At 44.0% G+C, this 57671-nt stretch carries 61 protein-coding genes (2 of these 61 cut by a window edge); 4 read left to right on the top strand and 57 right to left on the bottom strand.

Annotation, left to right across the window (positions count from 1 at the left end; translation table 11 throughout):
* From nadC to pth, 31 genes are all read right to left on the bottom strand, one after another.
* Positions 1 to 154, bottom strand: partial view of a carboxylating nicotinate-nucleotide diphosphorylase gene (nadC, locus tag E4K68_RS04745; RefSeq protein WP_135377599.1) — the start only. Its footprint begins 719 nt before the window's first position; the window shows 154 of its 873 coding nt (coding positions 1-154); it begins with the start codon at positions 152 to 154; the stop codon falls past the left edge of the window.
* Entirely contained in the window at positions 120 to 1769 is a 1650-nt protein-coding gene (nadB, locus tag E4K68_RS04740) for an L-aspartate oxidase (protein WP_199241686.1), read from the bottom strand. Before nadB ends, nadC begins: the two co-directional genes overlap by 35 nt.
* A gap of 18 nt (positions 1770 to 1787) precedes the next feature.
* Positions 1788 to 2714: a quinolinate synthase NadA gene (gene nadA / locus E4K68_RS04735; RefSeq protein ID WP_135377595.1), complete on the bottom strand. Its 927-nt coding sequence runs from the start codon at positions 2712 to 2714 to the stop codon at positions 1788 to 1790.
* Between the two features lie 67 nt (positions 2715 to 2781).
* Positions 2782 to 3165: an aspartate 1-decarboxylase gene (gene panD, locus E4K68_RS04730; RefSeq protein ID WP_135377593.1), complete on the bottom strand. Its 384-nt coding sequence runs from the start codon at positions 3163 to 3165 to the stop codon at positions 2782 to 2784.
* Positions 3166 to 3169: 4 nt separating this feature from the next.
* Entirely contained in the window at positions 3170 to 4015 is an 846-nt protein-coding gene (gene panC, locus E4K68_RS04725) for a pantoate--beta-alanine ligase (RefSeq protein ID WP_135377591.1), read from the bottom strand.
* A gap of 41 nt (positions 4016 to 4056) precedes the next feature.
* On the bottom strand, positions 4057 to 4920 hold the full coding sequence (locus E4K68_RS04720) for a DUF2520 domain-containing protein (RefSeq protein ID WP_135377589.1): 864 nt from the start codon (positions 4918 to 4920) through the stop codon (positions 4057 to 4059).
* A gap of 366 nt (positions 4921 to 5286) precedes the next feature.
* The gene (folK, locus tag E4K68_RS04715) at positions 5287 to 5754 is read right to left on the bottom strand and encodes a 2-amino-4-hydroxy-6-hydroxymethyldihydropteridine diphosphokinase (protein ID WP_135377587.1); all 468 of its coding nucleotides are present in this window, start codon (positions 5752 to 5754) and stop codon (positions 5287 to 5289) included.
* Positions 5751 to 6128 (bottom strand): dihydroneopterin aldolase, encoded by a 378-nt coding sequence (folB, locus tag E4K68_RS04710; RefSeq protein ID WP_199241685.1) that lies wholly within the window; start codon positions 6126 to 6128, stop codon positions 5751 to 5753. The genes folK and folB overlap by 4 nt, the downstream gene beginning before the upstream one ends.
* On the bottom strand, positions 6115 to 7329 hold the full coding sequence (gene folP / locus E4K68_RS04705) for a dihydropteroate synthase (protein ID WP_135377585.1): 1215 nt from the start codon (positions 7327 to 7329) through the stop codon (positions 6115 to 6117). Before folP ends, folB begins: the two co-directional genes overlap by 14 nt.
* A gap of 17 nt (positions 7330 to 7346) precedes the next feature.
* Complete coding sequence (locus E4K68_RS04700) at positions 7347 to 7829, bottom strand: HD domain-containing protein (RefSeq protein ID WP_199241684.1); 483 nt, start codon at positions 7827 to 7829, stop codon at positions 7347 to 7349.
* A gap of 230 nt (positions 7830 to 8059) precedes the next feature.
* On the bottom strand, positions 8060 to 8758 hold the full coding sequence (locus E4K68_RS04695; protein WP_243450260.1) for a DUF881 domain-containing protein: 699 nt from the start codon (positions 8756 to 8758) through the stop codon (positions 8060 to 8062).
* Positions 8758 to 9468, bottom strand: a complete 711-nt coding sequence (locus tag E4K68_RS04690; RefSeq protein ID WP_135377583.1) for a DUF881 domain-containing protein — start codon at positions 9466 to 9468, stop codon at positions 8758 to 8760. The genes E4K68_RS04695 and E4K68_RS04690 overlap by 1 nt, the downstream gene beginning before the upstream one ends.
* 64 nt (positions 9469 to 9532) lie before the next feature.
* A complete protein-coding gene (ndk, locus tag E4K68_RS04685; RefSeq protein ID WP_135377582.1) occupies positions 9533 to 9982 on the bottom strand; it encodes a nucleoside-diphosphate kinase in 450 nt (149 codons plus the stop codon).
* Positions 9983 to 10010: 28 nt separating this feature from the next.
* The gene (gene ftsH, locus E4K68_RS04680) at positions 10011 to 11960 is read right to left on the bottom strand and encodes an ATP-dependent zinc metalloprotease FtsH (protein ID WP_135377580.1); all 1950 of its coding nucleotides are present in this window, start codon (positions 11958 to 11960) and stop codon (positions 10011 to 10013) included.
* 86 nt (positions 11961 to 12046) lie between these two features.
* Positions 12047 to 13486 carry a tRNA lysidine(34) synthetase TilS gene (gene tilS / locus E4K68_RS04675; protein WP_135377578.1) on the bottom strand — a complete coding sequence of 480 codons (1440 nt, stop codon included), beginning with the start codon at positions 13484 to 13486 and terminating at the stop codon, positions 12047 to 12049.
* A 343-nt stretch (positions 13487 to 13829) separates the two neighbouring features.
* The gene (locus tag E4K68_RS04670) at positions 13830 to 15590 is read right to left on the bottom strand and encodes a formate--tetrahydrofolate ligase (RefSeq protein ID WP_135377666.1); all 1761 of its coding nucleotides are present in this window, start codon (positions 15588 to 15590) and stop codon (positions 13830 to 13832) included.
* A 193-nt stretch (positions 15591 to 15783) separates the two neighbouring features.
* Positions 15784 to 17868 (bottom strand): SpoIIE family protein phosphatase, encoded by a 2085-nt coding sequence (locus tag E4K68_RS04665; RefSeq protein ID WP_135377576.1) that lies wholly within the window; start codon positions 17866 to 17868, stop codon positions 15784 to 15786.
* Positions 17869 to 18198: 330 nt separating this feature from the next.
* Positions 18199 to 18588, bottom strand: coding sequence for a S1 RNA-binding domain-containing protein (locus E4K68_RS04660; protein WP_135377574.1), 390 nt, complete (start codon positions 18586 to 18588; stop codon positions 18199 to 18201).
* Positions 18589 to 18686: 98 nt separating this feature from the next.
* A complete protein-coding gene (locus E4K68_RS04655; protein ID WP_135377572.1) occupies positions 18687 to 18998 on the bottom strand; it encodes a septum formation initiator family protein in 312 nt (103 codons plus the stop codon).
* Positions 18973 to 19215, bottom strand: coding sequence for a sigma factor-like helix-turn-helix DNA-binding protein (locus E4K68_RS04650; RefSeq protein ID WP_135377570.1), 243 nt, complete (start codon positions 19213 to 19215; stop codon positions 18973 to 18975). Before E4K68_RS04650 ends, E4K68_RS04655 begins: the two co-directional genes overlap by 26 nt.
* Positions 19216 to 19361: 146 nt before the next feature.
* Positions 19362 to 19856 (bottom strand): spore cortex biosynthesis protein YabQ, encoded by a 495-nt coding sequence (gene yabQ, locus E4K68_RS04645; RefSeq protein ID WP_135377568.1) that lies wholly within the window; start codon positions 19854 to 19856, stop codon positions 19362 to 19364.
* Between the two features lie 49 nt (positions 19857 to 19905).
* Positions 19906 to 20184 (bottom strand): sporulation protein YabP, encoded by a 279-nt coding sequence (yabP, locus tag E4K68_RS04640; protein ID WP_135377566.1) that lies wholly within the window; start codon positions 20182 to 20184, stop codon positions 19906 to 19908.
* Between the two features lie 78 nt (positions 20185 to 20262).
* Positions 20263 to 20430: a hypothetical protein gene (locus E4K68_RS20800; RefSeq protein ID WP_206751198.1), complete on the bottom strand. Its 168-nt coding sequence runs from the start codon at positions 20428 to 20430 to the stop codon at positions 20263 to 20265.
* Positions 20431 to 20694: an RNA-binding S4 domain-containing protein gene (locus tag E4K68_RS04635; RefSeq protein ID WP_135377564.1), complete on the bottom strand. Its 264-nt coding sequence runs from the start codon at positions 20692 to 20694 to the stop codon at positions 20431 to 20433.
* Positions 20695 to 20974: 280 nt separating this feature from the next.
* A complete protein-coding gene (locus E4K68_RS04630; protein WP_135377562.1) occupies positions 20975 to 21250 on the bottom strand; it encodes an HU family DNA-binding protein in 276 nt (91 codons plus the stop codon).
* 89 nt (positions 21251 to 21339) lie between these two features.
* Positions 21340 to 22791 (bottom strand): nucleoside triphosphate pyrophosphohydrolase, encoded by a 1452-nt coding sequence (gene mazG, locus E4K68_RS04625; RefSeq protein WP_135377560.1) that lies wholly within the window; start codon positions 22789 to 22791, stop codon positions 21340 to 21342.
* A gap of 137 nt (positions 22792 to 22928) precedes the next feature.
* Positions 22929 to 23486, bottom strand: a complete 558-nt coding sequence (spoVT, locus tag E4K68_RS04620) for a stage V sporulation protein T (RefSeq protein ID WP_135377558.1) — start codon at positions 23484 to 23486, stop codon at positions 22929 to 22931.
* A 161-nt stretch (positions 23487 to 23647) separates the two neighbouring features.
* Positions 23648 to 24589 (bottom strand): peptidylprolyl isomerase, encoded by a 942-nt coding sequence (locus E4K68_RS04615; RefSeq protein ID WP_135377557.1) that lies wholly within the window; start codon positions 24587 to 24589, stop codon positions 23648 to 23650.
* Between the two features lie 40 nt (positions 24590 to 24629).
* Positions 24630 to 28172, bottom strand: a complete 3543-nt coding sequence (gene mfd / locus E4K68_RS04610; protein ID WP_135377664.1) for a transcription-repair coupling factor — start codon at positions 28170 to 28172, stop codon at positions 24630 to 24632.
* A gap of 165 nt (positions 28173 to 28337) precedes the next feature.
* Entirely contained in the window at positions 28338 to 28514 is a 177-nt protein-coding gene (locus tag E4K68_RS20575; RefSeq protein WP_199241683.1) for a hypothetical protein, read from the bottom strand.
* 56 nt (positions 28515 to 28570) lie between these two features.
* Positions 28571 to 29128, bottom strand: coding sequence for an aminoacyl-tRNA hydrolase (gene pth, locus E4K68_RS04605; RefSeq protein ID WP_135377555.1), 558 nt, complete (start codon positions 29126 to 29128; stop codon positions 28571 to 28573).
* Between the two features lie 85 nt (positions 29129 to 29213).
* Here pth and E4K68_RS04600 point away from each other — a divergent pair, with 85 nt between their 5' ends.
* Positions 29214 to 29966 (top strand): PRC-barrel domain-containing protein, encoded by a 753-nt coding sequence (locus tag E4K68_RS04600; protein WP_135377553.1) that lies wholly within the window; start codon positions 29214 to 29216, stop codon positions 29964 to 29966.
* A 17-nt stretch (positions 29967 to 29983) separates the two neighbouring features.
* On the opposite strand, the gene E4K68_RS04595 is transcribed toward E4K68_RS04600, so the two are convergent.
* From E4K68_RS04595 to E4K68_RS04560, 8 genes are all read right to left on the bottom strand, one after another.
* Positions 29984 to 30925 carry a ribose-phosphate pyrophosphokinase gene (locus E4K68_RS04595; protein ID WP_135377551.1) on the bottom strand — a complete coding sequence of 314 codons (942 nt, stop codon included), beginning with the start codon at positions 30923 to 30925 and terminating at the stop codon, positions 29984 to 29986.
* Between the two features lie 9 nt (positions 30926 to 30934).
* Positions 30935 to 32305, bottom strand: a complete 1371-nt coding sequence (gene glmU, locus E4K68_RS04590; RefSeq protein WP_135377549.1) for a bifunctional UDP-N-acetylglucosamine diphosphorylase/glucosamine-1-phosphate N-acetyltransferase GlmU — start codon at positions 32303 to 32305, stop codon at positions 30935 to 30937.
* Between the two features lie 251 nt (positions 32306 to 32556).
* Complete coding sequence (gene spoVG, locus E4K68_RS04585; RefSeq protein WP_135377547.1) at positions 32557 to 32811, bottom strand: septation regulator SpoVG; 255 nt, start codon at positions 32809 to 32811, stop codon at positions 32557 to 32559.
* Positions 32812 to 32937: 126 nt separating this feature from the next.
* Positions 32938 to 33756 carry a pur operon repressor gene (gene purR / locus E4K68_RS04580; RefSeq protein ID WP_135377545.1) on the bottom strand — a complete coding sequence of 273 codons (819 nt, stop codon included), beginning with the start codon at positions 33754 to 33756 and terminating at the stop codon, positions 32938 to 32940.
* Positions 33757 to 33758: 2 nt separating this feature from the next.
* The gene (locus E4K68_RS04575; protein ID WP_135377543.1) at positions 33759 to 34451 is read right to left on the bottom strand and encodes a GntR family transcriptional regulator; all 693 of its coding nucleotides are present in this window, start codon (positions 34449 to 34451) and stop codon (positions 33759 to 33761) included.
* Between the two features lie 14 nt (positions 34452 to 34465).
* On the bottom strand, positions 34466 to 35332 hold the full coding sequence (ispE, locus tag E4K68_RS04570; protein WP_135377541.1) for a 4-(cytidine 5'-diphospho)-2-C-methyl-D-erythritol kinase: 867 nt from the start codon (positions 35330 to 35332) through the stop codon (positions 34466 to 34468).
* A 147-nt stretch (positions 35333 to 35479) separates the two neighbouring features.
* Entirely contained in the window at positions 35480 to 38137 is a 2658-nt protein-coding gene (gene cphA, locus E4K68_RS04565) for a cyanophycin synthetase (protein WP_135377535.1), read from the bottom strand.
* Positions 38138 to 38235: 98 nt separating this feature from the next.
* Positions 38236 to 39036 (bottom strand): cyanophycinase, encoded by an 801-nt coding sequence (locus E4K68_RS04560; protein ID WP_135377534.1) that lies wholly within the window; start codon positions 39034 to 39036, stop codon positions 38236 to 38238.
* A gap of 122 nt (positions 39037 to 39158) precedes the next feature.
* Between E4K68_RS04560 and E4K68_RS04555 the strand changes: the two genes are divergently transcribed.
* Complete coding sequence (locus tag E4K68_RS04555) at positions 39159 to 39497, top strand: L,D-transpeptidase (RefSeq protein ID WP_135377533.1); 339 nt, start codon at positions 39159 to 39161, stop codon at positions 39495 to 39497.
* Positions 39498 to 39619: 122 nt separating this feature from the next.
* Here the strand turns inward: E4K68_RS04555 and yabG are convergent, their stop codons facing one another.
* Positions 39620 to 40456 (bottom strand): sporulation peptidase YabG, encoded by an 837-nt coding sequence (gene yabG, locus E4K68_RS04550; RefSeq protein ID WP_135377532.1) that lies wholly within the window; start codon positions 40454 to 40456, stop codon positions 39620 to 39622.
* A 98-nt stretch (positions 40457 to 40554) separates the two neighbouring features.
* On the opposite strand from yabG, the gene E4K68_RS04545 reads away from it, so the two are divergent.
* Positions 40555 to 41460 (top strand): glycosyltransferase, encoded by a 906-nt coding sequence (locus tag E4K68_RS04545; RefSeq protein ID WP_135377531.1) that lies wholly within the window; start codon positions 40555 to 40557, stop codon positions 41458 to 41460.
* On the opposite strand, the gene E4K68_RS04540 is transcribed toward E4K68_RS04545, so the two are convergent.
* From E4K68_RS04540 to metG, 9 genes are all read right to left on the bottom strand, one after another.
* Positions 41457 to 42023, bottom strand: a complete 567-nt coding sequence (locus E4K68_RS04540) for a hypothetical protein (protein WP_135377530.1) — start codon at positions 42021 to 42023, stop codon at positions 41457 to 41459. The two genes, E4K68_RS04545 and E4K68_RS04540, sit on opposite strands and share 4 nt — an antisense overlap.
* Before the next feature lie 265 nt (positions 42024 to 42288).
* Positions 42289 to 43113, bottom strand: coding sequence for a 16S rRNA (adenine(1518)-N(6)/adenine(1519)-N(6))-dimethyltransferase RsmA (rsmA, locus tag E4K68_RS04535; RefSeq protein ID WP_135377529.1), 825 nt, complete (start codon positions 43111 to 43113; stop codon positions 42289 to 42291).
* Entirely contained in the window at positions 43097 to 43648 is a 552-nt protein-coding gene (gene rnmV, locus E4K68_RS04530; protein ID WP_135377528.1) for a ribonuclease M5, read from the bottom strand. Before rnmV ends, rsmA begins: the two co-directional genes overlap by 17 nt.
* A gap of 162 nt (positions 43649 to 43810) precedes the next feature.
* Positions 43811 to 44992: a glycosyl hydrolase family 18 protein gene (locus E4K68_RS04525; protein WP_135377527.1), complete on the bottom strand. Its 1182-nt coding sequence runs from the start codon at positions 44990 to 44992 to the stop codon at positions 43811 to 43813.
* 92 nt (positions 44993 to 45084) lie between these two features.
* Positions 45085 to 45810 carry an N-acetylmuramoyl-L-alanine amidase gene (locus E4K68_RS04520; protein WP_135377526.1) on the bottom strand — a complete coding sequence of 242 codons (726 nt, stop codon included), beginning with the start codon at positions 45808 to 45810 and terminating at the stop codon, positions 45085 to 45087.
* A 186-nt stretch (positions 45811 to 45996) separates the two neighbouring features.
* A complete protein-coding gene (locus tag E4K68_RS04515; RefSeq protein WP_135377525.1) occupies positions 45997 to 47169 on the bottom strand; it encodes a 3D domain-containing protein in 1173 nt (390 codons plus the stop codon).
* A gap of 68 nt (positions 47170 to 47237) precedes the next feature.
* Positions 47238 to 48089 carry a 3D domain-containing protein gene (locus E4K68_RS04510; RefSeq protein WP_135377524.1) on the bottom strand — a complete coding sequence of 284 codons (852 nt, stop codon included), beginning with the start codon at positions 48087 to 48089 and terminating at the stop codon, positions 47238 to 47240.
* 67 nt (positions 48090 to 48156) lie between these two features.
* On the bottom strand, positions 48157 to 48918 hold the full coding sequence (locus tag E4K68_RS04505) for a TatD family hydrolase (RefSeq protein ID WP_135377523.1): 762 nt from the start codon (positions 48916 to 48918) through the stop codon (positions 48157 to 48159).
* Positions 48915 to 50915 carry a methionine--tRNA ligase gene (metG, locus tag E4K68_RS04500; protein ID WP_135377522.1) on the bottom strand — a complete coding sequence of 667 codons (2001 nt, stop codon included), beginning with the start codon at positions 50913 to 50915 and terminating at the stop codon, positions 48915 to 48917. Before metG ends, E4K68_RS04505 begins: the two co-directional genes overlap by 4 nt.
* A gap of 205 nt (positions 50916 to 51120) precedes the next feature.
* Between metG and E4K68_RS04495 the strand changes: the two genes are divergently transcribed.
* Complete coding sequence (locus E4K68_RS04495; protein WP_135377662.1) at positions 51121 to 51399, top strand: AbrB/MazE/SpoVT family DNA-binding domain-containing protein; 279 nt, start codon at positions 51121 to 51123, stop codon at positions 51397 to 51399.
* Between the two features lie 120 nt (positions 51400 to 51519).
* On the opposite strand, the gene rsmI is transcribed toward E4K68_RS04495, so the two are convergent.
* The 8 genes from rsmI to E4K68_RS04455 form a co-directional block, all read right to left on the bottom strand.
* Complete coding sequence (rsmI, locus tag E4K68_RS04490; protein ID WP_135377521.1) at positions 51520 to 52377, bottom strand: 16S rRNA (cytidine(1402)-2'-O)-methyltransferase; 858 nt, start codon at positions 52375 to 52377, stop codon at positions 51520 to 51522.
* 41 nt (positions 52378 to 52418) lie between these two features.
* A complete protein-coding gene (locus E4K68_RS04485) occupies positions 52419 to 52724 on the bottom strand; it encodes an initiation control protein YabA (RefSeq protein ID WP_106797850.1) in 306 nt (101 codons plus the stop codon).
* Positions 52721 to 53533: a stage 0 sporulation family protein gene (locus E4K68_RS04480; protein WP_135377520.1), complete on the bottom strand. Its 813-nt coding sequence runs from the start codon at positions 53531 to 53533 to the stop codon at positions 52721 to 52723. The genes E4K68_RS04485 and E4K68_RS04480 overlap by 4 nt, the downstream gene beginning before the upstream one ends.
* Positions 53526 to 54404: a DNA polymerase III subunit gene (locus E4K68_RS04475; RefSeq protein WP_135377660.1), complete on the bottom strand. Its 879-nt coding sequence runs from the start codon at positions 54402 to 54404 to the stop codon at positions 53526 to 53528. Before E4K68_RS04475 ends, E4K68_RS04480 begins: the two co-directional genes overlap by 8 nt.
* Before the next feature lie 20 nt (positions 54405 to 54424).
* On the bottom strand, positions 54425 to 55861 hold the full coding sequence (locus E4K68_RS04470) for an amino acid decarboxylase (RefSeq protein WP_135377519.1): 1437 nt from the start codon (positions 55859 to 55861) through the stop codon (positions 54425 to 54427).
* Between the two features lie 158 nt (positions 55862 to 56019).
* Positions 56020 to 56253, bottom strand: a complete 234-nt coding sequence (locus E4K68_RS04465; RefSeq protein WP_135377518.1) for a sigma factor G inhibitor Gin — start codon at positions 56251 to 56253, stop codon at positions 56020 to 56022.
* A gap of 49 nt (positions 56254 to 56302) precedes the next feature.
* The gene (locus tag E4K68_RS04460; RefSeq protein WP_135377517.1) at positions 56303 to 57505 is read right to left on the bottom strand and encodes a Ger(x)C family spore germination protein; all 1203 of its coding nucleotides are present in this window, start codon (positions 57503 to 57505) and stop codon (positions 56303 to 56305) included.
* On the bottom strand, positions 57502 to 57671 hold the end of the coding sequence (locus tag E4K68_RS04455; RefSeq protein WP_135377516.1) for a GerAB/ArcD/ProY family transporter. It continues 925 nt past the right edge of the window; 170 of the gene's 1095 nt are visible here — the last part of the coding sequence; its start codon lies beyond the right edge, outside the window; it ends in the stop codon at positions 57502 to 57504. Before E4K68_RS04455 ends, E4K68_RS04460 begins: the two co-directional genes overlap by 4 nt.

The following is a 57671-nucleotide window of genomic DNA, read 5'->3' as shown; positions in this document are numbered from 1 at the left end:
GCACTAGACCAGCAACCACACCTTCTTGTTTAGCATAAAGTTTGGCCAACCCAGTCAAGTTTTCCGGAAAAATCCTGGTACTAAGGTCCCCCGTCCCAATATCTTCTTTCAATGCCTGATCAATCAGTTCCTGAAACTGGAACGTAGCGTACATAATATCCCTCCATACATTGCAAAGAGTGCTTTCTCCAGAGTCCATCAAGCCTCAACGGATAATCAGATCGGAAATGCCCACCTCTGCTCTCCTGACGTTTGAAAGCGGCCTTTGCTATAACCACCCCCGCTGTCAACATGTTAGCTGTTTCAAGGTCATCCACACCACTGATGAAAAAATTATCTTGCTCCCAGGCTAACAATAACTCTGCAGCCATCTTAAGGCCCGCCTCATTCCGCAAAATACCCACATTGTCCCACATCAAATTTTGGATTTGGTTTCGCAAACTTTGATCATTCAACTGTTTCCTAGCTCCAATAATTCCAATTCCTGTATCCCCCACGCCTCCTTCAGGGCCGACAACTTCCTCCCAAGAAGGACGTGTTGCTTGGAACTTATCCCTTATTCTTTCCACAATGCGTGACCCGAAAACCAATCCATCCAGCAAGGAGTTACTTGCTAGGCGATTTGCACCGTGTACCGCATTACAGGCGCACTCCCCAGCAGCATAAAGATGTCTAACGCTTGTTTCTCCATAGGAGTTTGTGGCAACTCCACCCATCATATAGTGAGCAGCTGGGGCAACTGGTACGGGGGTCGTCAATACATTAATTCCGTACTTTAAACAAGTTTGATATATGGTAGGAAATCGTTCTAATATGCACTCCTTCCCAATAGGACGAAAATCCAAATACACTAGACCATCGTTCATTTCCTTCCAGATGGCCCGAGCGACAATATCACGCGGAGCAAGTTCTTTCCCTGGTACATTTTCCATAAAACGTTTCCCAGCAGCATTAATTAAAAAAGCACCTTCTCCACGCACCGCTTCAGATATGAGAAAACGGGGTGCATTGGCAATTAATAACGTTGTGGGGTGAAATTGCACAAATTCCATATCCATTAAATCTGCTCCAGCACGCCAAGCGGCCGCGATTCCATCCCCTGTTGCAACACTGGGATTCGTCGTAAAACGATAAACTTGCCCTAAACCTCCGGTTGCTAGAACCACTGCACTTGCTAAGTGACCTTCCAACTCTCCTGTTTCCTCGTTAAGAACCAACGCTCCTACGATATCTCCATTACCATTCTCTAACAGATCAACCACAAAACGACCTTCTCGGACAGTGACATTAGGACTTTCTTTCACTCTGGCCACCAAAGCTCGTTCAATTTCCCAGCCAGTGGCATCTCCCTGCGCGTGCAGTATTCTCCTCTGGCTATGGGCGCCTTCACGCGTGAGTGCAAGTTGCCCATTCTGGCGATCAAATTGAGCGCCTATGTCCATGAGTTCTTTAACACAAGTAGGCCCCTCTTCAACCAGAATCCTTACGATTGAGGGGTCACAGAGCCCGGCGCCTGCCCGTAATGTGTCCTCAAAATGCAAAGTCGGAGAGTCTGCTTCATCAATAGCTACCGCAATCCCACCCTGCGCATGCTCAGTATTGCTTTCTTCAATCTTTTTTTTCGTAAGTACGGTCACTTGAAATTGCTCACTTGCTTTAATTGCCGTATACAAACCGGCAATACCGCTTCCCAAAACAAGTACGTCCGAATCAAAGACCTTCACTCCCGATTTGGCCCAAGGGTATAAATAACGTCTCAACGTGCCCATCCCCTGCCCTTCTGCTGCTTACAAGGCAAGCATTCGGTCTAGAGCCTCTTTGGCTCTAACACGTATTTCCTCTTTCACCGTAATACGAGGAGAGAGGGTTTTAAGTGCATCCCTTACTTTAGCTAATGTTGTTGATTTCATATTCGGACAGACCAAACGTTCTGAAGCAAGATAGAATTCTTTATCTGGGCAAACCTGATGGAGCCGATGTAAAATTCCAGACTCCGTACCTACAATAAATTCTTTATTTTCTGAGTTCTGAGCATACGTAATTAATCCTGCTGTAGACCCTATATAATCGGCTTCCTGGCAAATATCTTCGCGACATTCCGGGTGTACGATGACCTTTGCTAACGGATGCTCTTTTCTGGCTTTGAGAATATCTTCTTTCGTCAATCGATCATGAGTTTTACAGTACCCAGGCCATAATTGAAGTGAGCGTCCAAGGATTTTTGCGGCATAACGGCCAAGGTTTTCATCCGGAATAAATAGAATATCATCTCCCTGTAAGGACTGTATCACCTTTACCGCGTTAGAGGAAGTGCAGCAGATATCGCTCTCTGCCTTAACCTCGGCAGAAGAATTAACATAACAGACTATCCGAACTCCTGGAATCCTCTTTTTGTAAGCACGCAGAGCTTCAGCATCAACCATGTCTGCCATAGGGCAACCCGCGTTCAGCTCAGGCAACAGGACCACTTTGTCTGGTGATAAAATGGCAGCACTTTCAGCCATAAAATGTACGCCGCAAAACACAATAACTTCGGCGTCTGTTTTGGCCGCCTGTTGACTCAGTTGCAAGGAATCTCCGACAAAATCAGCAATATCCTGAACTTCTGGTCTCTGATAATAATGAGCTAAGATAACTGCTTTACGTTCTTTTTTTAGTGCTTTAACCTCTCCTGCTAAAGTCTGTAACATCTCTTCGTCAATCTTATGAGTCATAGGTTCGCCACCTTTCTAAATTGCCAGAATCCTCTTTAAGAAAACCGAGTCATTCTAACACATCGCGTCAAGATTTTTGTCCATGAATTTCTTCCGTTGCAATCTTTGTTGGGTGGTTTTCATCATCGACAAAAACAACTTTAGGATTATACTGATGTGCTTCTTCATCCGTGAGCATTGCATATGAAATAATAATGACTTGGTCCCCTACCTGCACCTGACGAGCAGCGGCCCCATTAAGACAGATCACCCCTGAGTTCCGCTCTCCGGGAATAACGTAAGTTTCAAACCTTGCCCCATTGTTGTTGTTCACAACCTGAACCTTCTCATTAGGCAAAATATCTGCGTTTTCCATCAGCTCGGTATCAATCGTGATACTTCCCACATACTGGAGATTTGCTTGTGTCACGGTTGCCCTATGAAGTTTGGATTTCATCATCATCCTAAACAAGGGGTTACACCTCCACTACTTTATTATCAATCAACCGGGTTGACCCAAATCTAACCGCTAAGGCCATAACCACTGGCCGTATAATATCGGTTACTTCTGACAAGTCTTCCGCATCCCTGACTTCAACGTAATCAATGACACCCTGACTCTCACGGGTAATTCTTTCTCGTAGTAATTTCTCAATTTCCCTCGTTGATTGGCCCCCCGCTTGAATAAGTCTTTCTGCCTCGTTAAGGCTCTTGGATAAAATCACGGCTTCCATACGCTGTTCCGGAGTTAAGAAGACATTGCGCGAGCTTAAAGCCAAACCATCTTCTTCTCGAACAATCGAAACTGGACAAACCTTGACTGGAAGATTTAAATCGCTCACCATTCTCTGGATAATCAGATATTGCTGATAATCCTTCTGTCCAAAAAAGGCTAGGTCTGGTTGAACAATATGAAACAACTTACTTACAACTGTAGCCACTCCACGGAAATGTCCAGGCCGATTTGCTCCGCAGAGCATCGAGTCCAACTGTCCTACCTCGACATAAGTAACCATGGGGCGCGGGTACATCTCCTCAGTAGTTGGATGAAAAAGCGCATCTACTCCAGCCTCTTCCACTAAACGGGCATCCCGCTCCAAATCCCTGGGGTAACGAGAATAATCTTCGTTTGGGCCAAACTGCAATGGATTGACAAAAATACTTAACACGATGAAGGCTCCAGTCTGTTTAGCCTGCTCAATTAAGCTAAGATGCCCGCGATGCAAGTATCCCATGGTCGGAACGAGTGCAATCTGACGCCCTCGACCCTTTTCCTGTGCTATTATTTCACGTAGTTCCGAAATCAGCGATGTTCTCTTCACGTCTATCTCACCTTTCCCCTTTTATCTACAAAGCTCATACTCTACTCTTTCATAAGTAGGGATTTCAGCAAGCTCAGCTCCTCAGACGGATATGTCAGCCCCTGCAGCGCTTTCTTACCTTCTCCCAACTCTAAAGCCTTCAAGCCTAAGGCCTGATATATCTCCACTAGTTTGCGTGGCATGTGAGCCAAGTGGCCTTGCACAACTTGAGCGTCTCCTCGCGCAATCGGCCCTGTCAAGGCCTGGGGCAGTCCCACCTGTTCCAGATTAAAGAGTGTTCCTCTCATTAGCGGCAACAAGGAAGCCAAGGCATCCTCACTTAGAATCCCTGCTTCTGCAAAAAGTTCTACTGCCAACGATGCAAGAACGACCAAATAGTTTGAGGCTACCACTGCTCCTGCATGATAGAGCGACTTCTGGGAGGCCAAAATATGATGGGCTACCCCACCTAAATCCTTAACGATTCCCTCTCCTAATTCCTCGACATCACCTTCAATCCCGAAATGCGTTCCTGAAAGAATATCCAAAGCCTTCTCCACGCTCGCAAATGCCTGGAGAGGATGCAACGAAAGACAATGTACAGGCAAATTTTCCTTAATCCGTAAAATGTCTGAAGGGAGTGAGCCAGAACAGTGAATCCAAACTTGTCCAGGCTTTATAGGCGCATTTGCACTCAGAGTCTCTGCAATCGAGCGAATCATCCCATCTTGTGTTGTAATAAACAAAACATCTGCGGCAGGAACGAGCGTTTCTAGAGGGAGATGCTCTTTCCTCAAATAACCGCAAAATCGCTCATATGAGAGCCGACTTCGGGTATGGACTCCTATACATTCATGCCCCGCTTCTTCTAATCGAACTGCTAGAGCTGTCCCTACAATTCCCGTTCCAATGATCCCAAATTTCATCTCGCCACCTCCTTCCAATTCCCATGCCTGATTGCATTTTATAATTCCAATAAAAAATTACTACCTCTAAAAGAGATGTTAGCCAAATGCGTTTCGATGTCACGGCTGTAGATTTATTCATTATCTAAAAATAAAAAATACCCTCACGAGTATGAAGGTACTTCATTCTTTACCTCCGTCTCGGTCCTTAAGATCCAAGCGGTTATTGTTTTCGGTTTCTATTTAGTTTTCTCTCTTTGTAAAGTTCTTCTTTTAAACCCCTCTTGTGTCTCTACTATAAAAGCAACTATTGAGACAGAGATAAACACCCCAAACCAGTACAACTCTTCCGATATTGTCTGAAAACAGGTGAGTTTCTTGTAGTTCTCAGGTGGTAAGAGGATGAACCTTTCCATCTCCCGACACCTCAGTAATAGCTCTTCCCGATGGTAATATGAGTTTCGGCGCAATTTCCCGCAAAGGGGCAAGTACAAAGGCCCGCACTTCTAGATACGGATGGGGCAACCTTAATTCTTCAGACTCACTGACTCTATTATCGTAAATAAGGATGTCTATGTCAATGGTCCTCGGACCCCAGTGTTCCATGCGTTCTCGTCCCAAGCGAAGTTCAATATTCTGACAAACATGAAGAAGCTCAATCGGCTCAAGAGTTGTCTCTATCTCAATAACCTGATTCCAGTAGAGCGGTTGATCAATGACACCCCAAGGTTCAGTTTCATAGATCTGTGAAACGGCCTCGACCGAAATTGTCGGGCGGATCAAGGCAGAGATGGCCTCTCCAAGATAATTGGCTCGATCTCCCATATTACTACCTAGCCCTAAAAAGGCCTTCATAATTTATCGCCTACTTCACGCCAAATCTCCACCGAGACATCTCTGAAAATCCCTGGAATCGGAGCCTGTGGTTTATGTACCTCTACCCGTACAGACATGCACGCAAACTGCTTCAATACACATTGCGCTATTTCCTCTGCAAGGTGCTCTATCAATTGATGTCTGCCCTCGGTAACACAAGCCTTTATAACTTGATAGACCTCCCCGTAGTGAATCGTATCCTCCACTTGATCCGAAGAACCAGCCTTGCGTAAATTGAAAAGGAGGTCCATATCAATTATAAATATTTGTCCTAAAACGTGTTCTTCTGGCATTACGCCATGGAAAGCATAAAACTCCAGCCCGCGTAGGTGAATGACATCATGCTCCATCATAATTAACCCCTCTTTGTCCCCGCACGATAGCATCTGCCATTAGCACTGCCCTGCGGTTTGCCTGGACATCATGGACTCTTATCATGTCAACCCCCGCAACAACCCCTAGAACACTCGTCGCAATTGTTGCCTCTAAGCGCTCATCCACCTTTAGATTTAATGCCTTTCCAATCATGGATTTGCGAGAAGTCGCCAGTAGCACCGGATGTCCAAGTGTTTTAAGTTCTGCCAATCGGGCCATAACCTCAAGGTTTTGCTCCGTTGTTTTTCCAAATCCGACTCCAGGATCTATAATAATTTGATCCCCGGTTAATCCATGGGTTTCTGCAAGTTCAATACTATGCCTTAAAAAGGCTAACATATCTCCCATCAGATGATGATAGGACGTTCCATCTTGATTATGCATTACGATTACAGGGGCCTGATAATCCCCAACGACCTTAGCCATATCCGGGTCTTTCTGCAATCCCCATATATCGTTAATCAAATGAGCACCCGCCGCAAGCGCTTTGGCCGCAACACTCGCCTTATAGGTATCAATTGAGATAGGGACCTTTACCTGATCTACAAGAATTTTTAATACTGGTTCTAAACGAAGCCATTCTTCCTCGGCACTCACTCTTTCGTGATTAGGTCGAGTTGATTCCGCTCCAATGTCCAAAATATCCGCGCCTTCTTCGACCATGCGTTCCGCTTGAGCGACTGCATCTTCAATATTAGTGTATCTTCCACCATCAGAGAATGAATCTGGGGTTACATTTAGAATCCCCATGACCAGAGTGCGTTCCCCAAGGGTTAGCTCCATACCCCTACAATTCAAGATACGGGTCTTTGACGGTTCAAGAGTCATAAGCAACTGCTTAAGTTCATACCCGATCTCCTTTAATCCAAAAGGTTGGGCTAATACCTTAGCCGCAAGATGTTCTAGTTGACGAACCGTGCCGAGTAACATCACATCGGTGGTAACGACGCTATTAGTAATCACGTCTCGGTGTACAGCAGCATCTCCGCCAAGCGACAACATCTCCTGCTTAAGAATGTGGGCTACACGCAATGGAACTTGCTCTAATTTTATCGCACGCCCTAATGCTTTCCCAGCCATCTGTACAATTCCGCCGGGATCAGAGCCAATTCGTTTCAAGGACATTCTAGCTTCTTGGATATTATCCAGGGTAACCCACCGCATACCATATGTTTGCATCGTTTTGTCCCTCCACCTTAATACACAATCTGTTTCATTGTATGGTTGAACTTATAACATTGATTTTGAACGGAACAAAGGCGACAATCTCTGGCCCAGTCATCAGCGAGGGCCAATGCTTCACCCAAGAGCGTTAAATTTTCTTCAGGATGCCGACGATGTTCACGAATCCCACTTAAGATTACTTGAATATCCTCTGAATCAAACCCACAAACTTCAAGCAAAGGAAGCGCCAGCCGCGCACTGACCTCTGCGTGATCTTCACCGGTTTGATACTCAACCCAACGTCCAATATCATGAAGCAGCGCTGCAGCATATACCTTTTCCTTCGATAAAGTCATTACTCCCTTTTCCAAAAGATATACATAGGCTATACGAGCAACACTTAACCCATGCTCAAAGCCATGCTTACAAAAACACCGTTCCCTTTCCAATCCTTCTATCTTACCCATGTGACTGATATAATCCGCAAGTTCTACTAGTTGGTTGACACGAGCCATTGAGTGTAAAATATTATCCCACTCCCAACATTTTGCACGACTGCTTAATATAATAATCCATATGCCATAAGCCAGCTAGAGAAAAAGCCCCGGGAGTTAACCCAAGGCCCAACTTTCCTCTTTAAACATCCTATTATTTTATATAGGAGGCCTGTTCATACTGTTTCGATAAAATAAGGATAAATCCTGCCGGAAAATAAAAAGAATATAATAAAAATTAAAAACTCAGACTATTTTACGGGTTCCGCATGCTTAAATGTGTATGCTCCCTTATAGGATGGAATACGTAATGTTTTTCTTGTAATACTCACCGTCATCCCCTTTTGCTTTAGGTCAGGAGCTTCTAGCTTAGAAAAATAATCCAATAAGGTATCCTGGTCTCCTATTACATTCATTTCATACGGAATTCCCTCCGCATGGTTTATGGGCACTTGATTCACTAAAATAGTCGAGCTTCCACTTAGCACAATTGCTGACGAACTAACGATCCGTTGTCCATTTAAACTGATTGCCTCAGCGCCAGCGAACTTCAAAGTATTAATCATCCGAGCAATGTCGTCCGTACTGAGAGGAAAAAGGACCTTTTTATTACGGTCATCGACGTTAATCTGAATTCCCGGTCCCTCTACTGTTTGCGTCCCTTCAAGCATTTGCAATTGTTTGAGCTGCGCAAGAAGCTGCGGATCCGTACCAACCTTTTTTCGGGCGTTGTCCAACCTTTCTAATAGGACACGATGTTCCTCTTGTAGTTTAGTATTTTGCGTCTGGGAATTCAAAAGTACTGATTTCATTTGGGCCATTCGTTGCAAACTAATTCGTTCTGCTGCCGATACATTCTTTTGTGTTTGGGCCTGCAGAGATATCAGAAAACCTAAGGCAATCGCTACCATAGTGACTGGCAGCGCTAAGCTCCTCTTCCAACGATGCACTATGTCCCCTCCTTGATAGGTTCAGCATAACGATAATTCCTTAGCTTACCCGCTGGGATCGTAGACGTTTCCAAAACTTCAAGTTTACGTGTGATTCCGTATTGCTGTTGAAAATCGCCAAGTTTATCCCAACCATAAAATTTAAGTGCAGCCGACAAATTACCAGTATCACCAATTGCTTCAATTACATAAGGAGGCATTTGTCGAGTCCCATTAATCTGGATATATGATCCGCCACAGAATACCTCCGTATTGGTCGTAACTCGCTGATCATTCACAGCAATAGCCTCAGCCCCGCCATTCCAGAGAGCGTTAAAGATCTCGCGTATATATTGTTCGTGGATGTAGTAACTATTCAGATCATCTTGTTCTTTGGGAGCGCGCTTTGAATCATCAAGCGTAATCCGCACACCGGGACCAGTAACCGCTATTACACCTGCATTCATTTGGGCTTCTTGAAGTTGCTGATTCGCTAACGAAGAGGCGCTTTGACCTTGAGCGTATTTCTCTAGCTCCTGTTGCAGTCTCTCATTATCCGAAGAAATTTGTTGATTCTCTTGTTCCGTTTGAATCAGACTAGGCACAGCTGTATCCTGTCTTGTTACCTGGCTTCCAGAAGCCCCCTGCGCTTTGAGCAAGATGATAAAGAGAAATCCGATCAAAATTGAAGCCAACCCTAGCAAAGACCGCTCTCTTTTCTCCAACTGCATTTATCATACCTCCAGAACATCAACTTCGGAAAAAGGACACCCCTTCGGGCGTCCCTCAAATTCTTTATTCACTCAACCATTCGTCGCCCACTTTGGGATAGTCTATAAGTTCTTCCGGTTTAAAGTAAAGTGCAATCTCACGTTCAGCACTTGCAACCGAGTCAGAGCCATGAATAACATTACGGCTAATATCCATCGCATAGCTCCCTCGGATTGAACCTGGATTTGCACTAGCAGGATTAGTAGCTCCCATAAGTTCACGGGCTAAAGCCACTACATTCTTCCCTTGCCAAACCATCGCAACGACCGGAGAAGACATAATATATTCAACTGTAGGTTCAAAGAACCCTTTTCCCTTATGTTCCGCATAGTGTGCTTCCGCCATGGTTCGATCCACTTTGATCAACTTTAATCCAGCAAGTTTGAGACCCTTTTTCTCGAATCGAGCGATGATCTCGCCGACCAATCCTCGCTGGACTGCATCCGGCTTCAACATAATAAATGTCCTCTCCATTTTTTCCCTACTCCCCTCATACATGCCGTTAGTCGATTTTGTTTAACTCATCTTCAACGGTTTGACGTGGTAACTCTTTACCTTGCGAGCTTTTATCCTCTACCGTATCTAACGAACCATCCACGGTCTTTTCCAAGTTTACCGAAACTTCCGTACGTTCTTCTACGTCCGCGGGAACATCAAACTTTGCCATCAGAGCGCCAAAGTCCTTGACATCGAGCGTTTCTTTCTCCATTAAAGCTTCCGCGATCGCATGCAATTTACCAATGTTTTGACGAATCAGATTCTGAGCCTTCTGATAACAGTCATCGATTATGCGGCGAGCCTCCTTGTCGATCGCATAAGCCACCGCATCACTATAGCTACGGTCACGGGAAATATCTCTTCCTAGAAAAACTTGCTCTTCTTTGTGACCGAACGTGAGTGGACCTAGTTCCTCCGACATCCCCAACTCCGTAATCATTTTACGAACTAATCCTGTGGCGCGTTCCAGGTCATTCGAAGCACCCGTACTAATTTCATGAAGCACCACGGACTCTGCTACGCGTCCGCCCAGTAACATGGTCACTTGGTCAAGCAATTGGGATTTCGTCATATAATGACGGTCCTCTTTCGGAAGAAGAAGAGTATATCCTCCTGCCCTTCCGCGGGGTATAATCGACACCTTGTGCAAGGGGTCTGTATGAGAGAGAAGCTCTCCAAGTAGGGCATGCCCTGCTTCGTGATAAGATACCAATTTTCTTTCGAAGTCACTTATTACACGGCTCTTCTTCTCCGGTCCCGCAATAACCCGTTCAATGGAATCCTCCATTGCTTGCTGTCTAATATGGGTTTCACTCCGACGAGCAGATAGAAGTGCAGCTTCGTTAATCAAATTCGCTAGATCCGCTCCCGTGAAACCAGAGGTTCGTCTTGCGATAACTTCAAGATCAACATCCGCCGTTAACGGCTTACCTTTGGCATGAACTTTAAGAATTTCCTCGCGCCCCTTAACGTCAGGAACGTCAACAACAACTTGCCTGTCAAAACGTCCTGGACGCAAGAGAGCTGGGTCAAGGACATCCGCCCTATTCGTAGCCGCGATAATAATAACTCCATCGTTTCCATTAAAGCCATCCATTTCCACAAGGAGTTGGTTGAGAGTTTGCTCACGTTCATCATGTCCGCCACCTAAGCCAGCCCCCCGTTGCCGTCCAACCGCATCAATCTCATCGATAAAGACAATGCAAGGAGCGCTCTTTTTGGCTTGTTCGAACAAATCCCGAACTCGAGAAGCTCCAACTCCGACAAACATTTCTACAAAATCAGAGCCACTGATGCTAAAGAATGGAACACCAGCTTCTCCAGAAACAGCGCGAGCGAGTAAGGTTTTACCTGTTCCAGGAGGCCCAAATAGCAGAACCCCAGTAGGGATCTTCGCTCCCAATTCATTAAATTTTTTGGGGAACTTTAGAAATTCCACAACTTCTTCAAGTTCTTCCTTAACCTCGTCAGCACCTGCTACATCCGCAAACGTCACCTTTTTCTTGTCTTCCCCAACAAGACGAGCCTTACTTTTTCCAAACTGCATCACACGGCTTCCGCCACCTTGACTTTGTTGCATCATAAAGAAGAATAATCCAACAATAATGATAATCGGAAGCAATGTCGTAGCTAAGCCAATCCACCAAGGAGATTCTGGAGGCGTTGTTAAATTTAACGGGAGACCATGGGCTAATAAATCCGCTGTAAGTTGAGGATCACTAGCAAGCCCAATCACCTCGTGTTTTTTATCGTCTTTCGTTGTGACCGTATACTTAATGGTATTGTTTTCAACAACAGCGGCAACATCTTTAACCTGATTCTCAACAACAGCCCTTTTAAAGGCGTTGTAATCCAGTCCTGCCTCTTTACTGACGGGAGGGGTCGACCACTTAATCAACATAATCGCCATAAGAATTATGAGTACATAAATAGTTGCATTCTTAAAGACCTTCAAACAGGGTCCTCCTCTCTAGTTCAAACCACTTTATTACAAAGCAATTCTTCATATTATACCATGCAGTACTAGGTTTTACAACGAATTCAAATTGCGCTTAAAGCCCATGGCCGAAGAATGCAATAGATCCTTTTAGAGTCCTCGTTGGGCCGATACAGATCGCTTTGACGAACTCCGGGAATCCAGAGTACATCTGTTCCACACGCAATCAGAGGTAGCTTATCCCTTACATCAACTGATATCGTTTCTTCCTGGAAAACTTTTTTTATAGATTTATGTCCCACATCCTGAAACCACATCTTATCTCCTTGTCGCCGAGTACGACACACCAACTGATTTGGGAAACGGACCAATAGGTCCCGACTAAAAACTGCTACCATGTTTTTCTCACATTTGTCTAAAGTTCCTAGGGTTGAAGATAATTCCACTTCGTCACACAAGCCAATATCCGCCTGCAAACTTGGGATTCCGGACCATCTTCCCAAACCCAAGGCCATATCTGGAAGGGCTTTATTTTGGAAGGGAATACTCGCGCCGTCAGACTCACTAATAGCAGTATAACTTCTAAACCAAATACCTTGATTTGTAATTTTCACTCGCAAGCCTGGCAAATCCTGCATCCAATCAGGCTTTCCCTGGGATTCCATAATTTTTACAACATAGGAGAATCCTAATCCACGAGGTTCATTGCTTACCAGCATCGCCGCCTTACGCAATAATCGGGAAAGAATCGCTGCAGACTCATCAAAAATCCCACGGCTTAAACCGATTGTACCATCTGCGTCTTTAAGGTTGTATCTTCTCCATGCTACTTCCACTTGCTGGGCTAAGTATTCTTCATCCCAACGCAGAAGTTCTCCAGTACGCCCCAATGCCTCCTGAATTTTAAGATTGTAATTCTTCTCTAAGACAGGCAATAATTCCAAGCGGATTCGATTTCGAACATAGACTGGTTCATCGTTTGAACAATCAAGTGCATATGGCAAATCTTCATGCGCACAGTAATTCAAAATATCCTGTTTCGCAAACGCCAGAAGTGGACGAATGATAGAACCTTTGCTAGGATATATTCCCGCTAAACCAGCAGTTCCGCTTCCCCTAAGTAGCCGATAAAGAATGGTTTCTGCTTGATCACCGAGATGATGCGCCGTTGCAAGAAGGGTACACCCTTGCTTGATCATATCCTCTTTCCAACGGGCATAACGCCATTCTCGGGCCGCCTCTTGGAATGATTGGCCTACGAGTTTAGCATACCCTTTTGCATCAAAACGATGAATAATGCAAGGGATCTCCCACTTCGCGGCCATCTCTTGAACTAGGTGTACTTCCTGATCAGACTCTTCCCGAACCCCATGATGAACATGAGTTAAAACCAAAGAAATTCCCATAGACCGTTCCTGTCGAGCATAACGCCAAAGAATATGACTTAGCGCCATTGAGTCTGGTCCTCCCGACACCGCGACCATAACTTTTGCGTTCGGGGAGATCAGTCGAGGTAAAATTTGCGCACGTAGTTTTTCGTACATATTATGACCCCTTTCCGAACAAACGCAAGAGAATTATTGTAAACACATGGTTCTCGCTGTAACCCTTAACATTCTCTCCGTTAATCAATAAAGGCATACTCGAATATGGTGGTTAAATGCTCCACCCCAAAAAGTTTAAACCTCTAATTCCAATAGTTTAACACCTTCATCCTAAAACAGACAATATTTGGCCTGAGAAATAAGAAAAAGCACAATCCACACAAACCTAGACCGATTTCTGATTAGATAGAAGAAATTTGCTCTTTCTAATTAGAAAAGGCCCTGATTGCTCAGGGCCTGACGAATCCTTTCGTCGGTTTTTGATTGGCATCAAGTTTCATTCTTAGAACAAACCACTAACTTTACCCGTTTTGGTGTCAACGTCAATTCTTCTATAGGCAGGGTCAGAACTTGTACCAGGCATCAAAGTAATCGTCCCAGCCATTGGGCAAAGGAATTTCGCCCCACCATAAACTAAGATGTCACGAATTGGTAATCTCCAACCCTTCGGCACACCTTTTAATGCGGGATCATGGGATAGGCTTAAATGAGTTTTCACCATCATGGTAGCAAAGTCTGCATAATACGGATCAGACTCGAATTTCTTAGCCTTAGCTTCAGCTTCCGGAGCCCAATCAACTCCGTCTGCACCATAAACTTCTTTGGCAATGAGCTCAACGCGTTGACGAAGAGGCATTTCCAACGGATAGAGGCATTTGAAATCAACGTTTTCTTTACATGCATCCATGACGGCATCCGCCAATTCCAGAGCACCGTCTCCACCTTCAAGCCAGTGGTTAGAGTACGCGCAGCGTCCGCCCGCGTCTTTAACAATCTTCTTAATCAAGTTAACCTCTGCTTCGGTGTCCGTATAAAAGCCATTTACGCAGACAACAGGAACAATTCCAGATTTCTTAATAATACTAAGATGGTGAAGCAAGTTCGCGCACCCTTTTTCCACGAGTTCGAGATTTTCTTGGGTGTACTCATCTGGCAATGGACGACCTGGTACCACAGCAGGGCCTCCGCCGTGCATTTTGAGAGCTCGGATTGTAGCGACAAGGACGGAAACATTAGGCTTCAAACCACCTAAACGGGCCTTAACGTTCCAGAACTTCTCAAAGCCGATATCTGCTGCAAATCCGCTTTCTGTTACATGATAATCAAACATTTTGAGGCCAAGGCGGTCGGCAATGATTGACGACTGACCGATCGCGATATTGGCAAACGGACCAGCATGAACCATGACAGGTTGACCTTCAGCGGTATAACAAATTGTCGGATTAATTGTGTTACGCATCCAAGCAGTCATTGCGCCATCAACTTCCAAATCTTTGGTTGTGACAGGTTGACCAGTCTTACTATAAGCAACAATAATTTTTCCAATTCGTTCTCTTAAGTCAGGCAAATCTTTAGCAATCGCCAAAATAGCCATTAACTCTGAACCCACTGCAATCCCGAATTTAGATTGCATTTGGAAACCATCTTTTTTTCCGCCAATCCCAATAATAATATTTCTTAAGCCTTGCGCAGCGAAATCGATGATCCAACCCATTTCCACATTCTTAGGATCTATGTCTAAGCGCTTCAAGCCACGTTTAGCCAGCTCTTCATCCGTATAATTAGCTTCATGCTGCATCCGGGCATTCAGAGCTACCATAGCGAGGTTGTGTGCATTCATGATGTCATTGATATCACCAGTAAGTCCTAGGGAAAACTCAGTCATCGGTATCAGAAGGGCGTTGCCACCACCAGCAGCTGTCCCCTTAATATTCATGGTCGGTCCACCAGATGGTTGTCGTATAGCGCCGCCAACATTAACTCCTCTCTTAGCAAGCCCCTCGATCAGCCCTAATGAAGTCGTCGTTTTTCCTTCGCCTAATGGTGTAGGGGTAATGGCAGTAACTTCAATATAAAAGCCATCCGGTTTATCTTTGAGGCGCTCCATCATTTTCAGAAAGTCTACTTTAGGTGTCTTTCCATAAGGAATGAGTTCATCCTTTTTGAGTGACAGTTTTTCTATTAGCTCATCAACAGTAGGCATGTTCTTTTCGGCCTCTTCGGCAATTTGCCAGTCCTTTAGTTTTGTAGCATCCCAAGCCATAATTAATCCGCTCCCTCTACAATTTACTCTTCCCTGGAAAATCAGACGTTTAAAATCGGCTGTCTCAGTAAAAGACATAATAGTTTGATTCGACACACATTTCAGATTTCCTCCTTGTGGCAGGGAAAATCCAAATAATAGCAAGGAAATCCAAGTAACCGTTGAAATGTTTACTTTTAGTTAGTCAAGCCCATCACTCGTTCCAATAGTTTTTCCGAACGACCAATATAATGCCATCATCATCCAAGGCCCCTCCGCTTAACTGACGGGCCTCCTGGCCAATAAGGTCGGCTATTTCTTGGGCATTATTAAATGTCACCTTCTCCAAAAAACTTTTTATCCAATCCTCACCCTCTTTCAAAACATCTTGTACTCCATCTGTTAATAAGATCAATGTTTCTCCACTCTGCATCTCAGCCTCTATGACCGGAATGTCAATCTGGTTCAAGATACCCGCCGGAAGGCTGGACGATGAGTAAGATTTTACTCCGTTGGGACCGACCAGATAGGAGGAAGATGCCCCCACTTTAATCAGCTTCAAATTAGCAGACTCTAAATCTAAAATAGCCATATCAATCGTCACGAAGCTTTCTTCAGGAGAGCGCAGGACCAGGATAGAGTTCAGCGCCTGAATTGCGCCTTCTGGTTCAAACCCTGTCGTTAACAGTTGCTCAAGGAGAGTTAGGGCAGTTGCACTCATCTTCGCAGCATTTTCTCCTACTCCCATCCCATCACTCAAAATAAAGGCATGTTGCGTCGTGGAGAATGCAATCGAAGCATAATTATCTCCGCTCATTCTATTTCCAGTTTTCGTAAATGTCGTTACGCCCACATCGAGAAATTGGCGGCGACGACGTGCTAAATTCGAGGGTTTAACTACTTCCCAGTTATGTTGAGTGTGAAGTTCCTTAGCAAGATTCCCTATAACCTGCGAAACATTAAGAAACTGCCGCGACAAGGCCTCTTGGTTAAGTACTAGACGACGCCGCCAAGTTTCCTGGCTCTTCTCTTGTTCTATAATAAATTGCACACCCAACAGCATTTCTTTCATTCTTCCGCAATGACGCTTCCACTCGACTGGCAAAGATTGTAGCTTGACATCCGTTTGATTCTCTACCAGGGCAAACAGTTCAAAAAAGATATGATAGGTTTTATAAAATTCTCGATTCCAACATACATCAACAGTCGGGCAAGAATGACACACACGCTCAACCAGAACGTTCATCAGTTCTGAAACTTCTGGGCGTACCTCAAACGATTCTGACTCAGCAGCTTGATAGCTTAATGCTATTTGATCAAAAATCTCTGCCAACGTCTTAACTTTGGAAACCGTGGTTTCTACCTCCGGAATCACTTTTGGTTTCAAAAAGTCCTTACTGGGAGTTGCTCCCGGCCATAGAAGAAAAAGGAACAAACCAACTGATGAGGAAACAAGTTGAGTATAAATTGCCTCTTGTCGAAGAAAAACAGTCAGCATCAGCATCACCGCAATAAAAGCTGTCCCAATTCCTACCTTCCCAAACCGTCGAAATGCGCCTGTACAAAAACCAGCCAAACCATATATTCCTGCATCCATAAGATTTTGGGTGTTTAAGGTCAGTTGAGGCATAAAGCCTAATATTGCTCCGACGCCTGCCGAAGTCCCCGCTCCGTATCGTTCAGATACAAATAAAGTGAAAAAGCTCAACAAGACGACCGAAAAATTGATTCCCACGATTTGAACACCTTGAAGACCACTAATTACACCGATAAGGATTAAAAGCCAGACAATTCCTTGTTCTCGCTGAAATTGGCCCCTCCAAATAGCCTCTTGATGACTCAGTGCAAACCAAAAAACGATTGCAAAGCCTCCAACCAGTATACTATTAAGCCCAATAATGAGGAAGGTATAAAGATTTGGATTTGCTAAGCTTGTGGCAATAGAAGAAATGAGTGCTACCATTAACCCGGTTAGAATCACTAAATAGATTCCCTCGTGCCTTTTTTTCCGCACAGATGGTAAAATCACTGTCAAAGTTGCTAAAATTGCCACAACCTGTAGGGAAAAGGATACGTCTTTCAAGGAAAGCACACCGATGACAATACCCAGTAACCCAAAGGATAATCCGCCTTCCCCTCTCAACAGCAATGCCGCACCGAACGCGACTCCGAAAGGATGAAGACCCAAAATGCTGCCCCGCGCCAACAGCCCCCCCAATATTAGCGGGAAAAAGGAATTTTCAATTGAAATCCTACTACGCAGGCCTTGATCTAGTTTCAGCGTTGCCCATTCCGTCATAATGTCACCTCTTACCATTTATGATAACATTATAGACCACCTAGATAGCAAAGCTTGTCTAGTGGAGTCAATGAAGCGCAACAACTTTCGACGTTGTTCATAATAAATCTCTTTATACTTCCGACTTAACCCTGAGGTTCTCTCAAATGCGCCCGCATTCTCATAAAATAGGTATAAAAAAACTAAGGCTTTTTCACAAAAGAAAAGCCTTAGTTCTCACACTCTCTACACCTGGAACAGGACGTTCGAATTTATACCGACGGCAAGGATGGCGGCCTCCTCTAATTGAAAATATCCGCTTAATAAAAAAACCGCCTTTCGGCGGTTATCTTAGTATCGGCTTGAACCTCTACCTCCACGTTTAGAGTCCGTGGCCCGGCGAAATTCGGTTTGACGCTCATCACTGTCTTTTATAAACTTAGCCAATTTATCCTCAAAGGATACAGTCGGCGGAAGACGGCGTTCACGACTCACATTACGAACAGTTGGATTTGCTTGTTTGATCGAAAGTCCAATCTTTCCTTTTTCATCAACATGAATGACCTTCACTTTAACGTGATCCTGTTCCTTTAAATAATCTCGAACGTCCTTGACATAGGCATCAGCGACTTCCGAGATATGTACAAGTCCGGTTACTCTATCCGGCAATTCAATAAATGCCCCGAAGTTCGTGATCCCTGTCACGACTCCTTCAACAATACTGCCAACGTCAATGGCCATACGAAGTAAACTCCTCCTTGTGATGATCTATCTAACCTACTCTATATTATATGCAGTACGTTTCATGCCTGTCAAGGTTAGAAAAGCATTGCAGGGTACTAATTTTTGGGAGAAATGATTATTTCGCCATGTTTTACGAGTCCTAACTGCTCTCGAGCCAACTGTTCGATGTAACTTGGGGTATTTAATTGAGCAATTTCATCGCGAAGAAGTTTTTCTTGTTGTTGCAATGTCCCCTTTTCTTGATTTAAATGGGCTAATTGATCCTCAACCTGGATACGGAGTTTCCATATTTGCCATGCTGAACTTCCGATAATCGCAAGCATAACGCAAAGTAAAAAAACAGACCCTTTACGAAGTCGAACCCTTTGCCTGTTTTGAGTCTTAATCTTCTGACGAGCCTTCCTCATCCAATTCCTCTCCTCCTAAACCGAGCTCACCTTCCGGGATGATACAAACGATCTCATACCCTTTACCCCTTGCACGGGTTAATAAAGTTGCTACAGAACTTTGACTAAGATGGAGTCGTTTAGCAATGGTTTCGAGAGATTTCCCACTTTCTTTGAGGATCACTGCTTGGCGTTCCCGAAAGCTTAATTTTTCCAAACCTCTAATTTCAATCTGCATTGTAGCACGCCCTTGCTAAAGTTATACACAAGTGTGGATATTCTGTGGACAAACCTCTTACAAAGCGTCTACAAACAATGGACAAATTAATGTGATAATTCTATTATAGCTACTCCTTACTGGGGAATCAATCCCTCTCGGAAATTTTACCCATTTATCTTGGGGGGCAAAAGGTGGTTCAATAGCTCCTTAAACCTCCTTTTGATATGCACGATTGGTTCTAGAAGGATAAACTCGCCAATTCGATAGACAAGTAAACTGAACCAGCGCAACATGGCATAAGGCGGTCTCATGATGAAAACGAGAGCCTTGATAGGAATCATTATCCCTCTGTGGATAAGTTCTGCAAAGTAAGTTATAACCCTATAAAATCCAAAAAAAATGCGTACGGAAAAACGACTCACTAATTTTAGATATAGGATCAGGCCAAGTAAACTTCCCCAAATAATATAAAAACGAAAGGCTAATGCATTTGCCCTCTTAAAAAAGTGGAAAAGAATGCACAACGCGACTAAGGAAAAGAGCACATCCCCTAAAATAGTCAAAATCTGCCCCCAGCCTTGCCAACGTCTGAATGAACGATAGAAATCAAAAGCTAGGCCCACTGTTGCACCCGCTACAATTACCCAAAAAAACGTCACAAATTCTGAGATTGTTCTTCCTCCTTTCTTCTGTGACTATGGAGGTCTTTTAACGGAAGATGCGGTTAATAAAGCCTTGACGGGATCCATCGCCCGTATTTCGATGATAGATTAAGGCGCTGACATGCCCCTGAAGGTCAACCAACCCGTCCTCGAGATTCAGCAATTTGATGCCTAACTGATCTCCCTTGATACTCAATATCCCAAGTTCAGTTTCAAGAATGATTTCCTTGGGGTCAAAGGACTGAACCTTTTTCACTCCTGTCAACGCGATTAGTTCTCGATTTTCCATGACAAGGCGATGTCCTTTGCTAGCTTTGTCCACCATGCCCCATCCCCCTAACTCTTTTTCTTCTTATAACCCTATTCACCTTATTCGACCTTTAGTCATTAGGGATTAAGTTTATTAGCCGTTTGCCACTCGCTCCATTAGGGAGTCAGTTATTTGTTCGTTCGTCGCTCCATTGCTATTCCGCATGTCAACCATTGCGTTTCTTAATGCTCTATCGTCTGAGCCTATTGACTCAATTCCACTTTCCGTACTCGCTAAACAAAAAAAGACAGAGTCTTTCAATCAAGACTCTGTCTTTAGGTCATCCCGAATCAATTCATAGAGGGTTTGGGCTTCGTTGGCTCTTACGCTGTTGGGCGTCGCTAAAACTTGGACTTCAAGAATATGTTTCCCCATTTCCAGGGTGACTCGGTCTCCTACTTTCACTTCCGCCGAGGGTTTTACCGTCCGTCCATTAATAGCGATCTTTTCACCGACGCACACATCTTTGGCAACAGTGCGCCGTTTTATAAGGCGAGAAACCTTCAAATATTTATCAATACGCATACATATCCTGGTTTAAATTATTGGACAATCCTCTTCCTATTGTACCAATAACTTCACTTTATCGACTAAAGTATTTTAACAATAAACCAGGTGGTTCACTTCCTTTCCTTATAAAATTGGACTTAAGTATTAAACAAGATTCGGACATAAAAAAGGAAAGATACTAAAATATTACAAGTAAAGTAATAGAGTCTAAAAACTTTTTCCTTTAAATTTTTAATTCAAGGGAAAAAAATCAGGTTCCAGAACAACCTGGAACCTGATTTTTATATTCAAAGACTCATTTTTGGACTGCATCCTTGAGAGCCTTTCCTGCCTTGAAGCCAGGTACCTTAGCAGCAGGAATCAAGATTGTTTCTTTCGTTTGTGGATTTCTTCCAGTCCGTTCCGCACGTTCTTTTACTTCGAATGTACCAAAACCAACTAGTTGAACTTTTTCACTTTGTGCCAAGGACTCCTCAATTGTTGCGAAAACGGCACTAACCGCCTTTTCAGCATCCTTCTTGGACATGTCAGCCTTTTCTGCAACAGCACTAACTAATTCAGCCTTATTCAAAAATAGCCCCTCCTAATAACTGATCTTTTCACGACAATTATATTTCGCGATAAATAGCCAATCTCCTGCTTTTTCAGGTTACATTCCAATCATATACCACTTTTTTCTTGAGATTTTGCTTTTTCCCAAAAAACATCCATTTCATTGAGAGATAGTTTTTCGAAGTCTTGGTCATCTTTTTGACTTAACTCAACCATTTTAAGAAACCGACCTTGGAACTTATGTATAGTACTCCTTAGAACTTCTTCCGCATCAAGCTTTAAGAATCGAGATAAATTAACGATTGCAAATATTAAATCCCCTAATTCTTCACTAATTCCTGTTCCATCAGCCAAAGCGTTTTTAAGCTCTTGTAATTCCTCCTCGACCTTTCCCCAGGGTCCATCAAGATCAGGCCAATCAAACCCTACCTTAGCCACTCTACGTTGTGTTGAAGAAGCCCACATGAGGGCAGGTAACCCTTTAGGATCATTAAAGAAGGCCACCTCGTCACGTTCATTTTCCTTCTCTTCCTTTTTAATTCTATCCCAAGTTAAAATTACATCATCGGCTGTTGTAGCCTTCTCTTTCCCAAAAACATGAGGATGACGGCGAAGCAGTTTTTGGATAATTCCTTGAAGCACGTCTTGGAGCTCAAAGTTATCACTCTCTGAAGCAATTTGGGTATGAAAAATAACTTGTAATAATAAGTCTCCCAACTCTTCACACAAATTATACATATCTTGTTTTTCAATCGCTTCAAGCACTTCATAACTTTCTTCAATCAGGCACGGCTTTAACGAATCGTGCGTTTGTACCCGATCCCATGCACACCCTTCCACAGAGCGCAAAGTCTCCATCACTTTGGCCAATTTAGTGAAGGAAATAACCCCTGAGTTCGGCGGCAAAATAACCGTTGTCAAATGATCGAATATCCCATGATCCATTTCATAAAGTGGGAGCTTGTCCACCTTTTCCTGGGGAGTGCCAAGAGCTTGTGCAATGTACACCCATGCGTCGTCGGGATAGGCAGCCATGAGATCCAATTTGACCTCTGAGGCAATTAATTTATTATACACCTGGGGAATAACAAGCCATTCCTGTCCAGTCAAACCTACATCCCTGAGGGCATCATAATTACGTATCAGGACCCCCTCAATTGGATCAAACTTTAAAACTCTAAATATCTCATCGACAAAACTCATGGCTGGATGAATCACGACATTATATTCCTGTGCAAGCTTTTCTTCAATAAGTTGTACGGTCTTTTCCGCAACCATAGGATGACCAGGAACGGCGTAGATAACCTCAAGGCCCTTTTTTAACTCCCTACCCAACTGTTCCGTTATTCGTTCGTACACTGCCTCAAAAGAGGGTTCAGTGGCATAGATTTCATCAAACGATTCAACGCATACACCCTCTGCTATCAATTCCTGAACACAGGGATGTTGGGATGTTCGCACAAAGATTTTCTTTGCATCACAAATACGGCGGTAATTACCTAATGTTAGCTGTTCAAGCCCCGAAGGACCTAGTCCAATAACGTGAAGACACGAGGACATTTTCTTTCACCCCCCTGTGGGTATTTTACCATAAACCAAACTAGCATGCACTCAGCCTAATGGTGCAAACTAAAAACTACTTTATCGATGCTAAAAAATTAAAGCGGCACAGCCGCTTTAATAGATCATCTTCAAGATTATTGTTCCATCTGCTTTGCCAAGAAACCAGCGGCTGTTTCGAGCAATTTAATCTCCAAATCGCCCATTTTAGACTCTTTGGACATAAGAATCACTGCACCTATAGGGTCCCCTTGCGAAATAATCGGAGCAATGACTTCGCTGATAAATTTACATTTATCCTCTTCCTCATTATCCGGACAGTTTTTGCACACTGCATGTTCTCCTGCAGCATCGATGTGAATCGTTTTTCTTTCGTCCATAGCCTGTTCTATGGCAGGGCCTATCGTTTTATTCATGTACTCTTTTTTTGACGCTCCAGCGACTGCGATAATCGTATCGCGGTCCGTGATACATGTAATATGGCCCGTCGATTCGAATAGGGATTCGGCATATTCCTTGGCAAATTCCCCCAACTCTCGGATAGGTGAGTATTTCTTTAGGATGACTTCCCCTTCCCGATCTACAAAAATCTCTAACGGATCCCCTTCCCGAATACGAAGAGTCCGACGAATTTCCTTTGGTATAACGACACGACCGAGGTCATCGATTCTTCTTACAATACCAGTTGCTTTCATAGACGCACTTTCCTCCTTTTGTCGTTCCCGAAACTCATTTTCGCACTTTCTTTTTGCACCTTAAATTCAATGATAGTATATATCTAGAGATTGCCAATTATTCATTTTTTTCCAATGCAAAACAAAAGAAGGCAATTTTCATTACCTTCCTTTAGTCGTTATTAAGCTGCAGGCTGATATCCCTTGGCATATTCTGTCTTTGCTTTCTTACGTAAATCGTCAAAATATGTCTGGAACTTGGCATCTTTTGACGCATTCAGCGCATCTTGTTCCACTTGGGCCTTAACTTTCGCGAAGTCTGCGGCTACAGCATTCGTGTGTGCTTCAACCAAAATAACATGGTAACCAAATTCCGTTTTTACAGGCTCTGTTGAAAATGTACCAACTTTTTGGGCAAACGCTGCCTTTTCAAATTCAGGTACCATCTTCCCCTTAGTAAAGGTTCCAAGATCTCCACCCGAGTCCTTTGCACCAGGCTCAATCGACTTATCCTTAGCAAGCTGTTGAAAATCAGCTCCTGCTTTAAGTTGAACAATAATTGCTTTTGCTTCATCTTCCGTTTTGACTAAAATATGACGAGCTTTCACACTTTCAGGCTGACTATAATTTGCGACATTTTTGTCATAGAATGCTTTAACATCAGCATCGCTTACCTTTATATCTCCTGTTATCTTCGCATAAACTGCTAAGAAATTCTTTAATTCGGGTTCTGTCATACCCTGTTGTTTGAGGGTATCTTGAAACTTCGTAGCATCACCTAGATTTTTCTTGATAACGTCTTCCTGCTCCTTCACCTTTGCATCTTCTGGATTGAGCTTTTGATTCTTAACTTCTTGGGCTATAAGTTTACCTTCGATCATGCGATCTAATAACTGGCTCTTGATCTGGGTTAAAGCCTGTTTCCCTTGATCTGTATCGAATTTCATGCCTTGTGTTTCATAGGTCTTTTGCGCATCGGCAACGCGTGCATCATAGTCCTTAATTAAAATCGGATCTCCATTAACTTTTACTGCCCATTTACCACCAACCAACGAAGAACACCCCGTGGTCACAAGCATCAATGCAAGGACACCTAAAATTATTCCCACTCGGGATTTTTGCATATAGACACACCCTTTCAAAATTTGACATGTGCATAGTATATCAAGGAGTTGTCTTTGAAGCAATATCGCAGAATGTCGAGAGCACCCGACGTACCGCCTCAATCACATCCTCTTGTTCAAGCGTACGGACACGAATTTTACACTCCAGATTTCCATTGGGCATCGTCCGAAAAGTCAACGGATAATGTGAAGCCGATGCCACGGCCATTAGATGTTCTCCCGTCATACCAAGATCTACCGTAAAACGAATCAACACATTTTGTTTAGCTTGTTGAATTTGTTCTACCTTCAAAGAACTTGCCAGTAGTTTTATTCGGATAATCTCAATTAGATGCTCGACTTCACGCGTTGGAGTTCCAAAGCGATCCACCAATTCGTCCACCATTTCACCAAGTTGTTCCTCATCCCCAACCATCGCTAGACGTTGGTACAACGACGCCTTAATTTGGCCGTCCGCAACGTACGAGTTCGGCAAAAAGGCATCTACCTGGAGTTCAATGCTCGGTTCGATAACTTCCTCTACCTTTTCTCCACGAAGTTCCTGAACCGCTTCCTTGAGCATCTGACTATACAACTCAAATCCCACCGCTGATAAATGTCCATGCTGCTGAGCACCAATCAAGTTCCCTGCACCGCGAATTTCCAAATCTCGCATAGCTATTTTGAATCCAGCCCCAAATTCCGTGAACTCACGGATGGCAGCCAGACGTTTTTCGGCAATTTCAGTAAGAACCTTTTGCGGTTTATACAGTAGGTAGGCAAATGCTTTTCGATTAGACCGCCCGATGCGTCCACGCAATTGGTAAAGTTGAGATAACCCAAAACGATCCGCCTCATCAATAATAAGTGTGTTGACATTGGGCAAATCGAGTCCCGTTTCGATAATCGTTGTGGAAACCAAGACATCCATTTCCTGCTCCAGAAAGTCCAGCATAACCCGCTCTAATGCAGTTTCGCGCATCTGACCGTGGGCAACTCCGAATCGCGCCTCAGGAACCAATTGACTCAAGAAATGGGTAACCTGGTCCATATCCTCCACTCGATTATGAACATAGAAAACTTGTCCGCCACGTTGAATCTCTCGCCGTATAGCGTCTCGTACTACCTCAGCCCGAAACTCCGTGACATATGTCTGCACTGGATACCTTCCTTCAGGAGGGGTCTCAATGACACTCATGTCTCTCACTCCCACGAGGGACATATGGAGAGTCCTAGGTATTGGGGTTGCCGACAATGTTAACACATCTACATTGCCCTTCAGTGTCTTCAATTTCTCCTTGTGAGCAACCCCGAAACGTTGCTCTTCGTCAATGACCAATAAGCCCAAATCTTTAAATTTAACGGCCTCAGCGAGAATCCTATGAGTACCCACAATAATATCAATTCGCCCTTCCTTAAGAGCCAAAATTATTTCTTTCTGCTCTTTTGGAGATCGGAAACGACTCAGCATCTCGATTTTAATAGGATACCCTGTCAGACGTTCTTTGAAGGTATTGAAATGTTGTTGGGCCAGAATGGTGGTAGGAACTAGAACCGCCACTTGCTTACTGTCCATCACAGCTTTAAAAGCCGCTCTGAGGGCCACTTCCGTTTTGCCATACCCCACATCCCCACAGAGTAAGCGGTCCATCGGTCGTGGGCGCATCATATCAACTTTGACATCTTTTATGCTCTGGATTTGATCAGGAGTCTCCACATAAGGGAACTTCTCCTCAAACTCATTTTGCCACACATTATCCTCGGAAAAGGCAAATCCTTGGATTGCCTCCCGTTCAGCATAAAGTTTTACCAAATCAATCGCCATCTCTTTGACGGCACTGCGTGTTTTACTTTTAACTTTGTACCACTCAGTTCCCCCAAGCTTGTAAAGTTTAGGTAGGGCTTCTGCGCCACTTCCCAAATACTTTTGTAGGAGATGAAGTTGATCCAGCGGAACATAGAGACGGTCTTCTCCAGCATAGCGGATTCCAAAATAGTCCTTTTCTATCCCCGCAACCTCTAGCCGTTCAATGCCCGTAAATTGCCCAATTCCATGGTGGACATGAACGACAAAGTCCCCCGGTTTAAGATCCGATATGTATAGATTCTTTTTAATAGGTGCGCTAGGAGGCTTCTTACCTACAACTTTACTCTCTCTTTTGTAAATCTCGGCTTCTGTCAGAACCACTAATTTCCCGAGTGGAAGCTCAAAGCCCTGGTCAAGGGAATACGGATAGATATAGACATGCCCCTCCTCAACCGAACCCTCAAGCACTTTACGTGATGCAGTGACTCCGCGATCCTTCAGGCCCTGAATCAAACGCTCTACATGTTCTTCATCGCCGACAAATAGAGCCACTACATTCCCTGCATCCTTTCGGTGGACTATTTCATCAACCAACATACTGGTCTTCCCCATGAAACCCGTTAAGGGACGGGCATTCAAGTTAAAAACCCGCTTTGGTGAGAGCCCTGGAGCTTGCCTCAGCAACGTCGAAAGGCCCACCAAGGGATATTGTTTTCCATGAATTAAAATATCATCGTAGTTAATAAATTGCGTATCTGGATGGATAAATTCTTCACCATGTTCTAACTGTTGCGTAAACTCCAACAAACGTTCATTCGTTTGAAACTCTAATTGTTCCTTTAGACGAAGTGGTTCATCCAAAATAACGAAGTGATCTTCAGAGAGATAAGAGAAAAATGGGACGAGAGGCGTATCAACTAAACTTAGATATGGATAAACATTTTCATCTAAGATTCCCTGAACAAGTCGTTCTTCCAAAAAGTCCACTTTCTTTTGTAGCCGTTCAGCTGCTTCTTCCCTTCCCGAACGTTGAAGACGGCCCGTTGTTTTTCGAGCTTCTGCTCGAATGGCAAAGCGAAGTTGACCCATCTCCTCTCTTGTAACAACATACTCCATAGAGGGAGGTATATCCACCTTTTCCTGAGCAGCCACTGATTTCTGCGTGCCAAGGTCAAACGTTCGAATGGAATCAACTTCATCATCGTAAAACTCGATACGCACTGCCTCACCATCTAATGGTGCGATGTCTAAAATCCCACCCCTTAAGGCGAACTGTCCTTTTCCTTCAACCGTCTCGACACGTTCATACCCCCCGGCGGTTAGGGTGGTAAGCACCTCAGACAAGCTATATCCTCGCCCCACTTCGAATGTCAATGTATACTCTTTCCAGCGTTCCATCGGGAATACACGTCGCTCCACTGCAAGGACAGAAGCAACGATCGTACACTTTCGGTTCTGAGCAAGTTGATTCAAAACACGAATCCGTTCCGCGGTTGTTTCCCGGCTTCTCCCTAAGACTTCAAAAGGAAGCCATTCCGTTGTAGGTAGGTGTAAGATGGTTTCCTTGGGACACCATGTCTGTAAATCATTAGCCCACTTTTGGGCCTGCTCCTCCGAATAAGTCAGAATCAAACCCGGCTTTGATTTTTGCAAAAGCTGAGCGATGCACGCTGCCTTTTGGCTCCCTGTTAAATCATAAATCATCTGGGGCCATTCCCCATGGCCTAACGACTGGTCAATTACCTCTATATCGAGCCCCCGTCGAAGAAAATCATGAATTGTATTCAAACCGGTCATCCTTTCAAGGTGTAAAGATTGTTCGTCGGAAGTACCAAAAAAAGATGAACGTCCTAAAAGGACCCCCATTGTCTCCCCCTAAAATACTTAACAGGGACATGGTCATCGACATGTCCCCTTATCTAAATCAAAAAGTCAAACAAAACTACGACACCATACTTCACCTTAGTGATAGACGTTACTCGGCTCCATCTCCATTTCGTGTAGACACCCCGGGCAAAGTTCATAGGCAATATTTCCAACAATATCCATTATAGGGTCCGCGTTATGACCGGTCAAGTCATCTAACTCAATCTCACCAATAATTCGATCACAGGCATGACAAACCTTAACTATCCTCATACCAGAATCACCTCCTACTAGTAGAATTGCCCCTAGTTTAGGAGGTTATACTTCTCTTAACGGTGGTATAAATTCATGACTCGTCCATTTTCCCCTTTAATCCACAGGTTGGTTGCTTTTGCAGCACATTCTAACAGCTCATCTAACGTTGCCATTTCATCATGCGCAAAGGGTGCAAGTACGTATCGCGCAGGGTCCCACTCTTTAGGCGGGCGGCCTACACCCAATTTAAGCCGCCAGAATTTTTCCGTTCCTAATTCAGCAAGGATAGATTTTATCCCATTATGCCCACCTGCACTTCCATGGTCACGTAAGCGCATCTTTCCAAATGTCAAGTCCATGTCATCATGGACGACTAAAAGATTATCCCCTGAAATTTTATAAAAATGAATAAGTTCGCTCACTGAACGACCACTCAAATTCATAAACGTATGAGGCTTTAAGAGAAGAAGACGTTCCCCCTGCACATTTCCTTCCGCCCAAAATCCCTGGAATTTCGGGTTAAACGTAAGACCATAGGCCTCTGCTAGTTGATCAACAAGCATAAAACCAATATTGTGGCGCGTCTCCGCATATTGAGGACCTGGGTTTCCAAGACCGACAATTACCTTCATTCATATCTCCTCCAAAGCATATTCATCGGACACCTCGAATACATTTTTTCAAGAAACAAATAATGACCAATAAGGGGGTACACCTGTGAAACCCAGTCGCAAGTATTTATCCTTACCTATTATTTCTCTCCAGGAAGGGCAGCAAATTGGGTATGTCAAGAGCTTAATTTTGGACGCCGCTACAAAATCCCTAGCTGCAATTGTTGTTGACTCTAAGGGTTTCTTCAAAGATCAGCGCATTATTCCCTATGCCAAAGTGGTCAGTGTCGGCGATGACGCAATCACGATCGACACTGGGTCCCACGTGGAAAAAACCTCAAGTCTCCCGGATCTGTTAGATTTAGTCAAAGGTAAATTAAGCATCATAGGGACTAAAATGGTCACGGAAACTGGAAAAACGCTTGGAATAGCGGACGAATATTATGTTGATCCGAAAACAGGCAAAATAACTCAGGTTGAAATTTCAGGCGGCAAACTCGAAGGATTTCTTAGCGGCAAGGCATGGATCTCTGCAGAACACATCATGACGATTGGCCACGACGTGATCGTAACCAAACAAGGAAGTGAAAGTGCTCTCACCATCGCGGATAAAGGTCTCAATGATACTCTCAAAAATCTAATCCACTCAACCTCTAGTCTAGCCACAGAAACAACTCACACTATTGGTAGCTACTTTAAAAAAGATAAGGCTAAGGTTGCTTCTCAGCTCACTCAGGATAAACCACCGATCATCATTCCTGAAACCGAATCCACTCCCTCGGCCTGCCAAACCACTTCGGAAATGTCGGAAATTCCACAAACACCGGAAATACCAGTAACCAAGGAACCCCTGGGGTGATACCCCAGGGGTCTTTTTTAACTAAACAGTTTACTAACCGATAGATCTTCGTGAATACGCACAATGGCTTCACCAAGAAGTGGAGCAACCGACAACACTCTCATCCTGGGAATTGATTTTTCTTCACTCAGAGGAATGGTGTTTGTCACCACAACTTCACGAATAACGGAGTTATTTAAGCGTTCTATGGCTGGTCCTGATAAAACAGCGTGAGTGCAGCACGCATACACTTCCTTAGCACCTCGTTCGACAAGGGCCTGGGCCCCCAGCGTTATGGTTCCCGCAGTATCGATAATGTCATCAATCATAATTACGGTCTTGCCCTTCAGTTCCCCAATAACATGCATAATTTCAGAAACATTGGGTTCTGGACGCCTCTTATCAATAATAGCTATGGAAGCACCAATCCGTTCGGCAAGATTCCGTGCTCGTGTGACCCCCCCTAAATCTGGAGATACAACACAAACATTCTCAAGCCCCATCTCTCTGAAGTACTCCGCCAGAATCGGGACTCCAGGCAAGTGATCCAGGGGAATATCGAAGAACCCTTGAATAGCTGGAGCATGTAAATCCATAGTAATAACACGATCCGCTCCCGCGGTGGCGATTAGGTTAGCCATTAATTTCGCCGTAATCGGGTCACGGGCCCTTGATTTGCGCTCTTGGCGGGCATATCCATAATAGGGCATTACAGCAGTAATACGTCGAGCTGAGGCCCGACGAATCGCATCAATCATAATCAACAATTCCATGATGTTATCATTTGTAGGATAACAAGTTGGCTGAACAACGTAGATATCTGAACCTCGAACGCTTTCATCAATAGCAAGACAAATCTCGCCGTCTTTAAACCGTTGTATTTTGGCTTGACCCAGTGGAACTCCAAGATAGTCCACGATTTCCTGCGCCAACGGCCGATTGGCATTCCCACAAAAAATCTTAAATTCCTTTGCTGCCATGCCTCTTCTTTAGCCCCCTATTTCATCTTTTCGCTTATGCCAATGTGCCTTAATTACCTGCTGGCTTCGTTCAACCGCCAGGGCCTCTGCAGGAACATTCTTTGTAATGGTAGACCCTGCACCCGTAACAGCATAATCTCCCACTTCAAGCGGAGCGACCAAATTGGTATTACTGCCTATAAAGGCATAATCTCCGATTTTAGTAGGATATTTGTTAACCCCATCGTAGTTACAAGTAATCGTACCCGCTCCAATATTCGCTGACTTTCCAACGTGTGTATCGCCAATATAACTCAAATGGGGGACTTTAGCTCCCGTCTCAATTAAACTATTTTTAATTTCGACAAAGTCGCCCACTTTTACGTCCGATTCTAGTCTTGTGCCCGGTCGTAAATAAGTAAACGGACCAATGTGACAGCGTTCTCCGATCGCTGCATCTTTGGCTACAGTATAGATAACTTCAGAACCGCACCCCACAGTACAATTTTCCAAACTCGTCTGGGGCCCAATCACGGCATCCTCTTCGATCCGAGTTTTCCCCATTAAGCGAGTAAATGGTAAAATCGTTACATCCCGTGCGAGTTCAACGTCCGCATCAATAAAGGTTGAAGAAGGATCCACCAATGTAACCCCTTCGTTCATCCAATGCTCAAGAATGCGCTCGCGAAAAATCGCTTCAGCCTCAGCCAATTGGCCACGACTATTCACTCCCAATGCCTCATGAGAATCCATTGTACAATACGTCAACATTTTTTCCCCAAGATTTAAAAACACATCGAATACTTCCGTTAGGTAATATTCTCCTTGCGCATTCTGAGGAGTAATTTTCGTCAGGGCATCCTTGAGTGCAGACCCCTTAAAACAATACGTCCCTGTGTTAATTTCACGAATTTGTCGTTCGTCAGGAGTTGCATCTTTTTCCTCAACAATTCTAACAAGATCGTCGCCATTTTTAATGACTCGACCATAGCCAAAAGGCTGCTCCATGTAAGATGTCAACACTGTCGCGCTAACCCCTTGGGCCTGGTGCAAATTAATAAGAGCGTGTAGCGTCTCAGAACTGAGCAACGGCTGATCGCCACTTAGGACTAGAACGGTCTGGGCGTCTTCTAAATAAGGGAGAGCTTGCATGACAGCATGTCCTGTTCCGAGTTGTTCAGTTTGAACAACCATCTCTGCGCGTCCAAAAATACTGTCCTCAATGATCTCTCGGCCATGCCCGACAATAACCAAAGGACGTTTAATCCCAACCTGGGTTACCGCATCCAAGACATGTTCAATGAGAGGTTTCCCTGCCAATGAATGCATGACTTTCGGCAACTTTGATTTCATCCTTGTCCCTTTTCCTGCAGCCATAATCACCGCTACCAAATTAGGCATAATCTAAAATCGCCTCCAGCATAGTTTAACCTCAACTTAGTTTTACATTCCAAAAGTTCTTTATTCGTCAAATCAAGGCAAAATCCTCTTTTATTCTATAGTAATTATGTACTAGTAAGCAAATCCAAATTCCGCTTATTCAACAATCATAACGAAAGAAACTATCGAAACAACCATAAGTCATGATGGAAAAAGGAGACCTAACTTGCAAGGTCCCCTTTCAAATGTCTAAAAACATTTATTTAAGAGTTTTAAATGGCATCCTGATAAGCTTTTAAAACAGCCGTTTGGATTACCTCTCGTGCTGCGGAAGAAATAGGGTGGGCGATATCACGAAATTCCCCTTCGGGTGTTTTACGGCTGGGCATAGCTACAAAAATACCATTCATTCCTTCCACAACTTTGACATCATGGACGACAAACGCATCATCAAAGGTCACGGAGACCACGGCTTTCATCTTTCCTTCCGTGTTAATCTTCCGAACCCGCACATCGGTAATATTCATTATGAATCACCACCCTTCCACTTGACATCCGGGGCTTGTTCATAATGATATTCTCTGTATGGTAAAAAAATCCTGCTTTTATTTAGGAAAATTTTTGTTTATTTGTTAAAGTCTATTAAAAGATAATTAAAAGCTAATCATTGGAATAACGGACGTCTTCCCAGTATCTAGGTCTAGTTCGTTCAGCTGCAAAAGGGATAAATATTCTCCCACAAGCTTGGGTTCCGCGGTCATTCTGGCCTCCACCAAGATCCCCATTCCTACAACGTCAGCCTCAAATTCTGCCATCAAGTTTTTGATTCCTAGTGCTGTTCCCCCCAGCTTCATAAAATCATCAATGATGAGGACGCGTTGCTTTGGTTCCAAGGCCCTTCGAGAAAGTGACATGGTTTGAATACGCCGTGATGATCCAGAAACATAATTGATGCTTACCGAGGAGCCTTCTGTTACTTTGTTTCCACTGCGTATAACAACCATAGGCAAACCTAAAGCCTCTGCCGTTACAAGGGCCAGTGGAATCCCTTTCGTTTCAATAGTAACAACGACATCCGGTTTTTTCTCTCTGAAGGCACCTGCAAAGATAAGGCCTAGGGGACGCAATACAGAAGGATCGAACAACAAGTCGGTCATATACAAAAAGCCGCCTGCGAGAATTCGTTCTTTGTCACTCAATCGTTCAGAAAGCTCACTAAGGAATTCTGTGGCCTCTTCTTTGGCAATTTCCGGTATGTACCGAACCCCCCCGGCTGCCCCGGAAATCGTTTCAAGATGACCCTGCCCTGAAAGCATGAGGCTACCCTTGACTGCCATTAAATCTTCACTAATAGTGGACTTAGCCGTACCAAACCGTTCTGCAAATAGGGTTAAGGGAGTCAGAACATTTGGTTTTTGCATCAACAATTGAGTGATTGCCACCATGCGTTCCGCTCTTTTCATCTTCTCCACGATTATTGATCCACCTTGTCCGAATCATTCTTTCTAAGAGTCTCAAACATGACATTTTCAGCTGTCACAATATGTGCCATCGCCAAAGACTGTGCTTCTTCAGTATCATGGTTTCTTAAGGCTTCGACAATCATCCTGTGCTCCTCAATCGCCAATTTATTTCGTCCTGGAACGGCGAGTGAAGTTGAGCGAAAACGTTGAATCTGTTCACGTAAATTTTCTAAGATCTGTACTAACCGTTCATTGCGACTAGCTCTATAAACTAAAGCATGGAAATCCGTATCTGACTTCACAATCTGTTCCAAATCCATTTCGCCCTCGCTGACTCTATAGAACAGTGCCCGTTCCATTTCTTCTAATTCATCCTCGGTAATTCGTTCAGCAGCTAATCCTGCAGCCAATCCTTCAAGAGCCGAACGAATCTCAAAAACGTCTGCAACATCTTTTAGGGAAACGCCTGCGACATACGCTCCCTTGCGAGGAATCATGACGACAAAATTCTCGAGTTCTAATTTTCGGATTGCTTCCCGTACTGGAGTTCGGCTAACCCCCATTTCTTCAGCCAATTGGATTTCCATCAACCGCTCTCCGGGCTCAAGAACCCCACTGAGAATGGCCTCGCGCATGGATTCAAACACAATCTCCCGTAATGGCTTGTAACCGTCAAGTATCACCGGTACCAATCGTTTCCCCACGAATGTCTCCCCTTTCATCCTTTTACTTTCCCTACTGTTCTGGTAACCCAAACATTTTTTAAGCCCTTTTTTCTCAACTGTCCAGCAACATCCATAGCATGCTGTCTCCCTCGGGCAAGCCCGAATACACTAGAACCGCTTCCAGACATTAAGGCTCCATAACACCCCGCATCGAGTAAACTCTGCTTCAATAATGAAATTTGCGGAACTAGCTGAGTTGAGGCAGGCTCTAAATCATTATAAAGTAGCTCAGCAATTTGCTGAGATGAACCCATTTTTAAGGCGCTCTCCCAATCCGTTCGCGTCAAATGCCCGCCTTGGCCTACTGCATCAAATCGAAGGTAAGCCTCCCTCGTATTCACTCCAGCAAACGGTTTGGCTAAGACGAGATCTATTTTAGGGGCCGTGGGCAAGAATTCCAGCAGTTCTCCTCGTCCAGTCGCCCACATCGTTCCACCACGGAGACAGAACGCGACATCTGCACCACATTTCCCCCCAAGTGCGAGAAGTCCTTCCTTGTCGAGAGGTTCTCCATAGAGTCGATTTAATAAACGTAACGTCGCCGCAGCATCTGTACTACCTCCAGCTAATCCAGCCTGAATGGGAATATACTTCTCAATTTCAATTTCAATTCCTTCGTCTTGGCCTAGTTGCCCAAGAAATAGTTCAGCCGCCTTATACGCCAAGTTTCCAGGGCCACTTAAGGCTCCACAACTACATACAACCTTCTCTCCACGCCGCCGAATCCGAACAATATCATGTAATTCAATGGATTGCATGACACTCTGAAGTTCGTGATACCCATCTTCGCGGATTTCTTGTATTGCTAAGGCCAGGTTGATTTTAGCGTATGCGAATGTTGTCAGAGAAGATTGTTGCATTTACATTGCCCTTTCCGAACATTATGGATGTATTTCCTTTTATTATACATATTTTTTGGTCAGAGTTCCAGCACTTCTCCTTATAAATCTTGACAACAGAAGGGACGAAGATAATCCTCGCCCCTCCAAATTACTAATTCCTGACTCTCAACGTTCCCCTCCAACGGCCCATTCATTCTGTGTCGGTTTAAAAGGTAGTGCCTTCTGTAATTCCATTCTCCTATAAATTTCTTCCTCAATCGGCTCAATATGTTCATAGAATATCACAAAAGTATCCCCGGGTACGCAACTATCCAATCCGTGCCGAAAAGCTTCTATTTCTGAAAGAACGATCTCTATTTTATTGGGATTCATTCCACATCGCACCGCTTCATCATAGAGAAGTTGGGCAATTTCGCCCGGTTTACGTCCACGCAAATCAGCATCTTCCCGAATAATTAAGCGTTTAAAACCCAGCGCAGCGATCCGCCCCACTTCTCGTACCGATTCATCAGGCCGATCACCCGGGACGGTTATACATCCCACTAGAGAACCTTGTTTAAGCTGTTTCAGTGTCTTGCTAACCTCCTGGATTCCCGCCGCATTATGTCCATAATCAACAACAACACGAACTCCATCTAACTCATAAAGATTTAGACGTCCCCGATTGTGCTTTGCATTTGAAGTGAAGTCCTGAAGAGAGTTCCGAATTGCTGTGGCACTTAACCCCAATGCCCATCCTGCTGCGACTGCCGCCAAAGCATTTTGGATATTATGCAAGGCCTTTCCTTCCAAAGTTGCTGGAATCTGTTTCACTGAACAGATCCGACAACTTTGCGAACCCTGGCAAAGAAGGATCATGCCCCTGTTCAAAAAGACAGCTGTCCCCCCCAATCCCAAATGCTTACGAACATGATTGTTATCCTTTTCCGTGCTAAAGAGAATAACCCTCCCCTTCGTTCGCTTAGCCATGTTCACAACATAAGGGTCATCCGCATTCAACACCACGTAACTATGCGGCTTAACAATCTCTGCTACTAAGCTCTTGACATGGGCAATATCTTCGAGTGTCTCAATACCGTACTGACCCAGATGGTCATTGGAAACATTAGTGATAATCGCAACATCGGCGTATTCATAACCCAACCCTGCACGAAGGATCCCGCCTCGTGCTGTTTCCAGTACCGCCACCTGGACATCGGGATGTCTTAGAATAGTCCTAGCACTCTCTGGCCCAGTCATGTCCCCTTTAATCCACAACTTTTGATTGATGTACACTCCATCTGTGGAAGTCATCCCTACGAAAAGCTGCTGATCTGTCAGCATTTTGCTAACCATACGTGTTGTAGTTGTTTTTCCATTCGTACCGGTGATCGCTATAATAGGAATTCTCCCATTCCCTGAAGGAAGCACTTGTTCCACAATAGCCTTTCCCACATCTCGCGCTTTACCCACGCTTGGAAAATGATGCATACGAATCCCTGGCGCAGCGTTAACTTCAATGATATGCCCGTTATTTTCGCGATAGGAAACTTCGATATCTTCAATGACTAAATCAATTCCCGCAATATCCAAGCCAATTAATTTTGAGGCATAGACTGCCAGATCTATATTATCCGGATGCACATAATCCGTCACATCCTCCGCAATTCCCCCAGTACTTAAATTAGCGCTGTCACGCAGGTATACCACTTCCCCTGGTTCAGGAATGGATGAAAGTGTTAATCCTCTTTGAGTAAGGGTCAACTTCACAACAGGATCAATTTTGATCTTAGTCAAGGCCTTTTCATGGTCCTCTCCACGCTGAGGATCTGCATTGGTTTGGGCGACAAGTTCTGCAATCGTTGCTAAGCCATCTCCAATAACATGAGCTGGGACGCGTTTGGCTGCTGCAATAAGATGATCTCCAACTACTACCAATCGATAATGTTGTCCCTCAATAAATTCTTCAATGATGACCCAATCTCCGTAGGTTTGAGCAACCTTAAACGCAGCTCTAACTTCCGCTACGTTCGTAAGCTGAAGGGTAACCCCTTTACCCTGATTTCCATGCAAGGGCTTGATCACAACGGTAGTTTTCATATCTCGAAAGGCCTGAATGGCCTCATCTTCCGTGCTGACAATATGCCCCCAAGGGACGGGAAGTCCCCCTTCACCTAGAATTTTTTTAGTCATTTCCTTATCACAGGCAATGTCTACTCCAATACTAGACGTCGCACCCGTCATGGTTGCTTGGATACGTCTTTGATTTCGCCCGTAACCCAACTGCAACAGACTACATTCATTGAGACGATGCACTGGAATTCCCCGTTCCTGGCATGCTTCCACGATCGTTTGCGTTGATACCCCCAATTCGTAGTCAGACATCACTTTTTTTATGCGGTCTACGGCTTGTGAGACATCAAACGATTCCTGATTCAGAAGGGCCTTCACCAGAGCAAATCCTTGATTAAAACCTTCGATCGCACCCTCTTTGGCCTCGTAATTGAAAATAATCTCATAGCAACCCGGTTCTTCTAAAATAGCCATAGTCTTGCCATATTTAACGGTCTGCCCAGCTTGAGTCAGAAGGTCTATGGTTACATGTTCAATGACATGCCCAATTAGGGTCCCCTCTTGTAACCGCTCTAGGAATCCACCAAGTTTACCCCGCGAACAATGATGCTCCGCCAATGTCGGTAAGTTTTCTATGAGACGAACACGGAAATCTCCTAGTTCATTACTGAACCGTTCTGTCCATTCTTGGAGATCCACAATCGCTCGAATAATTGGCCGACTACTATAGACATTGGCCCCTTCGATCGCTTGGATTTGTCTAATCTCCATTATGTTGTTGTTCCTCCTTTAGCTACAATAGGAAAATACACCTTACTAGTTTTAACCTTTTTTCTTCTTAGTATTCCCTCGTCAATTATTCTCTTTTACTAAAGTAAGGAAATTCGATTTTTAAGATCAAAACCATAGCCATCGGATAAAACGTGCATTAAAATCGGGCTCAAAACCAGTGATTGACCTGGAGTAGTTTCTGAGACATTCGTGGTTGTTGAGGGTGATGCGTCAACCACTGTTACCGTATTACTACCAACGACTGAAAAATGCGCATCCGAGTGAACTAAGATAGCTGTATCCTCGTCAATACCCACCCCGAGAACGTAGGGATTTTGTGAGATTGCCGACAGAAGTCTTCCGATTCGCCCGCGTTGAGCGAAGTGCTGATCAATTACAACCGAACGCAATAGTCCTAACCCGGGGGCCATTGTCAACGTATTTTTCTTTGCTGTCCCAGCTTCCCCCCCAACAATCATCGTATCCGACATGACAGATGCCCCGGCGCTCGTTCCTGCAATGATGACTCCCTGTTCATATAGCTGTTGGAGCATCCGACCTAGCAACGTCCCTCCCAACAAACCAGTAATCCGCAGTTGGTCACCTCCTGTAAAAAAAACTCCCGTAGACTTTTCAAAGTCTTTCCCGATCCCTTGTCTTCTCGCCTGATTACGGTCTGAAACATCAAGAACCTGTACCTCCTGTGCACCTAGTTCTAAAAATAAAGAATGGTACTCAGTCCCCACTTGAAGCGGGTATTCTGTCGCCGCTGTCAGAACTGTAATTCGGCTTTCCCTACCGCCTGACTCCTGAACAAAGCGTTTTAGAATTTTACAGTCTCCCCTTTTATCTTCTGCTCCACCGATAATAAGTAGCTTTCCTTCGATGTGTTCAGTCAAACTGATCCCTCCAGTCGGTTTATTTTCCACCTAAAGAGGGTTGAATTATGCAACGAACATTCGAAAATCCCTAACATACCATGAGATAGACCCTAATTACGTAGAAAGGAGGCTTCAGCGCGATGCCCAACCGTTCAATTGTCATTCATACTACTCGACGACAACTTGAGCTCTATGAAGGAAACCGGCTAATTCAGCATTATCCGATTGCTGTAGGCAAAGGCTCAACCCCTACACCTTACGGGCGCTACAGCATTGCCACTAAAACAGTTTATCCGGGCGGTGTCTTTGGCAGCCGCTGGATGGGACTTTCCCTTCCCCATTACGGGATTCACGGAACGAGTAACCCCACAAGTATCGGGCAAGCCATATCCAAAGGATGCGTACGCATGCATAATCACGACGTCGAAAACCTATTTCAGCTTGTCGGAATCGGCACCCCCGTAATTATTCAGCCTTAATAGAAATAGGGCGACTGCGGGACGATTATCCCGTCTTACTTACTAGTAAGGCGCTAGAACCGTCCCCAAGTCTACCCTCGAGTTACTTACCTGTCTTAAACCGTTCCACAGGCAAGGCGCACTTAATAAGGACTTCTCGGATATCCCCGCCTCAACTGCCCCCGCGTCTCGACTCCACCAACCCCATCGGTGCCAGTGATCGTATGCGTAAGAATATCCTTCACTGAAACAATTTGATCTGTCGGCGTAAAAGCAATTCGTTCCACGATAAACACCGGATCAAACGCATGGATAAGCATGCGTTTGGGTGATGAAGCAAAATTTGCTCCTGCTGAAAGAATCGCTTCATAGTTAGATTGACAGGCTCCTGCAAAAATCACCAGAGCATCCAAATTATGTTGAAACCGCCGGGCCTCTGAGACGGATTCCACAAAATAGCGCGAACTTCGATAACTGTCATTACTGTGAAAGTCCTTTTTCCCACTGATGAATCCGTCATGACCTGTTAATACTAGGATATCTGCAGGATTCTCTTGCAAAATTTTACGTATTACTTTTGGTTGTTCCATTTCGGATTTGCAAATCCCCTTTGCTTCGATTCCCATTTGCCGATACGTCTTGATACATTGATTTAAATAATCTTGGTCACCATCAAGCTGCAACACCCGTCCCGGAATCTCGAAAGAATCCTTTTGATCGTCCTGACCTACTTTCCTTTGCCTGGTTAATTTGTGTAATTTCTGATAAATCATTTTATTATCTTCACGCTCATAGCCAGCAACCTCAATGGGTCTCTTCACGATAAGATCTGAGACTGGAGCATCTGCTAGTAGTCTGAAATTGAGCCCTTTGAGGATCGCCGAACGTTCGCCGTCAACATTCACCGTTATTTGTTCTATATGAAAGAAAATGTCCTCTCGGTGTGAGAGTCTAGCCACAATATCCCCAACGTGAAACATGGTTTGACCTCCTTTTACCTTTTATCACTCTATACTATGTCGAATAAATCTAAACGGCATATATTAATAGTAAGTCTAAACAAAAGGGGGGCCTAAAGATGTTCGCAGCAGTTATTCCAGCTAAGAATGAAGAAAAGAGCATCTTGGCAGTCTTAACCACCATTTTACGCCTTCCAGTCCATTACATTATTTTAGTTCTTAATGGCTGCACGGATCAGACCTTCGAACTGGCAAGCTCAATCCAGGATCCTCGAATTCATATTCTTTACTTTTCAGAGTCTTTAGGAATTGATATACCTCGAGCGATCGGAGCACTCTACGCTCGTTATTTAGGCGTCGATGGCATACTCTTTGTCGATGGTGATATGTCTGGGGATATTTATCAAAATCTCATTCACCTCATTACCTCTATTGAATCTGGAGTTGACGTTGCTTTAACCAATTGTTACCCTTACATTCCCCATCGTCAGAAACTTGCCAATCTCGTTCTAAAATTCCGTGCCAAACTCAACCGCGAACTTGATCTCTTTAAAGTCCTCGGCCTTGCAACACCTACACATGGACCCCATGCGCTTTCTCAGCGAGCCCTACACATCCTTCCTATAGATGCTATAGCGATTCCCCCGCTCACCTTGTTTTGGGCAAAGAAGAGCGACCTTGCCATTAAAGTGGCCACCTCTATCCCTCACGAAGCCATGCGATCCCCTACAAAGCATCGGCGTCATGCTCGTCTGATTGCCGAGACCATCATTGGGGATTGCCTCATGGGATTGGCACTCGCCCAAAATAGTCCACCAACACGTTCACTCGGTAAACATGAATTATTGGGCTACCACCCCGAACGACGTCTTGACCTCCTTTATCATTGGGAGAACTCTATACGGTCCCAGGGTATATTCTATGAACAGCATGTCATTATTCCAGGATTATCTAGAACAGAAAATCAAGAGATTTCTAGCGATATTATTCTACAAAATGGAATTATGGCTAATCCCATTCTCTAACTCCTAATTTTAGGATCAATACCATGCCTTTGGAAGTAATCCAAAATCTTTCCCTTCTCTTCGACCTTTACGTGGATGGTGGCTTGTATTTTTCCTTCATGAACTCCGTTCCACTTCATATAAATTGTCTGGCTGTAGGTCTTATCCAAGATAGGATCTGCATACTGTAAATCAACCACAATGTAATGAGCACTAATATTAAATTGTTTGGAATAAATTGTATCACTGGGTATGGTCATAACCAGACTTGAGGCTGTATCTTTTGGAATTTCATTGACTATGGCTGATTCATCATGGTGAATCGGTTTTCCTTCTAACTGCTCATCAAAGACAATCGTCTCGCTTGAAAGATTGACCGCGGGATGTATACCTACATTATTAAATTTCAACTCTAAGCTGAGTTCATTTTCTAAATCAACTTTGGGAGATTCCCTTAATACAAAATAAGGACGCATTGCCTCTTGTTGTACCTTCCAAGCAGCCACCGTTAAATAGACGGTGATCAAAGCTGTGAGCGCTAACACCGTAGTTGCCACTGTAGCAATGATATTTGACCATTTCATAAAACGTCCTCTATGTGTTTTGCCCAACCCGAGTTCACCCTCCGTCAATCCTTATTATCGTTTGAACGTAAGTGCTTAACCTACAATTTGCTTCCTTATGATTCGGATATTTCCCAACTTTTATTCTTTTATTGCCTTACTTAATAAAAAAGAGGATTATTCACCTACGAAGCAGGGAATAATCCTTAAATTCATTTGGAATTCTCAATAAAAATAGGGCTGCAACAAATTGAAAAACAAGTTTCGTTACAGCCCCTACTCAATATTACCGAAAAGCCTTTGTTAGAACTTGAAACTCTTCAATGCTCAACGTCTCTGCACGCCGTCCATCAGAGATCCCTGTGCCTTGCATTCGTTCGATAACATCTTCCTTTTTTAGCCCCAAACCACCTGCTAGTGAGTTACCTAATGTCTTTCGTCGCTGGCTAAATGCTGCCTTAACCACTCGAAAGAAATCCTTCTTATCCACGCTAAACCCCGGATAAGGGCGAAGGTCCAATCTTATCACTGCAGACGTGACTTTAGGCGCTGGCCAAAATGCACTGGGCAAAACATCCATCACGGTTGTAACTTTGGCTGAAATCTGAACCGCAATCGATAGAATACCATAGGTTTTGCCTCCAGGTGACGCCGCAATCCGCTCTGCTACTTCCTTCTGAACCATAATCGTCATCCCACTTAATCGATCCGCTTGGTCCAGAAAGTGCATGACGAGTGGGCTTGTAATGTAGTAGGGCAAATTTCCCACCAAGTATCCTTTTTGATCTCCCCATAGTTCATGCAAATCAAGTTTTAACGCATCTTGATGGAGAAACTCAATAGGGAGCCCTTTAAGCTCTTTATTCAAAATTCCAATCTTATGTTGATCCAACTCTATCGCCCACATCTTTGGTACCCTTTGTGCAAGTATCCGTGTTAATACTCCTAACCCCGGCCCAATTTCCACGAGCGGTACATCCGCTTGTAGCGTACTAGCTGAAACAATACGGTTGATCACTTCATCATTCATGAGGAAATTCTGACCCATGGATTTTTGGGCACGTGCCCCACTCTTTACGAGACGGCGTGTATATTCAGCTGCGCTTTCCATGACGAACCTCCTCAATCGCTTGAAAAAATAATTCACGTGATATGCTAAACCGATTTAATCGATGTAGAAATTGCTTAGCATTGGTATCCCCAATTCCTAGTTTGCGCCCAAGCGCTATTCTCAATTCACTCGCACCCGTTGCCCCTGCAAGACCTACCGATACTAAATCTTTAATTGTAAATGTTCCATTGATAGCTTCTTGCTCCTGTTGAATATGAGCAAAGGCGCGTTGTATCTCGTGGGTTGTCGCATTTTCTACCCCAATATCCCCCTGTTTTGTAGCAGCCTTCCTTGTAAGGTAAGTATGTTTGGCCTGAGGAACGTAAGCACGAATACGATTACGTATCTGCTCTCCTACCGTATCAGGATCCGTAAATATAATCACCCCTTGACGGTCTGCCATCTCTGCAATGTATTCTAACTTCTTTTTGGTCAACCCATAACCCTCAGTCCAAATTATGTCTACTTCCCCGAGGGCCTGCCGTACCGCATGTGCATCATTTTTCCCTTCGACAACGATAAGTTCCTTTATCATCCAAAGTTTCCTCCGTTTCCACTTCTATATCTTAACTGAGAACGTCCTAAGACTCAAATTTTCTCTTAAAATATCCAGAATTAAAAAGGAGGACGAAAGAATATCTTTCGCCCTTTTTGGAAACTTATAGAACTTATTTTCTAATCTTTGTAAATCTTATGGTTATTTTTTTGTTTCCTTATTGGTTCCATACGTTTTCATGAGGGAATCCCAGATCGAAGGATCCTCCATTCCTAAGCGCCAGATAGCAACACCATGCAATTTGTGTTTAAGCGAATAATCCATTTTTACTTTTAAACTAGCGGTATTCTCAAAAAAGACTTCGTGTCTTACACCATTCGCTGTATAGGTAAATTGCGGAACCTTTGCACTAGGATCTGTGAGGATCTCTACCCCATGTTTCTTCGCACGATCAACCGTTTGAATATAGGATAGATAATCTGGCAATAGGGGCTTGCTCGACCCCCAGTCAAACGAATAAACGGGAAGTCCCATTACAATCTTTTCTTTAGCTATCTTGCCCACTGCAAAGTTAATAACGCGATCTACCCAACCTTGTGAAGCAATAGGTCCCTGGGTAGTCCCAAGTCCATGTTCATCATAGGTCATAAGAATGATTTGATCAGCAGATTTTCCAATTGCCGCATAATCATAGGCACCCGACCATAGATCGGAAGGATAATCTACGAATTTAGCAGGAATAGAAATGTTCAAGACTTTGTCTTTAGCCTTTAATGCTTTACCCAACTCAGCGACAAAGGCAGAAAAATTGTTACGATCTCCAGGAGGGGTCTTCTCAACGTCTATTGAAATTCCATCCCAACCGTCTTTTGTTGTCAAGTTAACCAAGTTGGTTACTAAATTTGCCCTTACAGCAGAATTTGATAAAACGCGATGAGCAAGATTTGCATCAAACCCAACTGTCCCTGTCAAATTCATGTTATGCACTAAGGCGTAGGCTTTTGACCCATTCTTTTGCGCTGCTTCTTTGATACTCAAATCGACTTTACCTGTCGGGACCACTTTACCATTAGCGTCAAAAGAGTACCAGAAGAAGGCTACTTCATCCATCAATTTAGCATGTTTGAGCATTGATTCCTTCGAACCAGGTGTAGGTCCCTCTGGATCCGTGTAAAATCCCATAACTACTCGTTTTTCTGCACCTATCACAGAATCTCGGGTTGCTCCTGCCTCTGCTTGAGGCGGCTGTGAATTTTGCGTTGTTTGCGATGGGGCATTTTGTGGAGCAGCAGGAGGTGCATTTGGGTTTGGATTTGCACATCCTGTCAAGGTAAGGCCCAAAATCAGAGCACTGCTCATTATAAAAGTCAGAAACCGTTTCATGCTACGCTTCAACTCCTTATTGTAGATTCGGTAACTGACTTTATTTTCCCCGCTTCAAAGGACGTTATGTATTTATTTATAAAGCGTTATATTTATCCGTTATAAGTCAATTTTGGAAGGTGCTCAAAATAGTTTGCTATTCCCTTAGCGATCGCGCGTGACAGTTGTTCTTGATACCAAGATTGTTGGAGTTTCTTCTGTTCTTTAAAGCTAGATAAATAGCCTACTTCCACGATAACCGCAGGCATGCTCGTATTTTTTATAATATAAAAATCCCCAGGTTTCGCAACTCTACGATTCATTCCTGGTATTTTAATCAATTCTTGTTGAATCAATTCAGCTAACCGTTTTCCCGATTCTGATTTGGAATGATAAAATGTTTCCGCTCCAGATTTTTGCCCTGAAGCCGCATTGACATGGAGGCTGACAAAAACATTCGCTTTTGCCGCGTTTGCCATATCAATACGGCGATTTAAGTCGATTTGCTTCTTTATGGTTTTTCCTCTGACTCCATCTGGAGCATAATCAATATCTTCTTCTCGAGTAAGCAAAACCTCTATTCCGCTTGGACGAAGCATTTCCTTCACCTTCTGGGCAATTTGGAGATTGATTGATTTCTCATACACACCCTGTGAGGTGATCGCGCCAGGATCATATCCCCCATGTCCCGGATCAAGCATCACACTATCGCCATTCTCAAGACGACTAACGACCGCGGTAGAACCCTGCCAAAGCACAGAGAACACTAATATGCTCATTACACACAGAACAAGTAACATCGCAGTTTTCTTCCCTGGTATCCCCACAAGCTGACGCATTCGGTATTCCCCCGTTTCCTGGTTACATTTAGGATATGTATTTTTAATTAATAGCCATGGAAGCACCTTCGTTTCATGGTTACAATAACAGAGTATGTGCTGATAAATAAAGTTATACTTCCTACCTAACATAAAGCAAGCCCCCGCTCGAAGCGAAGGCTTGCTTTAGAAAATCAATGAAGTTCATTACTGAACATATACCATAACGGTCCGGACACCCCATGATGCTGCTGCCTCCTGGGAATTCATGTAAAGGTCAATGCGATTACCGATAATGGCTCCACCGGTATCTAAAGCTTGAGCCCTTCCGTAACCATCAACATATACGTTTTCCCCGAGAGAAATAACTCTGGGATCGACTGCAATGATACCCCATCGGACAGGGGCCCCCGTTCTTGTTGTCCCGCCTGGTATGCAATATGCAGTCGCCGTCATGACGTAAGCCTGTTTAAAACGAATGGTCTCTCCCCCCCGTGAAACTGACGTTTGTGCACCACGAGAAGTAACTTGATTGATGGGAGTCGTCACTACTCGCTGACCGAGGATTTCACGATCAACCTCTTTCCCGTCTTCGAGCGTCAGTCTAACCGTCTGCTCTTGAAGTCCATTCGAGCCACGACTAATAACTTTATCAGGTAATCCAACGGGATAATCCGCTGCCTGAATAACATTCTGAAATGGAATTTCACCTTTAATAGTTTCTATCCGTTCAGCAACCCTCACAACCTGAACTTGCTCATTGGGGACTAACATATGATCAATGGGCAGCGAGACCTTATCTTTTATTCCCAGAGCAATGCCTAATTTCTTGAGCGTTTCTGCAACAGTTCGTGGCGCAATATACGTATTAATCGTCTTTCCATCCGCGCGAACGAGAATGGGAATAGCCCTTCGCACCTTAATTTCCATTTGGTCAACGACAGCATCCGTCCGCGGAACATTCACTTCATCTACGTCTTTAATTTGTAGTCCGTTCCGCTCCGATAAATCCACAAGCGCTTCCCCTACAGTTTTTGCGGGTGTTCGTGTCATGAAAGTTTGTTCATCCACTGAGAGATGGACTGGCACACTCCTCGTTACTTCGATCGTCAATCCCTTTGTAACCTTTGTGTCCCGAGAAGGCTTGACGATATCCTCGGGATAAGATTTTAAATTTGAATGGTCAAGTGCCTGGCCAACAGTCCCATAGATTGTGGTAATACGAACTGTTTTTCCATCAATATGGGCATCAATTGTTTTAGCATTGTAAACGAATGTACCTGTTACTATGATAAAAAAAGCACATAAAGCAATGACCACTTGGGCTATTCGTGACGTCTTAACTAAGGATAAAACCCGAGTTCGAGTCAACTCAAACATTGAATCCCTCCAAAAAGTAAACTGACGTAGCAACCTCATTCTAATATATCAGTAGTCAGTTGTCAAAATTAATTTCCATTATATGGTTTTAATACATAAATACGGACAGGTTTACGCCCCCAGTCTATACATTGGCGCAGACTAGAGAAAAAAAGATCGATACGATTTCCACGAATGTCTCCACCCGTATCAGCGGCTATGGCATACCCATATCCTTCGACATAAACCTTACTTCCCATGGCAATGACCTTTGGATCGACTGCAATCAAGCCTTCTCTCGGAGCGACGCCAGAAGCTGTTTTACTTCCAGTATGCGTATACGCTGTCGATACTACGTTCAGTGTTTGTCCAATGTTCATTTTGGCTAATTCGAACTTCTCCCCTAAAGGAGGTTTGGAGTTTTGGATAACCACTTTCTTTTTCGCCCTTTTGAGTTCAAAAGAAGATTGTATTTGCTGGTCTACGGGTTGTCCATCAACCTCGAATGTCTTTACCACCTGACGAAGAATACCTCTTTCCCCTTCCTCCTTAATCTGGCTCATGCCCGGAAGAAGTTGATCTGACTCGACATATTGTGTTTCAAAGGGAATTTCTCTATCTTCCGTTTGGAGTCTTTGCGTTATTGGGCTTGCCATTCCTCGGTTAAGTAATGGTTCACTTGATACACCGCGACTGATAGAGCTTTTTTTGATAGCCTTTTGCCTGGAGCCTATAAGCTCTGAGTCTATATCTAAAGTCTCTGTATTTAAGCCTGATTGTGTCACCTGCAATGGTTGTTGCAAAGTTTGCGTAATATCTGGGGCACTCAGTATTGAATACCGGGTACTGGCAGCGAACAACGCCAAACCGCCTAAATATGAACTCCAAACTTTGGTTGCACGCCAATAATCAGAATACGTGGTAACTGGTAGCAAATACATTCTATCCCCCCTTAACAAAACCTATGAAGCAGAATAAAAAAAAGAACCTTACAGCGAAGGTCCTAGTTTATAACTTGAAAACAGTTTCAGCATTACGCATAGTTTGAGAAGCCACTTCATCAAAGGAAACGCTTCTAATCTCAGCAATTTTCTTAACGACTTCTCGAACATAAGTTGGTTCATTGCGCTTACCCCTTCGCGGTTCCGGAGTTAAATAAGGCGAATCTGTCTCTACGAGAATACGATCCAGAGGAATATGTTCTGCCACCTCGACCGTATGCCGAGCATTTTTATACGTCACTGGTCCGGCGAACGAAAGATAGAATCCCTGGTTTAGAAGAATGCTTGCCATTTCTCGAGAGCCGGAATAACAGTGAAATACCCCACCAAACTTAGGGGGATGATCCTTCACGATCTCCAAAACATCCTGATGGGCATCCCGATTATGAATAACGATAGGCAAGCCAACTTCGTTCGCTAAGTTTATCTGGTGAATAAATACTTCTTTCTGAATAGAGCGCGGGGAGAGATCCCGATAATAGTCCAGTCCAATTTCTCCCCAAGCCAGTACTTTTGGTTGTTTAGCCAACTGTATGAGCTTATCCCAGGTTTGAGCTGTGACTCCTTCGGCATTGTGCGGGTGTACTCCAATCGCTGCATAAATAAAGTCATAGTCCGCAGCTAGCTTCACAGATCGTTCAGACGAAGAAATATCATACCCTACATTCGTCACCCGGGAAATCCCGGATGACTTTATTCGCGTAATAACTTCTTGAAAATCCTCAGTATAGTCAGGATCATCTAAATGTGCATGTGTATCCCAGATCATTTAACCCGTGCCCCTCCCGGAAGACCTTTGTTGACCGTAAGCACTTCTAGCACTTCCCCCTGAGAGGCTGCCAAGATCATCCCTTGAGATGTGATTCCTCTTAGCTTGGTAGGCTTCAAATTAGCAACTAAGACGACATATTGGTTCACGAGGTCTTCAGGAGCATAATGTTTGGCAATCCCTGAAACTACCGTACGCGCAACGCCGGCCACTTCGACTTCTAATTTCATTAGTTTATCTGTTTTTTCTACTCTCTCTGCACTGAGAACTTTTGCAACACGTAAATCTAGTTTAGCAAATTCATCAATGCTGATTTCCTCTTTTATAGGCTCAAATTCAAGTGCTTGAATAGGTTCGAGGGTTTCATTATGAACTAAGGTTTGTTCTTGACTCTGAACTTGAGTTTGGCTTTGCTCTTGATTCACTGGTTTAGTCTCCTCCGCTATCGTATATTGAGAAACATCAATTCTCGGAAAAAGTGCCTCACCCTTATGCACTCGCGTTCCTTGTTCCACGATGCCCCATTGATCCGCATCCTCCCAGCGCATGAGCTTCTCATCTTTACCTAAAAGCACACAAATTCTCGGCGGTAATCCTGGCATAAACGGGGCCGTCAAAATCGCCATGATTCGGATACATTCCACGAACGTATAAAGAACCGTATCTAAGCGTTCTCTCTGTCCCTCTTGTTTTGCTAGAGCCCATGGGGCTGTTTCATCGACATACTTATTACAACGTGCAACAAATCGCCAAATTTGTTCCAAGGCACTTGCCGGGTCACATCTATCAAGACTTTCTTCGACAGCCTTTTTAACCTCATGACTCAATGCCTTCAAGTCCTGCTCCAAGGATCCGTCTTGTCCAGAACTAGGAACAATTCCCTCTCGATACTTGACAACCATCGCCAAGCTCCGTGAGACGAAATTTCCAAAATCATTGGCCAGATCACTGTTAAGTCGTTCGACCACGTTATCTTCAGAATACGTGCCGTCAGTTCCTACTTGCATCTCTCTCAACAGGAAATAACGGATGGCATCCGAGCCATATCTTTGAATCAAGGCGAAAGAGTCCTCCACATTCCCACGGGACTTGGATATCTTTCCGCCATCTTTTGTCAAGTACCAGCCATGTCCATAGATCGCTTTAGGAAGAGGAATATCCAAGGCCATTAGAATAATCGGCCATATGACTGCATGGAAACGTACGATGTCCTTTCCCATAATATGCACATCAGCGGGCCAATATCGTTGATAATTTTCTCCATCAGGGTACCCGAGCGCTGATATATAATTAATCAGTGCATCTAACCATACGTAGACAACATGTTTAGGGTCAAATGGGACTTTAATCCCCCATTGAAATGTGGTGCGTGAAACACAGAGATCCTCTAAACCGCCTTCAATGAAACGTATCATTTCGTTACGGCGAGAAACAGGCTGGATAAATTCCGGATTCTCTGCAATAAACTTAAGCAAAATATCTTGATATTTCGAAAGACGGAAGAAATAGCTCTCTTCCTTGAGTAGTTCTACTTCTCTTCCACAATCCGAGTTAGGACATTTACCCTCAATAAGTTTGTTTTCCATCCAAAAGGTTTCACAAGGAGTACAATACCACCCAGAATACTCTGACTTGTAGATATCTCCTTTCTCATAGAGTTTGGTAAAAATCTGTTGAACGACCTTTTGATGGCGTTCTTCTGTTGTACGAATAAAGTCATCAAATGAAATATCTAAGGCTTTCCATAATTCTTTAAAATGTTCCACAACACCATCAACATAAACTTTAGGATCTGTGTGATGCGCTTCGGCTGTGCGAACAATTTTCTGGGCGTTTTCATCCGTCCCCGTTAAGAAATAGACGTCATCACCAAGCATTCTATGATAACGGGCTAGCGCGTCAGCTGCAACCGTCGTGTAAGCTGTTCCAATATGCGGACTCGAATTTGGATAAAAAATTGGAGTTGTTATATAATATTTCACCTTTACGTCTCCCATCTTAACTATCTTTGTGATAACAGAATAAGATTCAGATTTGTCAAGTATACCCACTATTAAGAATTAATATGTAAGAAAAGTATTATTTGTGTAAGTTTGAAACGAAATCCATAAAAAAATGGGTTGACTTTAAATGGAACCGTTGGTATCATAAGGCTGTAGTTTCCTGTCGAATGTTGTTGTAAAGGAAGTGGTTAAATCAATGATGAAGTCAACTGGAATCGTGAGAAAAGTAGATGAACTTGGTCGTATTGTTTTACCGATAGAGCTTCGCCGCACTTTAGGTATTGACGAAAAAGACGCTCTGGAAATTTATGTGGATCAAGAAAAGATCATCCTCAAAAAGTATGAACCTGCTTGTGTATTTTGTGGTAATGCCAGCGATAACCAGCTTTTCCACGGTAAAAACGTCTGCCGTGAATGTGCAGTTGCTATGGGAGAAGCCGTGGCTGGAACAGTGGATTCCGATTCCAAAGCCGTATAAGTTCAGAAGTTTGTTACATAGAAGAAACCCATGGGTGGACCAATCCATCTCTAAATTAACTGGAAGGCCTTTGAGGCCTTCTTTTTATGCCTATTATTCGTGTCTTCCCGCCATCCTTGGCTACAGAGACACTTGGCCATCCATGGCCGGCGCATCCAAAAGTGCCTGATAAACCTCTGATTTCCTAACCCCATAACGCTTCGCCACTTCCTTCATGGCATCTTTCTTACTCAGTCCACCACTTATACCTTGATTGACTTCCTGGCACCATTGTTCCGGGCCCCCTACCGACTTTACGGGGATGTAGGGAGCAAGAATGATACAGCACTCCCCGCGAGGTGTCGTCAGCTCGAAACTCACTTTCAACTCTAATACAGTTCCCCGATGCACCTCTTGATGCAATTTTGTCAGCTCACGTACAACCGCAGCCGGACGTTCACCAAAGTACTCCGACATTCCTTGTAGTGTAGACACCAAACGATGAGGAGCTTCGTAAAAAATTTGCGTTTGCGGAAGATTAGCCAGTTGCTCGAGGACTTTCCTCCTCGCTCCTGTGGTAGAAGGCAGAAATCCATGAAATGAAAAATGCTCCGTCGGCATTCCTGATAAGACCAAGGCCGTGAGTGCTGCATTCGGTCCAGGCAAAACATCGACTGGAATAGACTCTGCTAGACAAAGACGTATTACTTCGCATCCCGGATCGGAAATCCCTGGTAATCCTGCATCAGAAATAAGCGCAATCGCTTGACCCGCTTTGAGCATTTCCACCAATTCTAAGGATTTCTTCTTTTCGTTATGGGCGTGATAACTGATCATATGCGTATTAATCTGGTAGTGTTGCAAAAGCTTACGGGAATGACGCGTATCCTCAGCAGCAATCAAATCCACTTCCCGTAACGTATCCAATACCCGTAACGTGATATCTCCTAAATTCCCAATCGGCGTCGCACATACATACAACGTTCCTTTAGCCAACATATCTTCGACTCCTCGTAATCCAGAACTTCCTCGTGAACGAATTAATCTTTCCTTAAAAAGCCCATACAGAAAAGGCAATCCCCTTCTAACGGTTGCCCAAAATGAAGATGGCAGACGTGAAAACCTTCTTGATACAGGCGCACAAGATTATCATGGGCGACCCCTTGTATATGTTCAGCATTAGCTATAACACGTTCCGTTTCTTTTTCCGGAAGGGTCCATTCTCGCTTCAACTTAATATTTTCTTCCTCTAAAGCCTGAACATAAGGCTTCAGACGATTAACTTCTTCAAGAAGGGAACGCAATTTCTCTTCTACTTCCGTTAAGGCCTGAGTCAATTGGCTCATACTTTCTCACTCTTTCCTTTGGGCTTTTCCCCTTTCCGATTACGTTGCAATCTCCCGTCTGGTTTGAGAGCAGGGGCACTTTCCTCACGAAGATTCTGTTCATCCGGAGCTTCGGCGCTCCTTTCTCCATCTTGAGTGTTGCGGCGGCAACAATGCTCTCTATCTTCAGATTTATAACAACCATTTTCATATTTAAGACAACACATAAGACGACCACAAATCCCGGATATTTTGGTTGGATTCAAAGAAAGTTTTTGATCCTTAGCCATTCGTATTGAGACTGGCTCAAAATCTCCTAAGAAAGAAGTACAACAAAGAATCCGTCCACAAGAACCGACCCCTCCGAGCATTTTGGCTTCATCTCGAACCCCAATTTGGCGTAGCTCTATGCGCGTTCTAAATATTGCTGCTAAATCCTTCACCAATTCCCTGAAGTCAACTCGCCCCTCAGCCGTAAAGGAAAAAATAATCTTATTTCCGTCAAATGTATATTCCACATCGACCAATTTCATCGGTAAATGATGGTCTGAGATTTTCTTTAAGCAGATTTGGAAGGCATCTTTTTCTTTTGCTTTATTCTGTTCGACAAACTGTTCATCCGCTGCTGTCGCCTTACGCATGACCTGTTTCAAAGGAAGAATCACTTCCTCGTCAGCCACTTGACGAGGGGGGATGACCAATTCCCCAAATTCAATACCCCTTGCTGTTTCCACAATTACCTTATCAGATGCAGCAAGCTTAAGGTCTCCCGGGGAGAAATAGTATATTTTCCCGGCGTGCTTAAAGCGAACACCTACAACCTCAATCACAGAGAGCCCCTCCTTGTTGGAATAATTCTAAAGCCAATACTTCAATCACCAATCTCGGATTTACTTGTTGTCTTAGTACATCACTTGCTTTTCCAATCGCCAAAAGCTCAAAAGGATGGACCGTACCTTTTTGAATCCCGTCTTGCGCCTTTACCGCCATGACTTGCAAATAAAGAACTGCTTGATTCTTGTCGATCGGGAAAAGAGAAAAGAGTTTAAGAAAATCTTCTTCTTCTACCGCAATCCTGAACTTCCTAATCCATTCTTGCAGCAAAGAAACACCGTGTTCCAAAATGGCTGTCGCCAGATTCTGGTTTCTCCCGCTTAAACTGAAGGCCTGAGCGGCTTCTTGCCGATCCACTTCACCCAATCTCTCCAACCAAGTTTCTTCGGATAGGTCGGGAAAATAAACAAGCTGTGCGCGACTCTGAATCGTGGGCAAAATCCCTTCAGCATTTTCAGCACATAATATGATCACAGTTCTCTCTGGCGGTTCTTCAATGATTTTCAACAGTGCATTCGCTGCAGGTAACGTCAAAGCATCCGCGTGTTCGATGACAGAAATCTTATAGTTCCCCTCGTAATGCCTAAGGGATACCTTTTCTTGCCATGCCAGGACTTGCTCGATTCCGAGGGTCGTCTTGAGTGGCTTTAACCATAACACGTCGGGATGATTCCCACTAAAAATTTTCCGACAAGCTGAACAACTCAAGCATGGTCCCTCTGGCGTAGGGAGATCGCAGTTTAAAATCTGCGCCAACCGAAGAGCCACCTCTCGTTGATGCAAGGCACTTCCTCCATGAAACAGTAAGAGATGTGCCAAGCGACCTTCGCGTGCCGCCTTCTCTAAAAGTGCCAACTGTAGATTCATGATATCTCCATTTTCATCCCTTATTCCTGATCGACCACCCATATTGTTTGGTTTCTAAAGCCGTCCCACCCTTGCCAACGCCCCTCTCCAGCGGTGAGGAGTGTACCCAGTACTTCAGGAGTCATTAGTTCGCCCATCACGATGACAGGTATTCCGGGCGGATAAGGGGAGATGGTTTCCCCGACAACATGTCCCAAACTTTCCTTGAGAGAAATTTGTCGTTTATGTGCGAAGAAAGCTTCCCTCGGAGAAAGAATTAAATTAGGCAAGGGAGGAATTACGTTTCCATCGTATTGCACTCGCTTTTTCAATTCTACGAATCCAGGCAAACGAGGGAAACCGGACGCTGACTCCGCTAAACTTTCTAACCCCTTTGTAAGCCTTCGGACATCCTCTGGCATGTTCCCAATTCCTAACATGAACAGAATATTTTCCTCATCCCACAACTCTGGTTCAATCCCGTAACTTTCTCGGAGGTATTCCACACAGCGAGAAGCAGGAACACCAAGGGGCAAGGTATTAATTAAGATTTTAGACCAATCCACTGTGTGAATGTCGTAGCTTCCGGCATCTTTTTGAGAGAGGATGCGAAAATTTCTGCCAACTTTGCGATGAAGAGTTTCGACTTCTTCTCGAAGACTAGCCCAACGTCCAAAATTCAAAGCGAATTCTCCAGCCCTTTCTAATGAAGCCAGAAGTAAATAACTCGGACTTGAAGATTGCAGAATTTCTAGGCTTTGCCTCAAGCGGGTGCGAGAAATCCTATCTCCTTGAACATGAAGCATAGCCGACTGAGTCAAGGCACTTAAGGTCTTATGAGAACTATGTAGGACAAGGTCTGCACCAAGCTCTAAAGCACTCGGAGGAAAAAGTGGGCCTAGATAATGTGAACCGTGTGCTTGATCGACAAGAATAGGTGTATTACACCCCATACGCTTTCTCTCATCTAATAATTGGTTTAATTCGAAGCCTGTCCCGTAATAACTGGGATACGTCACATGGCAAGCAGAAATTTCCGGCCACGGAATGCGTTGTTTCCCAACATCCAATCCTAAAGGAAGGTTAAATTCCGGATGAACTGTGGGTATCACATAGTGCGGTTTCCTTCCACTTAAAACTAAAGCCGACATTACGGAACGATGAGAGCTTCTCTCAACAACAACACGTTTATCCGATGTTTCTTCCAGAGATAGAAACATCGCTTGATTTCCGACCGTTCCTCCATTGATTAGGAAAAACGTCTCCTCAGCTCCAAAAACCTCAGCCGAACGTTTTTGGGCCTCAGCAATAATTCCACTCGGTGAATGAAGCATATCGAGGCCTGGAAGCTCTGTTAAGTCAAAGCTCCTAAAGTCTAAGCCATCAAAAAATTCCTCCCGACCTTTATGGCCAGGAGTATGGAACGAGCAGAATCCTAGTTTCTGATAACGGCTCAATCCCTCTCCCAGTTTACCCACCGATAACCTCCACTCACCTGACTATTCGCCAAAACATAGTTAATACATGGTATTCCTTATAGTTTAACACGAATTAGGAAATTTTTCATCCACAATGAATTTCATCGATATTTTTCCGACACTAGGATAAAGGGCAATTCATGAATTGCCTCTAAGGGTTAAAAGAGAATTTCCTTTATCAAAAACTGAAATTCTTTATATTCAGGAGAGCCCGGCTCAGCCGTAAACAATTCCTCCTGGCAATCCGAACAAAAAAACATTCCCTCAATCCGGAACCCATCATACAATCCATTTTTAGGAACCTGAGCACAGCGATAACATATGGGTAGAATTTTTGCTTCGTTTACAACGATTTCCTGCACGTTGTTTTCTTCATGAATTGTCTTCATCATTTTATATTCCTCCTAGTTACATCTACCCCTAGTCTTACCCCTCTCGAGTTCAATTAGTCGTTACGCTGTTACCTGACATTCCCGAATGATTAATAGTGACTTCAACATTCACTGAAACTGGAAAATCTGCGATATCATCCTCCCAATGATCCTTAACCGTCTTCCAATACGCTGGATTTCGCTGTTCAATGTGCCGTCCAATTCCTAAGAAATCCAAGCCCAACTCTCTTTCCTTCTTAATAGAAAGCTCACATTCTTTCTGAATTACCTTAGCAAAGCTCTTTTCTGCCCCTTTCATAAAATCCACCCACTCTGGCTCCGAAAGCCGTTTCTTTAGTCCCATCACTTCGTCAACTGAAATACTCACTTTGATCCGGTATTGAAGCTCTATTGTTCCGTTATTATCGTTCACTTTGTACTTTGTCCTAGATTTTATAACTTGCCCACTAAAATTAACCTGACTTTCTTCAAGACCCACCGTATTGATTAAGCGCTGTACAACTTGGTTTTCTAGCCACATATACCCTTTAGTTTCATCGTCCGTGAGGAAATCAATTAAACGGTCCTCTCGAAAAACGCCGGAACCTTGAAACCGAGCTTCTTGTGCCCCATCCCCATCCTTCGCTTCGTATTCAATGCCCCCATCCCCCGGTTTTATACTCTCAATCATCGGGAGAATTGGCGCTGTACTTTTCCTACCCAAAACCGTAAGATAATGCCCTAAGCGTACTGTTGGGAAAGTCGAGATAGTTTTCCCTGTTTCGATATTACTTTTAAGGAACATCGCCGGTAGTTCCCCTTTGCGCAATTTCATGTTTAATAGGCTTTCGGCTTTTCCTTTGGCTAAAACCAGATACATCGACCGGCGAAATTCAGATAAGCGTTGTGCGAAATCCAACATATCTTTAAAACCAACTTTTGCTGCATCTTCGCCAATGACGATAACCTTTAGTGAACCCATAAAAGGTTGGAGATTTAGAAGCTTGGAAGTCATCTCATTCATTTCCCGGGCACTTGAAACCTCAGAACTATACGTCCAGCCTTCAATCTCTGAGGCTGCTGCACCTTTTTTGGGTAGTGCATATTGTTCCGTAATAAGAAACGTACCAGGCTTTTGACCGAGATCAAATCCTACCCCGACCAAAGGGGCCAATTCTTCCACTTCCTGTTTATCCCAACAGCCATTTAAGAATAGACTACAAGCCATTAAGATCAATAAAAGCATAACTTTGCGTTTCCTATTACTTTTCATTGCACACCAGCTCCCTTCTTCCAGCGGGAGATTCCCCAAAGGGCGAGGATCCAAACGGAGGTAAAAGGCAAGATCACATAATTGTCAACAAGTGAAATTTCCGTAATCAAATTAGGAGCTCTTGTAAACCCGAGGGCGATCCCCACGAATACGGTACCCACGGCAA

The sequence above is a fragment of the Desulfosporosinus sp. Sb-LF genome, assembly GCF_004766055.1.
In the GTDB taxonomy this organism is placed as follows: Bacteria; Bacillota; Desulfitobacteriia; order Desulfitobacteriales; family Desulfitobacteriaceae; genus Desulfosporosinus.
The sequence above is the reverse complement of the archived record's forward strand: the minus strand, read 5'-3'. Positions and strand labels throughout refer to the sequence as shown.

What these genes read in the sequence shown, in the direction of transcription:
- E4K68_RS04475 (WP_135377660.1), bottom strand. Translation starts at nt 54,404, where the DNA reads ATGAATCTACAGTTGGCACTTTTAGAGAAGGCGGCACGCGAAGGTCGC.
- E4K68_RS04555 (WP_135377533.1), top strand. Translation starts at nt 39,159, where the DNA reads ATGCCCAACCGTTCAATTGTCATTCATACTACTCGACGACAACTTGAG.
- metG (WP_135377522.1), bottom strand. Translation starts at nt 50,915, where the DNA reads ATGGGAGACGTAAAGGTGAAATATTATATAACAACTCCAATTTTTTAT.
- rsmI (WP_135377521.1), bottom strand. Translation starts at nt 52,377, where the DNA reads ATGTTGGCTAAAGGAACGTTGTATGTATGTGCGACGCCGATTGGGAAT.
- E4K68_RS04510 (WP_135377524.1), bottom strand. Translation starts at nt 48,089, where the DNA reads ATGTATTTGCTACCAGTTACCACGTATTCTGATTATTGGCGTGCAACC.
- E4K68_RS04525 (WP_135377527.1), bottom strand. Translation starts at nt 44,992, where the DNA reads ATGAAACGGTTTCTGACTTTTATAATGAGCAGTGCTCTGATTTTGGGC.
- spoVT (WP_135377558.1), bottom strand. Translation starts at nt 23,486, where the DNA reads ATGAAAGCAACTGGTATTGTAAGAAGAATCGATGACCTCGGTCGTGTC.
- E4K68_RS04515 (WP_135377525.1), bottom strand. Translation starts at nt 47,169, where the DNA reads ATGTTTGAGTTGACTCGAACTCGGGTTTTATCCTTAGTTAAGACGTCA.
- rnmV (WP_135377528.1), bottom strand. Translation starts at nt 43,648, where the DNA reads ATGATAAAGGAACTTATCGTTGTCGAAGGGAAAAATGATGCACATGCG.
- E4K68_RS04465 (WP_135377518.1), bottom strand. Translation starts at nt 56,253, where the DNA reads ATGATGAAGACAATTCATGAAGAAAACAACGTGCAGGAAATCGTTGTA.
- pth (WP_135377555.1), bottom strand. Translation starts at nt 29,128, where the DNA reads ATGAAGGTAATTGTCGGTCTTGGAAACCCAGGTCCTCAATATGCGGAG.
- yabP (WP_135377566.1), bottom strand. Translation starts at nt 20,184, where the DNA reads ATGGTGGACAAAGCTAGCAAAGGACATCGCCTTGTCATGGAAAATCGA.
- folK (WP_135377587.1), bottom strand. Translation starts at nt 5,754, where the DNA reads ATGAAGGCCTTTTTAGGGCTAGGTAGTAATATGGGAGATCGAGCCAAT.
- E4K68_RS04665 (WP_135377576.1), bottom strand. Translation starts at nt 17,868, where the DNA reads ATGACGGAATGGGCAACGCTGAAACTAGATCAAGGCCTGCGTAGTAGG.
- E4K68_RS04650 (WP_135377570.1), bottom strand. Translation starts at nt 19,215, where the DNA reads ATGCAGATTGAAATTAGAGGTTTGGAAAAATTAAGCTTTCGGGAACGC.
- mazG (WP_135377560.1), bottom strand. Translation starts at nt 22,791, where the DNA reads ATGTCCTCGTGTCTTCACGTTATTGGACTAGGTCCTTCGGGGCTTGAA.
- ispE (WP_135377541.1), bottom strand. Translation starts at nt 35,332, where the DNA reads ATGCAACAATCTTCTCTGACAACATTCGCATACGCTAAAATCAACCTG.
- spoVG (WP_135377547.1), bottom strand. Translation starts at nt 32,811, where the DNA reads ATGAATATTACCGATGTGCGGGTTCGGAAGATTAACACGGAAGGAAAG.
- rsmA (WP_135377529.1), bottom strand. Translation starts at nt 43,113, where the DNA reads ATGGAAAGCGCAGCTGAATATACACGCCGTCTCGTAAAGAGTGGGGCA.
- glmU (WP_135377549.1), bottom strand. Translation starts at nt 32,305, where the DNA reads ATGCCTAATTTGGTAGCGGTGATTATGGCTGCAGGAAAAGGGACAAGG.
- folB (WP_199241685.1), bottom strand. Translation starts at nt 6,128, where the DNA reads ATGATGGAGCATGATGTCATTCACCTACGCGGGCTGGAGTTTTATGCT.
- cphA (WP_135377535.1), bottom strand. Translation starts at nt 38,137, where the DNA reads ATGGAGATTAGACAAATCCAAGCGATCGAAGGGGCCAATGTCTATAGT.
- E4K68_RS04545 (WP_135377531.1), top strand. Translation starts at nt 40,555, where the DNA reads ATGTTCGCAGCAGTTATTCCAGCTAAGAATGAAGAAAAGAGCATCTTG.
- E4K68_RS04655 (WP_135377572.1), bottom strand. Translation starts at nt 18,998, where the DNA reads ATGAGGAAGGCTCGTCAGAAGATTAAGACTCAAAACAGGCAAAGGGTT.
- E4K68_RS04670 (WP_135377666.1), bottom strand. Translation starts at nt 15,590, where the DNA reads ATGGCTTGGGATGCTACAAAACTAAAGGACTGGCAAATTGCCGAAGAG.
- E4K68_RS04540 (WP_135377530.1), bottom strand. Translation starts at nt 42,023, where the DNA reads ATGAAATGGTCAAATATCATTGCTACAGTGGCAACTACGGTGTTAGCG.
- E4K68_RS04615 (WP_135377557.1), bottom strand. Translation starts at nt 24,589, where the DNA reads ATGCAAAAATCCCGAGTGGGAATAATTTTAGGTGTCCTTGCATTGATG.
- nadB (WP_199241686.1), bottom strand. Translation starts at nt 1,769, where the DNA reads ATGGGCACGTTGAGACGTTATTTATACCCTTGGGCCAAATCGGGAGTG.
- E4K68_RS04460 (WP_135377517.1), bottom strand. Translation starts at nt 57,505, where the DNA reads ATGAAAAGTAATAGGAAACGCAAAGTTATGCTTTTATTGATCTTAATG.
- tilS (WP_135377578.1), bottom strand. Translation starts at nt 13,486, where the DNA reads ATGTACGAAAAACTACGTGCGCAAATTTTACCTCGACTGATCTCCCCG.
- E4K68_RS20575 (WP_199241683.1), bottom strand. Translation starts at nt 28,514, where the DNA reads ATGAGGATAGTTAAGGTTTGTCATGCCTGTGATCGAATTATTGGTGAG.
- nadA (WP_135377595.1), bottom strand. Translation starts at nt 2,714, where the DNA reads ATGACTCATAAGATTGACGAAGAGATGTTACAGACTTTAGCAGGAGAG.
- E4K68_RS04635 (WP_135377564.1), bottom strand. Translation starts at nt 20,694, where the DNA reads ATGCGTATTGATAAATATTTGAAGGTTTCTCGCCTTATAAAACGGCGC.
- mfd (WP_135377664.1), bottom strand. Translation starts at nt 28,172, where the DNA reads ATGACCGGTTTGAATACAATTCATGATTTTCTTCGACGGGGGCTCGAT.
- E4K68_RS04700 (WP_199241684.1), bottom strand. Translation starts at nt 7,829, where the DNA reads ATGGCTCGTGTCAACCAACTAGTAGAACTTGCGGATTATATCAGTCAC.
- yabG (WP_135377532.1), bottom strand. Translation starts at nt 40,456, where the DNA reads ATGTTTCACGTTGGGGATATTGTGGCTAGACTCTCACACCGAGAGGAC.
- E4K68_RS04485 (WP_106797850.1), bottom strand. Translation starts at nt 52,724, where the DNA reads ATGAGCCAATTGACTCAGGCCTTAACGGAAGTAGAAGAGAAATTGCGT.
- E4K68_RS04520 (WP_135377526.1), bottom strand. Translation starts at nt 45,810, where the DNA reads ATGCGTCAGCTTGTGGGGATACCAGGGAAGAAAACTGCGATGTTACTT.
- E4K68_RS04505 (WP_135377523.1), bottom strand. Translation starts at nt 48,918, where the DNA reads ATGATCTGGGATACACATGCACATTTAGATGATCCTGACTATACTGAG.
- folP (WP_135377585.1), bottom strand. Translation starts at nt 7,329, where the DNA reads ATGCAAACATATGGTATGCGGTGGGTTACCCTGGATAATATCCAAGAA.
- ndk (WP_135377582.1), bottom strand. Translation starts at nt 9,982, where the DNA reads ATGGAGAGGACATTTATTATGTTGAAGCCGGATGCAGTCCAGCGAGGA.
- E4K68_RS04495 (WP_135377662.1), top strand. Translation starts at nt 51,121, where the DNA reads ATGAAGTCAACTGGAATCGTGAGAAAAGTAGATGAACTTGGTCGTATT.
- E4K68_RS04660 (WP_135377574.1), bottom strand. Translation starts at nt 18,588, where the DNA reads ATGGCCATTGACGTTGGCAGTATTGTTGAAGGAGTCGTGACAGGGATC.
- E4K68_RS04690 (WP_135377583.1), bottom strand. Translation starts at nt 9,468, where the DNA reads ATGCAGTTGGAGAAAAGAGAGCGGTCTTTGCTAGGGTTGGCTTCAATT.
- E4K68_RS04595 (WP_135377551.1), bottom strand. Translation starts at nt 30,925, where the DNA reads ATGGCAGCAAAGGAATTTAAGATTTTTTGTGGGAATGCCAATCGGCCG.
- E4K68_RS04720 (WP_135377589.1), bottom strand. Translation starts at nt 4,920, where the DNA reads ATGAAATTTGGGATCATTGGAACGGGAATTGTAGGGACAGCTCTAGCA.